This is a genomic window from Acinetobacter sp. ANC 4805, from assembly GCF_022549495.1.
Classification (GTDB): domain Bacteria; phylum Pseudomonadota; class Gammaproteobacteria; order Pseudomonadales; family Moraxellaceae; genus Acinetobacter.
This window is the reverse complement of record NZ_JAKZGD010000009.1, coordinates 57,672-115,342: the sequence shown is the minus strand read 5'-3', so window position 1 is coordinate 115,342 and position 57,671 is coordinate 57,672. Positions and strand designations below refer to the sequence as shown.

The window sequence follows — 57,671 nt, the reverse complement described above, 5'->3', positions numbered from 1 at the left end:
TAAGACAAGAGTGATGACCCCGAACCACGTTTGATATTTCATAGATATTCCAATTCATGGTGATGTGTTGTTTTTAAAATCGTGATGGATTGCCTATTTATGCCAACCTGCCAGATAGACCAGCAGCCATAAAAAACCCAGCAATAAAATAAAGCTTGGTCCAAGAGCCACCACGACGATGACAACCAAAATAAGCTGTGCAATGAATTCCATGATTTTTATCCAGCACAAAACACCACTGACCAAAATGGATGCAGCAGTTAATTGATGCCTTGAATCAGTCAGGACATAGCGAAAGCGTGTGATAAATGAATGGGAATAAAATGCTTGAGAGGCGGAGAAAGTGCAGGGGAATAAAGCACAGTAAATTGCGTCATGGTTGACTCCTTAGGTATTAAGAAGTTCTACCGAATCACTGTCAATTGATTATGGTGGCAGAACGAAAGAGGGTTGACAGACTGAACCTAAGAATCAGCACACCCGAAGGTGTCCCCCTCCCGTTCTACCGCAGAGGGAGCACGAGAACTCACACCAAAAGAAAAATATCTTTTAGTGCACTTAGGAAACGGTCTGTCAAAACCGACTGACAATGTAGGTCAGCCCTTGCATCATAATCGCTGCTAAAAAACAGGTCAATTGATCTGTTTAATCATCATTCAAAAATCGCCTAAAACTGATGATAAAAAACGCATTCTAAAAAAATACAAATACATAGCATCTAGATGAGAACGGTGTTTCTCCATTTGAGACCGCACCAATACATGCTTTAGCTACATCGCAATCACTTTGCCTGCTTCCTCAGCAGGCTTTTTTTATTCATTTACAGGAAATACCACAATGAGTTTGCCATGTCCTTACTGCCAGTCTAGAGAGACGGTACAAATGCAATCCCCCCAACATTTACCCACTATTTCAACCAATAACCCTATTTCCAATAGCGTGATGTCACCGATGGCACTTGCCACTTTAGGAGTCAGTGTTTCCAAAAGTCTGAATATTCCTCCGATTGCAGGCGCAATCGTTGGGGTACTGATTGGCGGTATCTGGATGTTGATCACTGAAGATGAACAGCAACAACCACTACACCCAACTTATCGCAGACAGTATTACTGCAACAACTGTGACCGCAGCTTTAGCCCGAATTTACGCAATTAAGTATTTAGCAAAATTTAAATCGAACCCTTTTACCCATTCAAAATCGATACAGGAATTATTCTTATGGCACATTTAGTTGAAACTATGGCATTCACTGGACAAACCCCTTGGCATGGCTTAGGCAATGAACTCACACCAAACCAACCTATCGAGGTCTGGGCACAACAGGCAGGCATGGATTGGCGGATTGAATCCTCCGATGTCAGTTACATGGCACAGAATGAAAAGGGGCAAAGCATTATTATGCCGTTTGAGGAACAACGAGTGCTTTTCCGATCAGATACTCATGCACCTTTATCCGTAGTCAGCCAACGTTTTCAGGAAGTGCAACCGATGGAAATCCTACACTTCTACAAAGACCTGACAGAGCAATCAGGCTTTGAATTGGAAACCGCAGGCGTACTCAAAGGTGGTAAGAAATTCTGGGCACTGGCTAAGACTGGACAGACTTCAGCACTCAAGGGTAAGGATGTGAGTAATGGCTATATTCTACTAGCGACGGCTTGTGATGGCACTCTAGCAACCACTGCACAGTTCACCAGTATCCGGGTGGTATGTAACAATACTTTGGCAATTGCTCTCAAAGGACAAAATACCAGTGCAGGTGTGGTTAAAGTCCCACACAGCACTCGTTTCGATGCTGAGAAAGTTAAACAACAGTTGGGTATTTCAGTCCGTGCATGGGATGAACACATGTATGAAATGAAACAACTGAGCCAGCGTAAGGTAACTCAGCAGGAAGCAGCAGCCTACTTTGATGCGGTGTTTAACAATACCAACCTAACTATGGCTGAACAAGATGAAAGCATCATTCAGTTCTATCGAAATGCTGCTATGCCAAACCAAGGCATCAACACCCCAACCAAAGCGGACAATAAAACCGAGCCAAATGGACGTGCCATGTCGAAAGTCATGACCATGTTTAACGGACATGGACGTGGTGCAGAACTGAGTTCAGCTAAAGACACGGCTTATGGTTTACTGTGCGCAATAACTGAATTTACTGACCATGAACGTCGGGCGATGAGTACCGATCACCGACTCGATTCAGCATGGTTTGGTGCAGGGGCTGCCATTAAACAGCGTGGTCTGGAACAGGCATTGAGAATGATTGCCTAAATTCAGTTTCAATTAAGCCAGCTCCATTAGCCTAAGCATACAGTAACACCGTACAAGCACAGCAACACCTTTAGCCGCACCCTCATGCGGCTTTTTTATGCCCAAAATTCAGCTTTTACGATTTTATCGATACAGGAATAATTGCAATGAATAGTCATACTCAAATTCAAAACACGCTAAATAACCCACCACTACAACCCTATTTACCGAATCTAAATCAATCCATTCAGCAGATTGAGGTGGGAACCCGAACCAAACGAGATCGACCGAATACGCAACCACGAAAGACCAAAGCCCTTACAGCAAAAAGACTTGCCAACACCAAACAGCTCAATTACCAACAATGGCTAGAGGTCAGAAAACAGGGTATTGGCAGCAGTGATGCAGCAACGGCCTGTGGACTGAATCCCTATATGTCGATGCTGGAACTGTGGATGATCAAGACAGGGCGGATGCAACAAAACATCGAGGATGAAAGTGCAGGTTACGCACCCTTGTACTGGGGAAAAAAGCTAGAACCTTTGGTGGCTGAATACTACAGCATGCACACCAATCATAAAGTCCGTCGAGTTAATGCAGTATTGCAACACCCTGATGAAGACAAACAGTTTATGTTGGCGAACTTGGATTATGCTGTAGTCGGTAATGAAGAAGTGCAAATTTTGGAATGTAAAACCGTGGGGGAATATGGCGCAAAACTATGGCGAGATGGCGTGCCTTTATATGTGCTGTGTCAGGTACAGCATCAATTGGCAGTGACAGGTAAACAGGCAGCGCATATTTGTGCCTTGATCTGTGGGCATGAAACCAAAATCTATAAAGTGACTCGTAATGAAACTGTGATTCAGCACATCATTAATGCGGAACGTCATTTCTGGCAATGTGTCGAAACAGGTATTCCACCCAGTGTAGATGCTTCGGATTCAGCAGCTAAAGCCTTGCAACAACTTTATCCTGAACAGATTCCATTAACAGTAGAAGACCTGACCCAAAATGAACAAGCTAATTATTTGTTTAATCAGTTACTAGAGGAGCGACATAAAGTTGAACAACACCAGCAGTATTTTGATGAACTGAAACATCAACTACAAATGATGATGAAAGAAGCAGAGCGAGCGGTATTTACAGGTGGTTCAGTCACATGGAAGAAATCACAAGACTCAATCAGCCTAGACAGTAAATCATTGCTTAAACAGCATCCTGAATACCTACAGCAATTTCCCCAAACCAAAGCAGGAACACGACGCTTTCAGATTTATCCGAATGGTGGATAGGGCTGATACCCAAGTAACCCATTTCAATTTAACTAACACCCCAACCAACTGATCCCATACCCCAAACAAGTATGGGATTTTTTATGCCCAAAATTTATTTATCCAAATTTAAACGCCATTTCAACATCTATATAGAGTACATCATCATGATTAAAGGTTTAGCTATTACCCCACCTGTGTTGGGGCGTATCAGTATCGGCAAAATTGTCGAAAAGAATGGAAAACGTCTGCCTGAAAAAGATGATCAATTTACCATTACCAGCCAAATCCAAAATAAAGATGGGTGGGTCAAACATCCACTGGATGAGCAACTACGTGCCAAAGCGCCCAATCAGAACCAAAAGCTGAGAAGCATTCCAGTCCGCATGATCTTCAATGATCCCGATCTCAACTTAAGAGCAGAGTACAGCCTATTTGACCGCCAAACTGGACGTTTAATCTGTTCAGGCAATGGCGAAAGCTGTCAGCGACTCGGTCAAAATGGCATTGAACAACATCCATGTCCATCACCTGATTTATGTCCATTGGCACAGGGTGGATTATGCAAGCCCTATGGCAGACTCTACGTCAACTTAGATGAATCAGATGAGTTTGGTACTTTCATCTTTAGAACCACAGGCTTTAACAGCATCCGCACTTTGGCAGCTCGACTTCGTTACTATCACGCAGCATCGGGTGACTTACTTGCTTGTTTGCCATTGCAATTGACCTTGCGAGGTAAAAGCACCACACAAAGTTACCGTACCCCGATCTACTACGTGGATCTGACTTTACGTGATGGCACAAACCTGAAAGATGCGATTAGTTCAGCCAAACAGATGGATGAACAAAGTAAGACAGCAGGGTTCTATCAGGAGGCTTTGGATCATGTGGCACGGCAGGGTTATGGTAATGCCTGCTTTGAGGTGGGAGGTGAAGAGGGTTTGGATATAGTGGAGGAGTTTTACAGCGTTGAATCTCAAACAGAGCATCAGCAAACGCATGATCTCACTCATGTTCAAGATATTCAGAAAGGCTTACAGCAGTCGGTTCAAGCTCTGAATTAAATACTGTTGGGGGCTAAGAAGCCCCCAACAGTAATATTGCTACTATTTTTTATTAAAAAATTTGAACTACTTATTGAATCAATAAACATTACTTAAGTATCGTTTATTTGGAGGGCGGTAGTACGTTAGGCTTTTGTAACATTAATCCATTTATAACTTTTTGTTGTCTACTATCCTCATTACGTAGTTGTTTATCTTTGGAATGATGGTCATCTTTATTCTCATCAACTTTGGTATCGCCATGGTTATGATCAGTAATATTACGTAATTCAGTATCATCTAAGGAGCGAATCGTTTTTGAAGTGCTAGGTTCAGCCCAAGATATTGTATTTAAAAATATGAGAAATAATAAATTGTACTTCATCCATGAAGTCATAGCGTGATCCTTTTTTACTCAATACCGACTACAGTGGTGATATAACCAGTGGCTAAAAGAATTGATAGACCTAATGACATCTCAAATAAAATGGCATAGCCCAATTGTTTCGCAAATTTCGGGTCTTGTAAGCGAGGTGTGAAATACCATTTGTTAAAGGCTGCTAACAATAAAATACTTAGGACAAATAATATTTTAATAATAAATCCATGCCCATAAGGTGTATTGATTAGAGTATTAAAATCTTTAAAGAGTAATAAAGCAATACTAAGACCACAAGCGATGAGTATTCCTACAATAAAGGCTGCTATTTGCCCAAATAGATGCATACGTTCTTTAAGTGGTAAGCCATTAATTTTTTTGCTTGTTTTCCATAATGGATAAAGCGACCCCATCCATAAGGACATTACAAGTACATGTATTGATAACAAAGCTTGAGCGAATAAGGGTAAATTCGTGACGTGTCCGAGTTGTGAAAAACTTAAAACGATTGGTGTGAGCAGTATGGTAAAGATTGCTCCTTCAGTTTTGGAAATATCAATCGTCCCTTTACTAAGTTTGACTATCATAAATATGAGTAAAAGTGCAAAACTGATTGATCGAATGATATAGACATGTCCAGTAGGAGTATTGACTAGTATATTTATATAGTTGCTATCCCACATACCTGAAAGGCCAGTGTTGGCAAAACTTCCTATAAGAATGAAGAAGCCGAGAACACTTGAAAAAAGACCTAATCCTGTACCAATAGTTATGTATTTGAGAATAGTTCCCTTTATTTCAACATAACGTCCAAGTAAGAAATAGCAGAAAGCACCACCTATAATAAATGCAATCCCTAAATATAGAATGACTTTAACCAACCATGTTGCGTATATCCAAGTCTCAGGAATCATATTTTTCTCCCACAGTTATAGCCAACGTGTCAGCAAGCTGCTTGCATGTTGGCTATTTGCATTTATTGTTATTTTACCGATTTAATAGTGAAATTATATTCACCATTCATGTTATGGCCATCGGTACCCATTGTGGTCCAAACCACCGTATATTTTCCTTTTTTTAGTTTTGGAACCGCTACGTCAAATGATTTTTTCATATCATGAGTTATTTGGTAGTTCAAAGGGATATCCTTACGTTGGGCATCAAGTAACTTAACGTTCATTAGCATGACTTCTTCACCAAAATTGAGTGTTATGTTTTTTGGTTGACTTGCTACAGAAGCATTGATCGCAGGAATTGCACTTTCAAGTTTCACGTGTGCAAATGCACTTGAAGCAGTAACAATCAGTGTTGCACCTACGAGAGTGTTACGTAGAGCTGACATTTTATTTTTGAAAATTTTCATTTCTTCATCCTCTTTAAACTAATCTTGGGCTCAGTAATGACCGAATGAAATGCATCAATTGGTTGCTTGGTCATCACCTTTCTCATGCTTATTATTAAAGGATGAGAGAAACATCCCGATGACTTCAAAATTACATTTTTGTCATTTTAAAAATTAAAAAACCACAAGTGGTACACTGGCTTTAAAGAAAACAATGATCACTAAATAAACTAATAAGAGGGAGTCTATTTCCATCTTAATGAAATTATTAATTTAAAAAATTAAATATGAAGGAGGCTTTTATGGACCATCATCATGAAAACAAAGTACTCAATAACAGACTTACTGACCCTGTCTGTGGTATGACAGTTACAGAAGCATCCAAGTTTTATGAAGAAGTTAAAACTAGAACTTTTTACTTTTGTAGTGAGAAATGCCACATAAAGTTTAAAAGTGATCCTCATTTTTATATTACTAAAGTTGAGAATGTAGTTACGTTAAAAGAACCACAAAAGAGGGATGGTGAGGATTCAAATGAAGTTAATCAGCCTGCTCATGTTAATACCTTCACGATATACACTTGTCCAATGCATCCTGAAATTAGACAGAACCATGCGGGAAATTGTCCGATCTGTGGTATGTCGTTAGAGCCTTTACTTCCTGACTTAGATGACGCTGATGAAAACCCAGAACTCAAGAATTTTAAGCATAGATTTTGGTGGACCTTACCGCTAACCATTATTGTAGTTTTCTTAGCAATGTTTGGTCATCAATTGAACTGGTTCGAAATGCAGGTGCAAAGCTGGATTGAACTGGTACTGACTTTACCAATTGTTTTGTGGGCAGGAATGCCATTTTTTGTGAGATGTTGGCAGTCAATCTGGAATCGGAGTCCAAATATGTGGACCTTGATTGGAATAGGTACAGGAGCTGCTTTTATATACAGCCTTGTTGGAACAATAGTACCTCAAGTATTTCCAGACTCATTTGTATCTATGGGGCGTGTTGCTGTGTATTTTGAGGCCACAGCAGCCATTATTTCGCTGACCTTATTAGGCCAAGTTCTTGAGTTGAAAGCTCGATCACAGACCTCGGCAGCAATTAAATCTTTACTTGGGCTAGCACCTAAGACTGCAAGAAAAATAAATGACGATGGTAAAGAAGAAGATATTCCTCTTTCCCATGTACATGTTGGAGATTTGCTCCGAGTACGACCAGGTGAAAAGGTCCCTGTTGATGGAGTTGTTACTGAAGGGTCAAGTTCTATTGATGAATCAATGTTAACAGGAGAACCTGTTCCCGTTACAAAACGTGAAGGCGATCAAGTAATAGGTGCAACAATAAATATGAATGGTTCATTAGTAATGCGTTCAGAAAAGGTTGGATCTTCAACGGTACTTTCTCAGATCGTACAAATGGTATCGCAAGCTCAACGTTCTAAAGCGCCGATGCAAAGAATGGCAGATCATGTTGCAGGTTGGTTTGTTATGGTAGTTATTGCTATTTCTGTGCTTACATTTTTTGGTTGGGGGGTATTTGGCCCAGAGCCTAGCTGGGTTTACGGGTTAATTAATGCTGTCGCAGTGTTAATTATTGCTTGCCCATGTGCTTTAGGCTTAGCGACACCTATGTCAATTATGGTGGCAACAGGTCGTGGTGCATCGAATGGTGTACTTTTTCGTGATGCAGCTGCAATAGAAAATTTACGTAAGATTGATACTTTAATTATTGATAAGACAGGTACTTTAACTGAAGGCCAACCCTCATTCGATAAGGTTATCGCTCTTTCGGGCTATGAAGAAAATGAGGTACTTCGGTTAGCAGCTAGTCTGGATCAGGGGAGTGAACACCCTTTAGCTGATGCAATCGTACGTGCTGCCCGTGAAAGAGATCTTGTACTGTCTAGACCAACATCTTTTGAATCTGGCTCTGGGATTGGTGTTAAAGGAGAGTTAAATGGACAACAATTATCTCTTGGTAATACAGCATTAATGGAACAGCTGGGAATATCAGTTAAAGCATTTGTTCCCGAAGCTGAAAAGTTAAGAGCCGAAGGTGCAAGTGTCATGCATTTAGCTGTGGATGGAAAACTGATAGGGTTAATAGCTGTTTCAGATCCAATCAAAGCAAGTACACCTGAGGCTGTTCTTTCATTAAAAGATTCCGGTCTAAGAATCGTAATGGCTACTGGTGATGGATTAACAACAGCTAAGTCTGTTGGCGCTAGATTAGGTATTGATGAGGTTTATGGTGAGGTTAAACCCGCAGATAAATTAGAATTGGTTAAGAAATTGCAAAAAGAAGGAAGAGTGGTTGCGATGGCTGGTGATGGGATCAATGATGCCCCAGCTTTAGCTCAGGCTGATATCGGAATTGCAATGGGTACAGGAACAGATGTAGCAATGAATAGTGCACAAGTTACTTTGGTAAAAGGTGATTTACGCGGTATAGAGATTGCTCGTTCATTATCAGAAGCAACCATTAAAAACATGAAGCAGAACCTTATGTTCGCATTTCTTTATAATGCTTTAGGTATTCCTTTAGCAGCGGGTATTTTATATCCATTTACTGGCTGGTTACTTTCTCCTATGATCGCAGCCTTAGCAATGAGTCTAAGTTCAGCATCAGTCATTGGTAATGCTTTACGACTACGTAGCCAAAACTAAGTTTTTCTGACTACTCATTATTTTTAACTATTAAAGATGAGTAGTCAGTAGTTGTTTATTTTTATATAAGCGATTAATTTTTAAAAATAATTTTAAAGGTTATGCGGCCATTATGATAGTCTGCTCTAATTGTTGCGCCATGTACATCAAGAATGGATTTGGTAATTGCTAAACCAAGGCCAGTACCTTCTTCAACTCTCTGTCTAGATACATCTGTTCGATAAAAACGATCGAATAACCGATTAAGTTGTTCTGATGATAGTGGGGAGCTTTCATTTTCAATGATGAATGTTGTTGTATCAAAGTTTTGTTGGCATGTGATTTTGATGACCGAATCTGATTTGCCATATTTAATTGCATTCGATAACAAATTACTTAAAGCGCGGCGTAGCATTAAAGGATCACCTTTTATACTACCTGAACCACTCTGTTCGAGTGACATTCCCTTTTCAGCAGCGATAGCATCATAAAAATCAAATAATGCTGAAACTTCTTTAACTAAATTAACCTGTTGTAGGTTAGGTAAATGTAGACCATGTTCTGCTTTTGCCAAAAATAGCATATCAGAGACCATGCGAGCTAAATGCTCAAACTCTTCTAAATTTGAAAATAGAACTTCCTGATAGGTATTAATATTTCGACTACGAGATAAACATACTTGAGTTTGAGTCATCAAATTGTTAATAGGTGTTCTTATTTCATGAGCAAGATCAGATGAAAAATCTGAAAGTTTTTCTACTGCGGCTTCTAGCCGATCTAACATATCATTAAAAGCGACAGCCAGTGATTTAAGTTCGGTTGGAGTATTTTCGACTTCTAAACGTTCAGAAAGATGTTGGGCTGAGATACCCTCTGCTACTTTTGCCATTTGTTGTACTGGACGTAGCCCTCGCCATGCTGCGAACCACCCTAAGAACATTAAACAAATTGTACCCACAAATCCAATGTATAAAAGTTGACGTCTAAAGTCATTTAAGAAATGTAGATGCTCAGAGGTATCGATTCCAACAATAATCTGAGCTGATATAAACGAGTCATTATGATCAAAAGTCTTTTTATAAATTAAGCCACGATAAGTCTTATTTTTAATTTTCCATTCAAGCCATGGATCTTGTTTTGATTTGTTGAGTGCTTGGGGATGAATTACTGATGGTGCTGAGCTAAAAATAACTTGACCTGTTGGACGTTCAATCTGAACAATCAGATCGTGATGTCCAATTAAGGCATCTTTTAAATATAAATTTAGTTCTTGAGAGTTAGATGGGTTCTGTTCAAGTAGATTCTCTATAAGTTGAATTTTGCCTTCTAATTGAGTTCGGTCTTGAGCTTCAAAATGATGCATTACGAGCTTGTGAATAACCAACCCCATAATCATTAAGATGATAACAGTAGAAAGAGAAAAGATGATTGCTATACGAAAGCTGATTGCATTAAACAATTTACGAGTCATCTTCTACCTCTAAAACATACCCCATTCCACGTATGTTCTGTATCAGCTTTGGGCTAAAATTACTGTCAATTTTACTGCGCAAACGTTTGATAGCGACTTCTACAACGTTGGTATCACTATCAAAATTCATGTCCCATATTTGAGAGGCAATGAGCGTACGAGGTAATATCTCACCACGTCTACGCATAAATAATTCCATCAGCGCGAATTCTTTAGCTGTTAAGTCAATACGTTGCCCAGCGCGAGTGACGCGGCGTTTACGAAGATCAAGTTCAAGATCAGCAATTGTAATAAGGTTACTATCTTCTTTTTGTTGTCCCCGTCGGAGTAAGCTTTTAATTCGTGCTAATAACTCAGCAAAAGCAAAAGGCTTGACTAGATAATCATCAGCACCTAAATCCAAGCCTTTCACACGATCTTCAATTTGATCACGTGCTGAAAGAAAAAGAATAGGCATAGTTTTGCCACTTTTTCGGATATCATAAATGATATCCCAACCATCTAGCTTTGGAAGCATCACATCTAAAATGATGAGGTCATATTCTTCGGAAAGCGCTTGATGTTTACCAGATAATCCATCCGTTACCCAATCCGTTATATACCCAGCTTCAGATAGACCTTGTTTAAGGTAGTCACCGGTTTTTTGTTCATCTTCAACTAGTAAGATTCTCATTGATAAAAATCCCATATCACTCATTAAGAACATAATAACGTTATAAATACGTGATTCGTTGTAGATTACAAAAATGTCATTTTCATGTCACATAGATGTTTAGTGAAGGCCTTTAAGGTATTTACATAAAGTTAATTTTTGGAGCAAAACATGAAAACTCTATTCCGTCGTAGCTTAACTACACTTATGTGTATTGGAACTTTAATTGCAGGAACTCAGTCTTGGGCAGCCGATGCTAAACAGGGAACCACTGTAGTCACTGAAACTAAAGCGGACTCAAAAATGTCAGAGAAATGCCAAAAACCTTGTAATATGAAGAATGATGAGAAAACCCAACAGGATCATAGTCAGCATGAGCATGGCAATATGGCTGATATGTCTCAGATGGATCACTCTAAGATGATGAATATGGATCAGTCTAAAATGGGTAATATGGATCATTCAAATATGATGAACATGGACCACTCAAAGATGAACATGTCAAATACATCAAATAAATAACAAATACGATAAATGAAAGATTGGGGAGATTAAAGCGAATAATTGGTTTGCTTGAGCTCCCCATCTTTATATTAGATAGGTGAAATAAATGTCTAAAAAATTAAGTCATGTCCTTTTAATAGGAGTAGGTTTATTTTCATCAACTTGGGTTGTGGCAGCGGTTAAAGAATATGATTTAACAATCGCTGAGCAAACGGTGAATATCACAGGTAAGCCTTTAAAACGAATTACGGTCAACGGGAAATTTGTTGCACCTCTTCTTGAATTTGAGGAAGGTGATGATGCTATTATTCGTGTCCATAACAAGCTAAAAAAACAAGATTCTTCTATTCATTGGCATGGTTTAATTTTACCGGGCATCATGGATGGCGTACCCGGATTTAATCAGTTTGATGGTATTGCCCCTAGTAAGACCTATGAATATAAGTTTAAGGTACGCCAAAATGGTACCTATTGGTATCATTCGCATAGTAAAGGTCAAGAGCAAGAGGGCTTGTATGGTCCGTTAGTCATTTACCCAAAAAATAGGACACCTTTAACTGTAGCTGAGAAAACAGATAAGGATTATGTTGTATTGCTCTCAGATTTTCATGATTCAACTAGTGATAAAATCATGAATAATCTAAAGAAAGAAGCTGACTATTATCAGAACCGTCGTGAAACTGTTTTTGATGTTTTTAAACAAATTAAAAAAGATGGTTTAAAAGCAACATGGCAAGACCGTTCGATGTGGAACCAGATGCGAATGCTCAAGACTGATATGTCTGATGTGACAAAATATACTTTTTTGATGAATGGTAAGACTCCAGAACAAAATTGGATTGGTAATTTTAAGACGGGTGAAAAAGTACGTCTTCGGTTCATTAATGCCTCAGCAATGTCATTCTTTGACGTCAGAATCCCTAACTTGAAAATGACGGTAGTCAGTGCAGATGGGCAGCCAGTGAAACCTGTTCCTGTTGATGAATTCAGAATAGGAACGGCTGAAACGTATGATGTTATTGTAGAACCCAAACAATCAAATTATCAAATTGAAGCAGAATCAATTGATAGGAGTGGCTTTTCAGTTGGTTCATTACATGATGAAAATACTCCTCCAATAAATCAAATCAAAATGCCGAAGTCACGTCCTCGTTCTTTATTAACTATGGAAGATATGGGGATGGGGCATGATATGTCGTCTATGGCGGGCATGGATCACGATATGTCTTCAATGAAGGGCATGAATCACGACATGTCTTCGATGAAAGGTATGGATCATGACATGTCTTCGATGAAAGGTATGGATCATGACATGTCTTCAATGAAAGGCATGGATCAAGATATGTCTTCAATGAAAGGCATGAATCACGATATGTCTTCTATGAAAGGTATGAATCATGATATGCCGATGAATAGCGCTACTGTTAAGTCGGCTTCAGACAAGAATGATAATACCGTATTTGGATGGGCAAATGCTTCAACACCCGTTGGTCAAAAAGCACTCCAGTATAGTGATTTACAATCTTTAAACCCTCAACCAGATACTCGTGCCCCTGAACGTGAAATGGAAATCCGTCTTGGTGGGAATATGGAGCGCTACATTTGGACAATTAATGGTAAGAAGTTTAATGAAACAGAACCATTCAAAGTGAAATATGGGGAACGTATACGCTTGAAATTTGTGAATGACAGTATGATGGCTCACCCAATGCACTTGCACGGTATGTTTATGCAGCTTGAAAATGGTCAAGATCCAAGTAATATGCCAAATAAACACACGATCATTGTGCCACCAGGGAAAACAGTTACAACTTTACTTACTGCTGATGAATTAGGTGAATGGGCTATCCACTGCCATTTGTTATATCACATGGCAGCTGGAATGATGAACAAACTCATTGTGGCAAATGTAGATAGCAATGATGTTGATTCAAAAAGTATCGTTGCCCAACCCCATGCAAATGATAAGGGAGTGAATCAACATGCAAACCACTAAAAAACTTTTTTCAAAAACACTTTTATCAGTTGCTTTAATTGGTTTAGCAGGTATGGCATTTGCTAATGATAATTCGACTGAAAATCTAAATAAGAGTACGTCAAGTATGAATGTGCTTTTAAAAGAAGCTGGAGGATTAGGCTATGTTGAACGTAATGCTGCTCAAAGTACTTCAAAAGGCAAATTAGCTCTTAGCCAAAATCATGATAAACATCTGAACGAGCATGGTGGACAGATTTACCAAACAACTAAATTTTCCAATGAGTGGGTAATTGATAACGATGGTAAGGGTAGTTTAGGTTCTAGTTTCGAAACATTGATTGGAACAGATGAGAATCGAGTATTTGTTGAAGCCAATCTGAATAAAGCAGAGAGTAATGATCCCAATTATGATGTGTCTGCACTTTATAGCCGTAATGTAGCACCATTTTGGGATGTACAAGCTGGTCTAAGATACAGCGAGGATAAAAATAACAAGAACAGCGATCGAGTCGATGGTGTCGTTGGTATATTAGGTCTTGCTCCTTATTTCTTTGAGACCAAAGCTTACCTTTATGGTGGAAAAGACAACTTCTGGGGAGCTAGTTTTGATTTCGACCGTGATTTATTACTCACTCAAAAGTTGATTACTCAGCCATATATTGAAGCAGATGTTGTGTTTAATGATAATTCCGACTTTGCATCAAGGACGGGATTGTCAGAATTGAAGACAGGTATTAAAACTCGTTATGAGATTAGCAAACGTATCAAACCATTTGTTGATATAGCTTATCAATATGAGAAAGGACAAAAATCAACTCCTTTTCAAGAAGCAACAGATTCTGAAAAGGGATGGCTATATGGTGCAGGTATTGAATTAGTTTTTTAATTTGTCTCGATATTAAAATAGCAGCCTTAAGGCTGCTATTTTAATGAATAAAATTGCTAATTTTTTCTAAATATGTAAAACTAAAAAAGCTTAAATTTTGGTCATGACATTATGCAGTGGTTAAAAACATGCCTATCGCTGTTTTTATCGTTTGCTATCCTTTTAGTAGGATCGGCTGCTGCTGCTTCGTCTGTACATAAGCGGTGTTTAATGCCATCTGAACAGATGAAATCCATGCAAATGGAAGCATCTCAAAACCAGGATATGATGCATACCGACTGTATGAAAGTTGAAGCAAAGGTCAAAAAAACGCTACATGATCCTTCCTGTATGTCTGAGCAAGATTGCATTATGTCTTTTGCCAAAATTGCGTACGCCAGTGATCCTCAAAGCATTTTGCACTCAACGGTATTCTCACCCGTAGAGCGATCAGTCTTTTATTTTCCAGATCAAAATCTTCCTGCTCCATACCCTTCAGGTTTATGGAAGCCCCCACGCTCTAACTAATTTGATAATTCTTCGTCATTCATAGCATTTTTTATGGATGTTCTGCGCGTGCGCGTGTATATCATTTTAGAGCTAAAAATATGAAATTTTATAAAGAAAAGCTATCTCGCAGGGTGAGATGGCCGATAGGTGTGATCTGTTTTTCTCTAGTCTATGGTCAAGTCTATGCCCAGCCACTGACTTTGGATACAGCTTTGAAGCTTGCCGAGCAATATGCTCCAACTTTAAGAGTAAATAGTGCCCAAATTGAAGGGGCTGAGAATATGGTTTCAGCTTCCGGTATCTTACCCAATCCTAAACTGTTTGTTGGCTTAGATAATTACCCCGTGTCTGGCGATGCCGCATGGTCAGTCACACAAGAAGGCATGACGATGCAAAAGATTGGCATCATGCAAGATTTTCCAAATCGTGCCAAAAGATTGGCCGAAATAGAATTAGCAAAAGCTGAATTGGGTTCAGCTAATGCTCAGACAGAAATTCTTCGTATTGAGTTACGTCAAAAAGTAGCATCGGTATGGCTTAAGCGTTTTTATCTTGAGCGTAAACTGGCCTTATATGATGACCTTCTTTCAGAAAATGGATTGTTATCCCAGATTACGCAGACACAGGTTACATCTGGTCGGACTATGGTTACTAATGCGATTTCCCCTAAGCTGGACAAAACGGTTTTACTTGATCAAAAAGATGATTTACTTCGAGATTTAAATAAAGCAAAGCTAGAATTACACCGATTAATCAGTGCGGATTCTAGTCGTACAACTGAAATAGAAAGTTTGCCTAGCCAAGAACCTGTAATTAATTTTGATACATCACGTTTATATAATCATCTGCATCAACATCCTGAATTGAAAGCATTTCAAGCAGAAAGGCAAACTGCTGAAGCCAAACTTAAGCAAGCTCAAGCCCTACAAAAATCAGATTGGAGTATCGAGTTTGCCTATCAGCACCGTGCTCCTGAATTTGGAGATATGATTGGTGTGCAACTGACAACGGAACTACCAGTATTTTCAAAAAAACGAAGTAGTTCATTGGTTCAAGCCATTTTAGCGGAACAAAACAGGATTACAGCAGATCAGGAGATAAAATACCGCGAGCATCGCACCATGTTAGATGAGGGGCTATCGGACTTAAAAGCCCTTGATCAACAAATCCAACGTACAGTTCAAAGTACACTTCCTTTGACTAAACAAAAAGTAAATTTACAGCTAGCAAGTTATCAGGCTGGTAAAGCCAATTTGTCAGATGTCATTGAGACACGACAAGCATTACTAAATCAGCGATTACGCCTCATCGATTTACAACAACAGCAAGCAATGATCAAAGCCCAGCTCTATTTTTCTTTTGTAGAACCGACCTTAAACCATGCTGAGGAGCAGCCATAATGTTAAGAAATAAATTGGCAATGACTGTCATGGGAGTTGCCACAATTAGTCTTGTCGTAGGTGGCGGTGCCGGATATTGGTTTGCTCATCAGGAAGAGGGTTCTCAATCGGCATCGGTAAGCCAGAAGCAGGATGCTAAAGTGCTTTATTGGTACGATCCAATGAAACCAGAACAGCATTTTGATAAGCCAGGCAAGTCTCCATTTATGGACATGCAACTGGTACCTAAATATGCAGACGAAAATACTGCGATGACGGATGAAAGTCGTCCTACAGTCAAAATAGATCCATCTCTTCAACAAAATTTAGCCATCCGTTACGGCACTGTTGAACAGGCTGTAATTGGAAATGCCATGTTTACTAATGGCATATTACAAGCAAATGAACGGCAAACAGCTATTTTACAAACTAGAGCAAGTGGCTTTGTTCAGCGAGTGTATGGGCATGCTGTTGGAGATATGGTGACCGAAGGGAGCCCGATTGCTGATATTTCAATACCAGAATGGACTGGGGAGCAGACCGAGTTTTTGGCAGTACTTAAAATAGGAGACCGTTCTCTTATTCAAGCAAGTCGACAACGCCTACGGCTTCTGGGAATCCCACCAAATGTGATCCATCAAGTCGAACAAACACATCAAGTACAATCTAATATGACTTTGAGTGCTCCTATAAGTGGATTCATTGACTCATTAGAAGTTCATAGTGGAATGACTTTAACTATGGGGCAAACACTTGCTTCAATTAAAGGAATTAATCCAATTTGGTTAGAAGCAGCAGTGCCTGAAACGCAAATTGCTGGAATAAAACGAGGTGCTAAAGTCGAAGCAACTTTTGCTGCATATCCTCAAAAAGTGTCTGGTAAAGTCATTGATATTTTACCAACACTAGATACCACAAGCAGAACCATAAAAGTTCGTATTGAGTTACCCAATAGAGAGGGACAACTCAAGCCAGGAATGTTTGCTTCTGTCAAATTCTCCAACAATCCTCAAAGCAGTTTAGTTGTGCCAGAGCAAGCTGTTATACGTACCGGTACTCGTAATATCGTCATTGTGGCACATGAACAAGGGCGTTTTGAACCTGTTGTTGTACAGTTAGGGCAGAGTGATGGAAATAAAATAGCAATTCTACAGGGTTTGAACGCTGGTCAGAAAGTAGTGGTTTCGGGACAATTCATAATTGATTCTGAGGCCAATTTACAGGGTGTACTGGATAAGTTAAACACTGGACAATCGATTACTTCATCTCAAGTAACTAAGGCATCAATATACCAAGGCATTGGTAAAGTGGAAAAAGTTACAGCTCAAGACATTACCATTTCACATCAGGCAATTGCTGAGTTGGGTTGGGGGGCTATGACCATGGGCTTTAAACAACCAGTACAACCATTTACCCAAATTCAGCAAGGAGATCAGGTCAGTTTCCGCTTTACACATGTTGGGGATGCTTATGTGATTTCTGACATTTCCAAGATGTCTATGACATCTATGAAGAACTAAACGGGAGAACCATCATGATCACCCGTATTATTCGTTTTTCAATTGCAAATCGAGTATTTGTCTTATTAGCTGCTGTAGTTCTTGCCGTTTGGGGAACTTGGGCTGTCAAAAATACTCCGGTTGATGCTTTGCCAGATCTGTCTGATGTACAAGTTATTGTGCGAACTAATTTTCCCGGTCAAGCACCACAAATTGTTGAAAATCAGGTGACGTATCCTTTAACAACGACCATGTTATCAGTGCCCGGTGTTAAAGCTGTTCGGGGCTATTCTTTTTTTGGTGATTCGTTTGTTTATATCATTTTTGATGAACATACTGATCTTTACTGGGCACGTTCTCGCGTGTTGGAATATCTGAATCAAATACAAGGGCGAATGCCTACAAATGCAAAATCTTCATTAGGACCAGATGCTACAGGTGTTGGTTGGATTTACGAATATGCTTTGGTTGATCCAACAGGGCAACATGATCTCTCACAACTGCGAAGCATACAAGACTGGTTTTTGAAGTATGAACTAAAGACAGTACCGAATGTGGCTGAGGTTGCCACAATTGGGGGAATGGTTAAGCAGTATCAAATTGTTTTAGACCCTACCAAGATGGCAGCATTCGGTATAACTCAACGAAGTATCATTGAGGCAATTCAAAAGGCAAATCAGGAAACTGGCGGTTCAGTCCTAGAAATGGCTGAAACTGAATATATGGTAAGAGCTTCTGGTTATTTAAAAACATTAGAAGATTTTCGGCAGATCCCATTACGTACGAACGGTTTAGGCATCCCAATCACTCTTGGAGAGGTTGCAACGATTCAACTCGGACCTGAAATGCGTCGTGGAATTACTGAACTTAATGGACAAGGAGAAACCGTTGGAGGTGTTGTGATTTTACGTGCTGGTAAAAATGCACGTGAAACCATTACTGCTGTAAAAGAAAAACTTGCCGAATTACAACAGAGTCTACCGAAAGGCGTGCAAGTTGTTCCAGTATATGATCGCAGTCAATTGATTGATCGGGCTGTAGAAAATTTAAGCCATAAATTGATTGAAGAATTTATTGTGGTGGCTTTGGTTTGTGGATTATTCCTCTGGCATTTACGTTCAGCAATGGTTGCGATTGTTTCTTTGCCCTTGGGAATCTTGTCAGCTTTTTTATTGATGTATTATCAGGGACTAAATGCCAATATCATGTCATTGGGTGGTATTGCCATTGCAATTGGCGCTATGGTCGATGCCGCTGTGGTTATGGTCGAAAACGCACATAAGCATATCGAAGCTTGGCAACATGAACATCCTGATCAAGTTTTAAAAACACAAGAGCGTTGGGACATCATTACGCATTCTGCTAGTGAGGTTGGACCTGCTTTATTTTTCTGTTTACTCATCATTACTTTATCCTTTATTCCTATTTTTACTTTACAAGCACAAGAAGGACGACTGTTTTCTCCATTGGCATTTACTAAAACTTATGCCATGGCCGCTGCCGCAGGGTTATCAATTACACTGATTCCAATTTTGATGGGGTACTGGATTCGAGGGAAGTTACCCTCTGAACAATGCAATCCATTAAACCGTTTTCTAATCAAAATATACCGTCCGATGTTGGATAAGGTCTTAGCTTATCCAAAGACAACTTTATTTGGTGCATCATTCATTTTTCTTCTCAGTCTTTTCCCTTTAACTCGCTTAGGTGGAGAGTTCCTGCCCAATATGGATGAAGGTGATTTACTGTATATGCCTTCGGCTTTACCGGGATTGTCCGCAGCAAAAGCTTCTGAGTTACTTCAACAGACTGATCGAATGATTAAAACTGTTCCAGAGGTTGCCACGGCATTTGGTAAAGCTGGGCGAGCAGAGTCAGCTACAGATCCAGCACCTTTAGAAATGTTTGAAACCACGATTCAGTTTAAACCGCGATCTGAATGGCGTTCAGGTATGACACCCGACAAGTTAGTAAAAGAACTGGATAAAGCGGTTCAAGTACCGGGTTTAACAAATATCTGGGTGCCACCTATTCGTAACCGAATTGATATGTTGGCAACTGGGGTTAAAAGCCCAATCGGGATTAAGATTTCAGCAAATGATTTGCAAGATATTGATCGGGTCGCACAACAAATTGAACAGGTTGCCAAAAAGATACCCGGTGTTAGCTCAGCTTTAGCTGAACGACTCACAGGTGGGCGATATGTTGATATCGATATTAATCGAAAGCAAGCTGCACGTTATGGTCTTAATATCAATGATGTACAGCAAATTGTGTCATCAGCAATTGGTGGGGAGAATATTGGGGAAACTGTTGAGGGATTAGCTAGGTATCCTATTAATGTACGTTATCCACGAGAAATCCGAGATTCACTTGAAGCCTTAAGGAATCTACCAATTCTGACTGAATCAGGTCAGCAAATTGTTTTGAGTAGCATTGCCAATATTCAAATCACTGATGGCCCCCCAATGCTAAAAAGTGAGAATGCTCGCCCAAGTGGTTGGGTCTATGTTGATGTACAAGAGCGTGATTTAGCTTCTGTAGTTCAGGATTTGAAACGATCTATTGATGAACAAGTGAAACGCTCTGCGGGTATGAGTATTAGTTATTCAGGTCAATTTGAGTTTATGGAAAGAGCAAATGCTCGTCTAAAGGTGGTGATACCAATCACTTTGATGATCATTTTTCTATTGCTCTATTTGATTTTTAGACAAGTACAAGATGCCGCTCTGATTATGCTGACTCTACCATTCGCTTTAATCGGTGGTATTTGGGCAATGTATTTCAGTGGCTATAACTTTTCAATTGCCATAGCAGTAGGCTTTATTGCACTTGCGGGTGTTGCCGCAGAGTTTGGTGTGGTCATGTTGTTTTATTTAAAGCAAGCCATACAACAAACGCAGTCTTCTGAAAAATCCTTAACTGAACAACAGCTCAATGACGCACTTCGTACAGGGGCTGTTCTACGTGTTCGCCCAAAAGCGATGACTGTAGCTGTAATTTTAGTCGGGCTACTTCCTATTCTTTTGGGGACTGGAACAGGTTCTGAATTGATGAGCCGTATTGCTTTACCGATGGTTGGAGGCATGATTTCAGCTCCGCTTTTATCAATGTTTGTTATCCCCGCTGCCTACCAACTTCTAATCAAAAGGAAACTATCAAAATCTTGATAGTTTTATTATTTCGTTCAAAGAGGTTTTATTATGTTTAAATTTATGAAAATTGTAGCTCTTGTTGCAACTATTGCTACGTTAAGCGCTTGTAGTAAAAATGAGGCATCAGAGCAAAAGAAAGCGGAAGCACCTATGGAGCAGATGAGTAAAGAATCATCTACAGCAATGACAGCTCAAGCTGTTGGCGTTATTACGGCTATTAATACGAAAGAAAATATTTTGACACTCAATCATGAGGCAATTGCAGCGATTAAATGGCCAGCAATGACAATGGGTTTTAAGGTTGCAGATCCTAAGTTGTTAAATGGGCTTGCAGTAGGGCAAAAAGTTGATTTTGAATTAAAAGCAGATGGTGAAATTTACACAATCGTAAGTGTTAAACCAGAAAACAAGTAATGTCAAAAGTATAACTAATATCAAGAGTACAGAGCCTGTAAAAAAATCTGTTTAATTCCCTTTAAAACGAATGCTTCAGCCATCTAAGGCTGAAGCATTCGTTTTATGATGTCTAGTTAAAGTGTGTACAACAGAATTCAGTCCAATCAGCCATTAAACCTTTACGTTTTTCAAGGTACCCTCCACGTAAGTAAGAAGCTTCAACTTCATCGGGTAGTTTATGGGCAAGTACATGCTCACAAACTTCCCGTGAATAATCCGTTTTATCGGCTGACCAATCACGGAATGTAGAACGGAAACCGTGTGTTGTAACCACACGATTTTGTTTTGGATCAATATAGCCTAAGCCATCTTCTTTAAGCTTCTGCTCATGCATCCGTTTGATCAATGTGGTTAATGACATATCAGAAAGCATTTCTCCAGAACGTGGGGCAGGGAAAATGAAATCTTGTGCTTGAGTATGATTTTTGATTGATTCAAGCAACGTGATGGCTTCTTCAGACAAAGGTACGCGATGTTCCTTTTCTGCTTTCATCCGTTCTTTAGGAATAATCCAAACCTTATTCTTAAAATCAATTTCCTGCCATTTAGCCCCAAAAATCTCACCAGATCGACATGCAGTTAAAATCGCAAATTCCAGAGCTTTAGGGGAAATCCCTTTTTTCTGTCTTAAATGCTGGATAAACTCAGCAACCTGTTCATAAGGCAGGGATGGATGTGGGCGTGATTCCTGCTTTAAGTTACCTAATATAGGTTCAAGATTGCCTTTCCATTCAGCAGGGTTGTCACCCTCAAAATATCCCATAGCCTTGGCATAATCAAAAATGGTTTCTATACGACCACGAATACGTCTGGCTGTTTCATTTTTTTCAATCCAGATTGGTTTGAGAGCTTCAGCAATATCTACTTTGGTAATGGTGCCAATGGTGAGATCACCCAGCGTTGGATAGATATAGGTTTCCAGTGTTGTTGACCATTGTCCGATATGCTTTTGATTTTTGAGTTCACGGGTTTTATTGGCAATAACAACTTTTGCACATTCCATGAATGTTTTATTCCGTAGTTGCTGGACATGCAGCTTTTCAAGCTGTTCCTGTTTATGCACAATAGGATCAATCCCATTTCGTATTTGTAATTTTAATTCAGCGGCTTTGGCACGGGCTTCTGCCAAGGAAACTTCAGGGTAGGGGCCAATACCAATATCACGGCGATGAGGTTTTAATTTTCCATCTTTATCCAGACGTTTTCCCACAACGGCACGTAAAATCCAGACACGGGAATCTCTTTCAACATTTAAACAAAGACCATCAACGCCGCCTACGTGGTATCGACCAGTCTCTTTAATTCTTGCTACACTGAGTGCAGAAAGCTCTTTGGATTTCTTTGGCATTCTTTTATTTACCCCTCAACCTACCCCTCATAAAATACTGGAAATGGTCGGATTAGACAAGACTAGGTTGGATGGGTATAATTGTAATTAATTGAAAAATATTAATTTATAATATTGTTTTGGACTTCTTGGGATTAGTGTTAGACGGACACCGCTTCCGCCAAATATCTAAATAAGCTCTTGTTTTTACAAGAGCTTATTTTTTTGTCTATATATTCACTCCCTCATCAAACTTTGGATTAAATTTAACTAGTTTGGATTGATAAGGTTAGAATAGGAAAAGCAAATTAGGCAGTTGGGAATTCCATAAACAAATAACAGAAGAAAAATGAAGATCAAAGTTCCTGGAAATTTATTTTGCGCTTTTATGAAAAGCGTATGGTATTTATTGCTGATTTACATAAAAAGATCCTCAGCATTAATAGATTGCACATCAGAGAGGGTGTTGAGTTTTAGTATAGATTTCGTTCGATGGAGATAGTTGGATTATGATCGTTAACGCGAAGCTAGAAATCAGAATCAACGAGCTGGGCTTTTATACTTTTAACCGTTCTCCAACATAGGGCTGATTGAGATCGTAATAGTTATGTTCTTGGGACTAGTACAAGGGCAGTCTACACACGTCAATTGGTGCAGGCTCTGAATTGGTAATGAATGGGGCATTAAAAACAATCCCATTATTTTCTAATTCAGAATAGTTGATCTAAAATTAGATTTTAAACATACCGTTCTGTATTTTATTTGTTTTCTTGTGTTAAAGTGAAAATAAACAAAAGAACAGTTAAATATGCATATTTATTTCGCAATCGAAGATGATTAAAAAAATATAGGGGAAGGGCCAATCCAAGTGGGTTGGTTTTTAACAGAGGATAAAGCATCTCTTCTGTATGAACCACCTTATCGGATGCGTTCACAATCCCAAACGAAACATGCAAAATCAGCAAGTCGCTGTCCTGCTGTGTTACAACTTGAGAGTCGCTATTTTGTGATTAATTGTCCTTTTGACTTTCACCTACGCTTTAACAGAGATACGCAAGGTAAGCCAACTTTAGTCAATGTATTGGGCGATCAGTCCCCTGTACGTGCCAATAAATTGAGAGAGCTGCTCACACTCGTTAATGAAAATGAATGGCGTACCCCACAAGTTCCAATTTTACAACTTAAACTTCCTTATTGTTTTATTGCAGATGAAGTTGTGTATCTCACTCAACTCGATGCTTTTGGGCATTATCGTAAGAATCCACTGCCGGGCACCATCTTTGGTGGACGTTTTCCGATTCATATTTGGCCTCGTCCACTGATGTGGGCATTTGAATGGCATGACACTTCAAAAGATTTAATTCTAAAGCGGGGTGAGCCTTTATTTTACTGCCAGTTTGATGGTTATGATCCCTCACGAACGATAAAACTTATTCAAGCTGAGAAGACACCAGAGCTGATGTGCTATATGGATCAAATTTCAGGTGTAGTTAATTATGTTAATTAGACTTTTAGCTTGTTTAATGAGGTTGAGAAAATGAGACCTAATAATCTACTCAGTAATAAAAAGGATAAAAATTATTAATGTATGGAAATGGTTGCTGATTATATTATTTATCATTGTTTCAATTATATATTTTGGACTGTACCCATGGGTAAAATCAAAATTTACTGCAGGTGATGTAGATGTTACAAGAAAGGATAAATTTATCCAATTATTTTCTGGTGCAGAACTAGAGTTTATGGCTGAATATTATGAGTTTTCTTATGATGCTGGAGGGGAATCTGGTAATAATGTGATTAAATATGTAGAGTGTGGTTTTTTTGTATATAAATTAAATAAACAAGTATCCGAATATTTGATTAAAACAAAAGGTGTGAAAGAAATTAATCAATACTTTGATGATAAAATAAAGTATCAGGAAGATGAGAAGTTAAATGCGAAAAAAATATATATAAATATTAAAAATTTAGATTTGAGAAATTATGATGCAATAATTTCATTTTATGAAAAAACAGAATTCAGTTTGTGGGTGATAGTGGTGGTTTTGAGAATTTAAATTATGATTTAGTTTTTTATAATATTTCTCCAATATCATTAATAAATAAAAAACTGAATTGTATTTACGATAATAGTGACTATTATAGAGGTTCTGAATATAAAAAATATGGCATATATGATTATTTTGAGACGCAATTAACTAACATATACCCCTATTATTTTAATTTTAAATCTGTGGAGTGGTATAAGAAGCAGGTTGAGGATGGAAGTGGTTTTTATATTGTAGATCCATATTCAGACATAGTTTATGTGCTACAACCAAAACATAATCGAATTTTTAAGTTGTATTAATTATTTTTAATTGTGGTTGGCTTTGTTGCACAAAGCTGTTCTTAAAGGCTTCTTCAGCAATATAATTTCCAAATGAAGAAACTTGCACCCAAAATTTATCGCACAACCAATTGGTCCTCTTATAACAGAGCATTAATAAACAGAGGAAACATCTCCATTTGGTTTGACACTCAGACTCAATTGTATGCTCAGCCACAAGCTAAGCATGGTAGAAATCAAACCTATTCTGATACCGTAATTCAGTGCTGTTTAATGATCAAAGCTCTGTTTCCTCTTTCTTTATGTATGGTCACAGGCTTTGTTCAGAGTCTAGTTAAACTCTGTGGATTAGATTGGACAGCACCAGATTATTCCACGCTGTGCAGAAGACAGAAGTATATTGATATTGCAATTCGCTATCAAAAAAGTAGTGATGGCTTCACTTGTTCGTGGACTCTACAGGTTTAAAGTTTTTAGGTGAAGGTGAATGGAAAAGGAAGAAACATCAGCCTGAATATCGTCGCCAATGGCGTAAACTCCACATTGATATAGATGCTGAAACATTGCAAATACGGGTCGTTCAGCTCATAACGAACAATATCGGTGATTCACAGGTAATCGATGATTTACTTGGTCAGATTCCACTTGATGAGTGAATAGACTCTGTCTATACCGATGGTGCTTATGACACAAAAAGATGTCGTCAAGTCATTGCGGATCGACAAGCGTATGCGGTGATTCCACTCAGAAAAAATGCAAGACCATGGAAAGATACAAAAGCACATTCTCAGGAGCGAAATGAATTACTTCGAACAGTTAAACGTTTAGGCAGGACACTATGGAAAAAATGGTCAGGCTATCATCGGAGAAGTTTGGTTGAAACTAAGATGCATTGCATCAAGTTATTAGGTGATAAACTCAGTGCTAGGAATTTTGACAGTTAATTCGAAAAAATTCTGAAAAACTCATCCAGAGTTTTGCAGTAGATCCAAAAACATTGAAAAGATTAATGGATAATTGAATGAAAAAAATAATATTAATTTTTTGTTTTAGTTCACTGTTTTTAACAGCCTGTGAGCAGAAACAGAATAAAGAACCTAAATTTAAAGCACCTATGGGACCTCATGGATTACCTTATCGAGTAGGGAATTTGGGGGGTAAGTCTGTCCTTCTAGGAGAGGAGGTGGAGTGGTTGGAGTATGAGGATTCCCCTGTATTAGTTCGTGAGCATCGTTATAAGGGATATAAAGCACCTCCTCGTGATTTTAATTCGGTTATTACCTCATTCGGTGTGCAAATGAAATATACCACAGGTATTGCATTGAATACCTATCAAGGAGCACCACAAGAATCTTATCGGCAATATAAAGCAGAAATAGACTCGCCTTATAATCAATGGGTCAGTATAGGTTTAGATGCTGGAATTCGTTATCATCCAGACCTAACAGCCGCATTTATAAACTCGACAGTTGATTCAAAAATAATATCTAAGAGTAACATGGTGGAGACTCATTATATATATATATCCCCACAAATAAACAAGAATTTGACTTAGATAAATATAGTCCTCATTCTGAATGGGTAAGTTTTTCAGGATATACAGAAACGAAAGATCAGTATTTACAAAAGGATAATGCAGGGACAGTGATTACTTTAATTCGTTGTACCAATTCTGTAGTTACGGGGCGGTCTGCTCCAAGATGTAATATGCGTTGGAATCTAGAGCCTTTTATGAAAGTTCAATTAGAGGCACGTTTTGCAAGAGTCCATTTAAAAGACTGGAAATTGATTAGAAATAATTCTGAAAAACTTATCAAAAGTTTTGCAGTAGATCCAAAAACGTTACAACGAATCAATGATTAAACATTTGCGCAATTTGATATAGATTGTATTGATGGAGAGAACAGAAATATTGGTAAGTTTAGCAGTATCAGATGCAGTAAAATCCATGGCAAAAAGCGAATGATTTGCCTGAGTTTTGCTTCTGCGATTCTTCAACGAGAATAATATCTATTTTTTGCTTTCATATAAGGCAGTTACTATATTTTTTAATATGCTTAACTTTCTAAGCTCCTAAATAAATAGTAAATAATTGACTCATCTTAACTATTAAAATTGGCTTTTAAGAGCCATATACAGGCATCTATCGTTCACCTATTTATGAAATGATGGATGAAGATGCCCTTATTTTTTGACAAAAATAGTAAAATTAGTTTTAGATACATTTGTTTATCAATGTCTGAGTAAATAGATTTACTTTAATAACACTTTTTAGTATTTTGTTAGCGAATCAGAAGTATGTCCATCGTCATGCGTTCAAGTAGGTTGTCTAAGCTTATACTCGCATTTATCCTGTTTTTGTTTACGATAACAATTACGGGAGTTCATGCATGGGTGCCTGTTTTACTTGAAAATATTGAACACCAACATGAACTGAGTATCGTTGTGGAAGATGATGCATCTAGTCATTGGTCTTTGCAGCACTCAGATGATTCTTTTACAAGTACGACTGATCATGATGTAGAAACACATACTTGGAAGAATTTTGATGAGCCAATTTATCATCATTCGGTGAAGCCTATTTCTTCTGATGGTGATCTAAGCATAGATCCTGTCTTTATTCTTAGTTTCGCACTTCCACTTGTTTTATTCTTTTTTCAGTTTTTTGAAAAGCCCGTTTATCGAGCCTTTGTAAAGCGGCGTCCCCCTCTCGTATTTAGTAATTCTTATACTTACTCTAAAGACCTAATCGTCCTACGTAATTGATCTTTCTATACAAAAATAATTTTAATTTTTTTGTATAGGTAGAGTCATGTCTAAAAAATATCAGATATTTCTGACCTGTGGTTTTGTAGTAACAGCAGTAAATGTATTCGCAGAAACGAATTATGCTGAACTACAAAAGCAGGTAATCGCAAGTGATGCTGTACTCAATAGCTTACAGCAGTCCGAGCAAGCTTATGAAATCAACCAAAAGTTTGCTGGCAGATTAAATAATCCGACTTTCAATGTGGAGTTGGATAATCTCGGTAATTCTAAGCTGAAGGATTTGGATGGCCCAACAACCTTGTTGGGACTGTCGCAAGAGATTCCTCTCAGTAATAAACTTTCCTTGAGAAAACAGATTGCGAGTTTTCAAGGTGATCGTAATCAGTTTGAAATAGCAAAGCGTCAGGCTGAACTCAAAGCAGATTTAAGAATCTGTATGGCGAACTGGTATGTGGCAACTCAACGTGCTGAAATTTACTCATCAGAAAGTAAATTGAATGCAAGACAAGCCAATGTTCTTTCGGAAAGGTTCAAGTTTGGGCGAGTCATTCCTTCGGATGCTCAGCTCAGTGCAGCACTTTCATCTGAATCAAAACTGCGTTATCAAAATGAAGTGAAAAAGGGGCAGTTTCAGAAGAATCTGTGCTCTAAGTTCACATCAAATCTACCAATTAACGCTTTAGAAGTTCCTCTAAGTTTTAATTTCACAGACAAAATTAGTTTGGCTGAGCAAGAAGCGATTCTGAGTTCAAAATTGAAAAAGACACAATTTGAACTCGCCCGTAAAGAAGCAATACCTGATATCACTTTGGGTGTTGGGGTCAAAAACTATCAAGAAACCAATGACAAGGTCTTCCAAGTTTCAACCTCAATACCACTCAATATCTTCAACCGAAATAAAGGCAATATTGCGATTGCCCAAGCGGAACAGATGAAAGCTGAAACGCAGTCTGTATGGGTTAGCCGTAATTCTAAAATTGAACTGGAAAACAAGTCTATTGAGGTTTCTAACTTAATCGATGTGATCCATCAATATGATCAAACCGTTTTGCCCGCAACCAATGAAAGTCTTCGCATTGCAGAGATGGGATACCAAGCAGGGAAAAACTCGTTACTTGAGTTCAATAGCATTAAGCAAATTTGGTTAGACAAACATCTTGCTCGATTCGATTTGTGGTTGGCTTTGCAGACAGAAATTGCAGAAGTCGAGCGCAATTACATTACTCATTTAGATCAAGAATAAGGGCAAGAATATGAATAAACCAACCAATACTTTAATTGCTACGGGCATTATTGCCTTGCTTGTCGTGTTATGCGCTGTGGCATGGTACAAGACAGGTCAAAAAACTCAGTCTTCTTCAGCACATGGGGAAGCAACAGCAGAAAAAGTTGCAGTAGCGGGTGACGAGAAAGGACCTCATGGTGGACGTTTATATCGTGATGGGGATTTCTCAGCGGAAGTGAAAATCTTTGAGCAGGGCGTAGAACCACATCTCCGTGTTTATGGGTATTTCAAAGATAAACCGCTTAAACCTGAAGCGTTAACGGCAAATGTCTATATCAAACGTTTGGATGCGGAGCAAAATATTCAATTTAAACCAGAGAGTGATTACTTGATCGGTAATGAAATTGTCTATGAACCACATTCATTTTTGATGATTGTCAATGTTGATTATCAAGGTAAAAAACATACATGGAAATGGGACACAAAAGAAGGTCGTGTCACCATGTTAGACAGTAGTATCAAGAGCAGCGGCTTAGAGCTTTTAAAAGTTGAATTCATGATGTTTGAAAATGCTTTAGAGTTAAAAGGAGAATTGAAGTTCCCTGATAATTTTGAAAGTTTTATCACACCGAAAGCAAGTGGAACACTCATCAAAACATATCGCACGATTGGCGATAAAGTAAGTCAAGGTGATTTATTAGCTACAGTACAAAGCCAAGACTTGATCCGCTTAAATGCTGAGCGTTCTATTGCAGTGGATAATTTGCAATTTGCACGTAAAAAAATGGAGCAAGAGCGAACGCTATTTCAAAAACGAGTATCACCTGAAATTGACTACATTAATGCAAAGCGTGAATTTGATGATGCTCAGATTCGTGCCAATGAATTGAACAATTTAATCAGCTCTTATGGTGGTTCAGGCAACGGTACAATTGAAGTTCGGGCTGCGATGTCTGGTACTGTTTTACAAGTGCTAGGGGCAATTGGATCAAATGTCACACCAGCTTCGCCATTATTTAAAATTGCCAATACATCTCAGTTACTTGCAGTGGTCAATGTTCCTGCGGATAAGCTGAATACAATTAACCCGAATGCTAAGGTGACTGTAAAACCCCAAATTCAATCGGGCACAGAAGAAGCACTGGGTACGATCAAATACATCAGTGATGTCATTGATCCCAAAACACGTACTGCCCAAGTCTTTGTTGAAATTGCCAACCAATTTAAATGGCGTTCAGGTCAATTGATCACCGCACATATTTTTGAAAATCAAAGCTTGAAGCCGATGGTGGTTCGTGAAGATGCTTTACAAAACTTCCGTGATTGGGATGTGGTGTTCATTCGTGTAGGCAATGATTTTGAAGCACGTCCATTAGAGTTGGGTGAAAAATATAACGGGTTTGTTGAAGTTAAGTCAGGCTTAAAAGCAGGTCAGGTTTATGCGGCAGGCAATTCTTATTTATTAAAAGCAGAGCTAGGTAAATCTGGCGCTACTCATGATCATTAAGGGGTAGCACCATGTTTGACCAAATTGTTAAGCTTTCGATTAAGAATCGTTGGCTTGTACTGATCGTCTTCCTATTCGTAGGTGCATTGGGTGTTTATAACTATTTTAAACTACCTATTGATGCTGTTCCTGATATCACAAATGTACAAGTCCAAATCAACAGTGAAGCACAAGGCTTGTCTCCAATGGAGATGGAGTCACAAGTCACTTACCCAATTGAAACAGCTTTGGCAGGTATCCCTAATCTTGAATATACACGTTCTGTGTCGAGATATGGTTTATCTCAGGTCACGGCGATATTCAAGGAGGGGACGGACATTTATTTTGCCCGCCAAATTGTCAATGAAAAATTGCAAGGCGTGACACCAACACTGCCAAGTGGTATATCGACTTCAATGGGTCCTGTTTCCACAGGACTTGGCGAAATCTTCATGTATACCGTTGAAAATGCCAAGAATAGTCTAAACCCACTTTCACCCACTGAATTAAGAACTTTACAGGATTGGGTCATTAAACCTCAGCTTCGAAATGTAGAGGGTGTGAATGAAATCAATACCATTGGTGGTTATCTCAAACAATTTGTTGTTCAACCTGATTATGCTTATTTGCGTAGCATAGGGCTGGATCAGAAGGCGATTTTAGAGGCGATCTCTAAGAACAGCATGAACAAAAGCTCAGGGTACATTGAGAAAAATGGTGAGCAGTATTTAATCCGTTCTGATTCTCAAATTAACTCGATTGAACAAATCCAAAATATTCCGATTACGACGAGCAATGGTTATATCCTCAGATTGAAAGATGTTGCCAAAATATCGATTGGTCACGAATTACGGACAGGTGCTGCGACCAAAGATGGGCAAGAAATTGTACTGGGTACAGCGTTCATGCTTATTGGAGAAAACTCTCGAAATGTTGCTCATGCTGTAGATCAAAAGCTACAACAGGTTCAAAAGTCGCTACCTGAAGGTGTTGAAGCTAAAGCGGTCTACAACCGAACAACTTTAGTTGATGCAACGATTCAAACAGTGAAGAAGAATTTATTTGAAGGTGCAATTCTAGTCATTGTTGTACTTTTTCTTTTTCTTGGACATTTCCGTGCAGCTCTGATTACTGCGATGGTGATTCCATTATCCATGTTGATGACAATCACTGGCATGGTCAACCAAAAGATCAGTGCCAATTTAATGAGTTTAGGTGCACTTGATTTCGGAATTATTGTTGATGGTGCTGTGGTTATTGTCGAGGCATCTCTCGCTAAATTAGCCATGAAGCAAAAAGAGTTAGGACGTATTCTGACTCAAAAAGAACGCTTTACGACTGTGTTTGAAGCAACAAAGGAATCTCGAAAAGCGATTCTTTATGGTCAATTGATTATTATTTTGGTTTATCTACCTGTGATGACCCTTACTGGTGTTGAAGGCAAGATGTTTACACCGATGGCTGCAACAGTGGTTATGGCTTTAATGGCAGCAATGATTCTTTCAATTACCTTTGTCCCTGCAATGGTGGCATTAGTTACGACTGGTGAAATTAAAGAAGAAGAGTCAAAAATCGTCCACGGCATCAAAAGGTTTTATAACCCAATTTTAGATTGGTCTTTAAATCATAGATATCTACTGATTGCCTTTGTTTCAGTATTTTTTATATTCAGTGCAAGTCTTTCAACTCGTTTAGGTTCAGAGTTTATACCTTCTTTAGATGAGGGAGATGTGGCATTGCATGCCTTACGTATCCCTGGTACTTCATTAACTCAAGCTGTTGAAATGCAATACACGCTTGAAAAAGAAATTGTGAAAATTCCTGAAGTTCAGACCATGTTTGCCAAAGTTGGAACAGCAGAAATCGCCACTGACCCAGTTCCACCCAATGTAGCTGATAACTTTGTCATGTTGAAGCCACGTAGTGAATGGCCAAATCCAAAGAAACCAAAAGCTGAAGTCGTTGCCGATATTGAACGAGTAGCTAAAGGTGTTTATGGAAATAATTACGAGTTCACTCAGCCGATCCAAATGCGCTTTAACGAACTTATTTCAGGTGTCCGTACCGATGTCGCTGTGAAAATATATGGTGATGATCTCGATCAGCTACTCGAATCAGCAAATGCTGCCGCTAAAATTTTAGAGGGAGTGAATGGTGCTGCTGACTTGAAAGTTGAACAGATGACGGGTTTACCCATGGTATCTGTCGAGCTGAAAAAAGACATGATTGCCAATTATGGACTTGATGCTGAGGATGTACAGCAACAGGTTTCTAGCCTCATCACTGGTGAGACAGCAGGTAAGGTATTTGAAAGTGATCGAAAGTTCGATATTGTTGTTCGAATGGATCAAAACTCTGTCACAGACCTAGAAAAACTCTATCAAGTTCCTGTGAATCTGCCTGATGGTTCAAGTGTACTTTTATCAGAATTGATCGAGTTAAAAAATGTTCAAGGACCAAACCAAATTTCTCGTGAGAATGGTAAGCGTCGTATCGTCATCACAGCAAATGTCCGTGGTACAGATATTGGTAGTTACATTGCAGAAGCACAATCTAAGCTGAATGCAGATTTTAAATTACCAGAGGGTTACTGGCTGACCTGGGGTGGTACGTTTGAACAAATGGAGTCTGCATCGAGTCGACTCATGGTTGTTGTTCCAATCGCTTTAATTCTGATCTTTGCCATGATCTACATGGCTTTAGGTAATGTTAGAAATAGTGTCTTGGTATTCACAGGCGTACCATTTGCATTAACAGGTGGTGTGATCGCTTTAGCTTTACGGGATATTCCATTCTCAATTTCTGCTGCCGTCGGCTTTATCGCATTGTCAGGTGTGGCTGTGCTGAATGGCTTAGTTCTTGTTTCTGCCATTCAAAGGCTTCTAGTGCAAGGGGAAAGTGTCATTGATGCGGTGAGACATGGTGCAATGGAACGACTACGCCCTGTGTTGATTACAGCTTTAGTGGCTTCTTTAGGCTTTATTCCAATGGCTTTAAATGTAGGTATTGGTTCTGAAGTCCAACGTCCAATTGCAACAGTCGTGATTGGTGGGATCATTTCATCAACCTTACTGACTTTGATTATTTTGCCGACCTTATATGTGTGGTTTAACCAAGGTAGGTCAAGAATATCAAGCGATGCCACTGAACAGGTTGTTTAGGGGCATCTTTAATGACAAATATATTGCGAGATAAACAAAGCAAATTTGTGATGATGTGGCTAGTCTGCATGATCAGTCTCGCTTTATGTTTGCACTTTAATAAGCATGTAACAACTTATTGGCGCTCCATGACTGGTGCATGACCTTTGCTCTATTATTAGTGGTAAATAAAAAGCTGGTCTTGCTTAGTAACGTTGCATTTAAATAAAATATATTATGGATTCAAACTACTTTTAGTTAGTAGTGCCTAATCTCATAGATGGGCAGCATACTAAGTTATCTGTTTTTCTAAAAAAGTGAGTGGGTGTGTTTTTAGTCTGTTATATGGTTTGTTTAATGTCCAACATCTGTTTTAAATTTTGTTGGAATAGAGTATAGTAGCGCCACTTGTTGGCTTTGCTCTGACCTTATAGAGTCTCGGTGAGTCAAAAGAAATGGTCTGTTGTGGTATTGATCTGCAAGTATGCAAATACTTTGCTTTCCTCATTTTGAGAGTGATCAATTGCGATAACAGCTTAAGCCTTTCTTACTAATTTAGGAGCATCGACCATGCGCGCCGATATTCATCCAAAATACCAAACTTTAGTTGCTACTTGTTCATGCGGTAACGTAATCGAAACTCGTTCAGCTTTAGGTAAAGATACACTTTATCTTGACGTATGTTCAGCTTGTCACCCATTCTATACTGGTAAGCAAAAGAACGTAGATACTGGTGGTCGTATCGACAAATTCAAACAACGTTTCTCTGGTATGTCACGTTCTATCAAACGTTAATATCAAGAAATATAAAAACGGGCAATATGCCCGTTTTTTTTTGTACCCGTTAATTCAACCCTCCTTTTAAAAAGGAAGGTTGAGGAAATTTTTTATTGGTCTTGTACGTCAGTTAAGCGGTCAAGTTTCTTTTGGAAATAATTACCTTGTAAGAAACGAGCTTCTACATTCCATGCATTCGCAAATAGACTCATATCGTTTAGTTCAGTCAGTAATATTTCTACAGGTTTTTCGGCAATAAAATGAAGAATTTTTTCTTGTAACACAGCCATTTCTTTATCTGAACCTAACATTTTAGCTAACCTATTATGGAGGCTTAAATATTGGGTATCAATTTGATCTAAGATTGAATCACTATAGAGCGAATCACCAAAGTTACGAATAGAAATTTCGGCGCCATGTTGACGGAGTGAAGCAATCAGACCTTGAGCCTGTGATAGATTTTGTTGCAGTGCCTGTTCAGAGAATTGAAGAATTAAAGGGTGAGCTTGTTTGCTTCCGATAATGGTTAGTAGCTTAGCCACTAATTCTGATAACTTTCTATCATTCAATAGAATGTGAGGATTCAGGTTAATAATTAATTTTGCTTTTGGGTATTGGGTAATGAAATTATGCAATTGTTTGCAGGCTTCGACGAGTACCCAACGGTCTAATTGAGCTGATAATTCATGGTCTTCTTTTAGATCATTTAGATCCATTAAATCTATCCATTGATTATTATGGATAAAACCACCAACGACTTCATAAGTATGTGTAAATTGATCTTGTTTATCATAGAGTTGTTGATATTTCAGATGAATATCACCCGCATCCAACTTCTGTCTTAGCTCTTGCAAAAGATCTAATTCGATAGACATTGTAATTTTATCGGTAGCTAAACCAATATCGCTATCAATAGATGGATTATTGAGAACAGGCAAGGCGAGTGAGAATGCCTTGCTTAAAATTTGTTCGAAACTTGCTTCATCGGCAATCTGTTGATTCAGTTCGTGATACCCTAACTTTAGGTGTAGAGGGAACGTATAGTTCTCGGTCACTAGTAGTTGAGGTTTTTGTAGACCATTTAATCCAATCAATAATGAATTTAGAACAGCTTGTGATTCCGCTTGGATTAAGCAGACATAAAGTGCAGTTTCTATTTGGTAAATGGGAACATTTACTTGTTCTTTGATGAAACTAGCAATATTTGAGAAATAGGCTTTAGTGCCACGCCAGTCCGTTTGAAATACTTCATTTGGACAATTATTTAAACTAAATAAAATCAGAGCATTTGAATTTGCTGGGTGATTGGTTAAATGGCGATTAATGTGCTGTAGAGCAGTATTTATACTCGGTGCTTTTTCAGATGGTGTTGTCGTTGAAGCAGCATTTGGTGTTGCAATCGCATTTAATGATTCACATTCTATATTTAGTTGTATTTCATCATCATTGCCTGAAGGTAAGAACTCTACATGTAGAGGATTATTCTTCACCATTGGATTTTGTGTTCGAATTTCAAAGCGTGCTTGTTCAAACTGTCCTTGAGAAATTCGTTTAAACCGTAATTTAAATTGACCTAGATCTTCAGGTTGTAAAATATCAAGAATAGGTACACCAATTAGATCATCTTCACTATTAAAACCAAATAGGTGAGCATATTCATTATTTGCCTTGAGATGTATGCCTTCTTGTAAAATTGCAACGGCTTTATGACTTTCAGCAACTAAAGACTGAGCTTGAGTTTGAGCTGCTTCTAATTCGGTGAGTAAGCGATGTTCAGCTTGGACTAGACGACTATAAGATAACGATCTGATGATACTAATGTAGAAATTTTCAGGAACTTTGAGGCTGACTACATCATAAAGACCTTTAAGAATGTAGGTCTGATACTGTTCTGGATTGTAGTCATCAGGTTCTAGTAATAGAATTGGCAAACTAGGTTGGGCAGAAGCATGGATTAGAGATAAAGTTTGTTCAATTTTTAGATCATATGCACGCCCAAAAATCACAATATCCCAAGGCAAATTGAGTTGTTTTTCAAATGCCTTTAGGTCATCAAGTAAAATGGCTTGTACTTGATGTTCTTGTTGCGCAAATATTTCTAAAATTTGATTATAACGCAGTTGGTTATCATCAATAATCAGTAGGCGCGTTTCTGTGCGTTTTAATTTTTTAGAGAGTAATGAATTTCTCACTTCAATGCTTCCCATAAATCTTGATCATTTGTATCCATATTTTTTTGCGCAATAAATTTATGAAGAACAGGCTGCTCTTCTTCATTTAGCAGTTCAAAGTCAAATTGCACAAAGCTTTGAGTAATTAGTTGTGCAGTGAGTAGATACACTTTTACTTCCTCTTTCCCTAATCGTAAATGAACAGCTTGCTGTTCGCGAAAAATTTGTGATCCTGGTAAAATTATCGTTGTCTTAGTTTCATCTAAATTTTGATTTTTTAAAATAAGTGCAGGATGATAATTACTAATATGTCGATCTGCTTGTACACGAACTGCACAAGGGAAAATTTCTTGTGCTAAAACTTCTAAGCCAAGTTCTAGACTTTTTTCACTTGATTGCTTCAACCAACGAATCACACCTCCGCGCCAATGCCCATGAGAGGTCTCTTTGACTAGAATGTATTCACCTGTTCTGAGGTTTTTTGGCGCTTCGGCAGCCCATTTAATTCGATAACCGTTGACACTAATATCGAGAATATCAGCTTGATAAATTGCTTTGTTTTCACGACTTAAGCGTTGAATTGACGATTCTTGGTTACCTGTAGAGTCTTTTTTATCCCAAGTTGATAAAAATTTTGATTCACTTTGTAAACCATAACCATGTTCTAACAATAACGTTTCAGAAAAGTTTTTAGCTTTAGATAAGTAGAAGTGAGCCGTCAATAATCCAAAACAGATATGCAATTGTGCTGAGTATTCATAGCGTTCGTGGCGACGTTCCGCCGTAGATCCTAAAATCGTCTGAACGTGGAATTTTAGAGCAGGTGTGAGGTAAATCTTTTCATTCTTAGAAATATATTCAGCATTTTTATGTAATGTTGCTGTCACATGGTCAAGTAAACCATTTGTACTAATAAAGATATTAGGATTAAAGCCTGAACTTTGTTTTTTGTTATATATTGGCGGATGATCTTTAGTTGTATCAACGACGTATTTGGTTAAATCAGTTTCTTTTGATAAGAGTTGTAGCATTTTAGCCCAATCAAAACTGCATTGAAACAAGGCTTGAATTTCGGTTTGACGAATTTGATTGGTATTGAAAATATCCATCAAAATCAATTGAGCATAGGCATGTGTAATATTGTTAAGGCTATTTGGCTTACCTTGAGCTTGTTCTATATTCACATGATGATATTTATGCGTAACGGCTGCATCATAAAGTTGATGAGCAATCAGCCATTGTCCTGCTACAGGTTCGCTATATAACATATGTTGTTGATAAAGCAGCTGTGTGAGTTGTTGCAGTGCTTGGAAAGTCGCAAGTGTTCTAGCGGTATGTAAATTTTTCTTTTGATTGAGCGCAAAAATTGAAAATTTTTGGTGCTCTAATTGATCACTACTACGACGTACAATATTGACGTAAATTGCTGCAAAATAGCAGCGTAATAGCATCGCAAGTTCAATAATATGCTCGTTACGATCTGAACTAATCACACCCTGATTAAAGAAGTTTTTTTCTAAGCTACCTAAAATATTTTCAATGGTTGGGTGTAAGGTTTGAATCAGGTCAAACCGTAGTGTTTCAGAACACTCCAATTCACAAAGTTCTAGTAGTGCTGCAAACAATGCTTTTGATGTATCACCCAACTGCATAATCGAGAGGGTTGAAATCCATTCATTTAAACTTTTTGTGTTTGCATCACAAAAACTGAGTTTATCCCGTCTTAAAACAGTAGGAATTTGAAAAATATCCGAAAATGCATTATTCATCATTGTAATCAGTCTCAGAATGTTTGAACCCCAAAAAGCGGTGTTTTATTTTTTTCGCCCGCAATTTCCCTGACGAGTTTTGGAACTAAGTATCCAGCTAAACTCGCTAATACATCACTGTATATATGATCTATCTCTGAAGATCTTAAGTCAAAATGTTGAGCACCTTTTACTTTATCCAATACATGTAAGTAATAGGGCATAACCCGAGCTTCAAACAAGCGATAACTTAATTCCGTTAAAGTTGTTGCGGAATCATTCACACCTTTAAGTAAAACTGTCTGATTTAACACGGTTATATGGTGCAATGATAACTGTAATAACTTTGAACAAGTAAAATCATCAAGTTCTGAAGCATGATTTGAGTGTATCACTACTATAATGCGTAGCCTACTGTTTTTTAAAATAGAAATAAACTCATCATCGATGCGATTTGGAATAACAACGGGAACACGTGAATGAATTCTCAATATTTTGAGTTGTGGTAATGACTCTAATCGCTCTAACCAAAGTGCTATTTTTCGATTAGATAAAGTTAAAGGATCGCCGCCACTAAGAATAATTTCATTAATGGCAGGGTTATCCTCAATATATTGTTTTATATTTAGCCAATCATCATTTTTAGGTAAATTTTCTTGATAAGGGAAATGACGACGGAAACAATAACGGCAATGAATTGCACATGCGCCTGTTAACGTGAGTAAAAACCGTGATTGGTATTTATGTAAAACCCCAGCCATCTGATTGGCTGCTTCTTCACCTAATGGGTCTGTGACGAATTCTGGGTGTTCTTCAAGTTCAAGATGATGCGGTAGTACTTGTAAAAGAAGGGGATCAAAGGGATCACCAATGCGCATTTTTCCGACGAATGCACGCGGCACACGTAATTTAAACTGTTCAGATGCAAGGATTGCCCCTGATAATAATTGCTCAGTCGATAATTCCAGCAGATTTAACAACTCTAAAGGATCAGTAATTAGATCACTGAGTTGTGATTGCCAGTTTTGCTCTTGATGTAAATAGTTTATCATGCAATACGTTAAAATAGTGTTAGCCTTAGCTGTGCGTGTAGTCTAGCACTAATAGATTTGAGTTTTAAGTTTGGAGTGAGCCTTTCATGGCCTATTATTCTACAAATGATTTTAAAGCAGGCCTTAAGGTTATGCTTGATGGCAACCCATGTTCAATCATGGAAAATGAATATGTAAAACCAGGTAAAGGTCAAGCATTTAACCGTGTGAAGTTACGTAACCTTCGCTCAGGTAAAGTATTAGAAAAAACTTTCAAATCAGGTGACTCTTTAGAAGCGGCTGATATTGTTGAAGTTGAAATGGATTACCTTTACAACGATGGTGAAATGTGGAATTTCATGGATCCTGTATCTTTCGAGCAAATCGCCGCAGACAAAACTGCAATGGGCGATGCTGCGAAATGGTTAAAAGATGATTCTAATGAAAAATGTACGATCATGTTGTTTAATGGCGTACCTTTAAACGTGAATCCACCAAACTTTGTGGTGTTGAAAATCGTTGAAACTGATCCAGGTGTACGTGGTGATACATCTGGCGGTGGCGGTAAGCCAGCGAAGCTTGAAACAGGTGCGGTCGTACGTGTTCCATTATTCGTACAGCAAGAAGAAAGCGTTCGTGTTGATACGCGTACAGGTGATTACCTAGAGCGTGCATAATCGTAAATGAGTAGCACTGCTACGTAAGTGATACGATTATCGAAGGGATGATTAAACAATCATCCCTTTTTTTATGCCAAAGTATTAGATAAAACAATTTCAACAACAGATAAACTGACAAAGATATTTTTTATAAAGAAAGTATAAAAAGGGAAATCCAAAACTACAGCTTATGTATTTGAGAGGTTCTGAATGGAAAAAATACAAGCAAAGACCACACTATCCTCAAAAATTCTATGGAGTTTAGTCGCCATTATTGGTGCAATTTCATTTGGAATTTTGGCAGTAAGTCGTGGTGAGCATGTTAATGCAGTTTGGCTCGTTCTGGCTGCGGTTTGTGTATATAGCATTGCATATCGGTTCTACAGTTTATTTATTGCAACAAAAGTCTTTGAATTAAATCCTAAACGCTTAACACCAGCACATCGTTTGAATGACGGTCTAGATTATGTGCCAACCAATAAATATGTCCTATTTGGGCATCATTTTGCTGCAATTGCAGGTGCAGGACCTTTGGTCGGGCCAATTCTCGCAGCGCAAATGGGTTACTTGCCAGGAACCATTTGGCTTTTAGTTGGTGTTGTGATTGCAGGTGCGGTACAAGATTTTCTGGTGCTATTTATCTCAACTCGGCGAGATGGTCGTTCTTTAGGTGAAATGGCAAAGCAGGAGCTAGGTACTTTCGCAGGTGTCATTGTGATGTTGGGTACGCTCGGGGTCATGATTATTATCCTTGCGGTACTTGCATTGGTTGTCGTAAAAGCTTTGGCGCATAGTCCGTGGGGGGTATTTAGTATTGCAGCAACCATCCCAATTGCATTATTCATGGGCATATACATGCGTTATCTACGCCCAGGGAAAATTGCTGAGGTTTCGATCATTGGTTTTGTGCTAATGATGGCGGCGATTGTCTTTGGCGGTGATGTGGCAAAAGACCCTTACTGGGGGCAATTGTTCACCTTAACTGGAACTCAATTGACTTGGGCATTAATCATTTATGGTTTTATTGCGTCAGTATTGCCTGTGTGGTTATTGTTAGCACCTCGTGATTACTTATCAACGTTCCTTAAAATTGGTGTGATAGCAGGTCTAGCGATTGGAATTATCTTTGCGATGCCTGAACTCAAAATGCCCGCAGTGACGCATTTTGTCGATGGTACGGGGCCTGTATTTGCAGGTAGCTTATTTCCATTTCTATTTATTACCATTGCTTGTGGGGCAATTTCTGGTTTCCATGCCTTGGTATCCTCAGGGACAACACCAAAGTTGGTTGATAATGAAGTCAACATTCGTATGATCGGTTATGGTGGCATGTTGATGGAATCATTTGTCGGTATCATGGCAATGATCTGTGCAACCGTACTTGATCCAGGGATTTATTTTGCAATTAATGCGCCTGCTGCCGTCTTAGGTACAAATGTTGATACTGCGGCGGAAGCGGTAAGAAATCTTGGTTTTGTAGTCAGTCCTGAAATGCTTACCGTACTAGCACAAGAAGTAGGTGAAAGTTCAATCCTTTCTCGTACTGGTGGAGCGCCAACTTTTGCGATTGGTATGGCTCATATCATTTCAGAGATTTTCAATAGCCGTGCAATGATGGCATTTTGGTATCACTTTGCCATTCTATTTGAAGCACTATTCATTTTGACCGCAGTCGATGCAGGTACTCGTGCTTGTCGCTTTATGGTACAGGATACCGTCGGGATTGTTGTACCTGCAGTAAAACAATCAGGTTCATTCTTTGGAAATTTGGTTGGGACGTCTGTGGCAGTTGCAGGTTGGGGCTTCTTTGTCTATCAAGGCGTGGTTGATCCTCTCGGTGGTATTAACTCCTTGTGGCCATTATTCGGAATTGGTAATCAAATCCTTGCCTCAATGGCATTGATCTTGGGTACGGTTATTTTATTCAAGATGAAGAAAGAAAAGTATGTTTGGGTGACGATTATTCCAACGATTTTCTTATTTATTACCTCCATGACAGCAGGATGGCAAAAGATTTTCCATGAAAATCCGAGGATTGGTTTTCTTGCTCAAGCGAATCGTTTCTCTGATGCAATTGCCCGTGGTGATGTTCTTGCACCTGCGAAGTCAGTTGCTGAAATGCAGACCATTGTGATGTCGAATCAGATCAATGCTGTGTTATGCGGATTTTTCATGACTGTTGCAATTGTTATGATTATTGCATCGATTGGAATTATTCGCCGTGCTTTAAAAAGTCCTGTGCCAACTGTAAATGAAGCGCCTGCGGTATTCACTGAAACTGCAATGACAGCAGAAACAGCGAGGGGAGAATCATGATGGATTTTAAAATTGCTCGGCAAGGAAGTGCTGTGATTGTGAAGATTATTAAATTCACCGTCATGTCACAAAAGCATTTGATCTTTTCACCTAAAAATTGGTCTCGTATTGCAGTGTTATGGCAAAACTTGCAAAAAAGTTTTCGTTTGATGGTGGGTGTGCCTGATTATGAAAACTATGTAAAGCATATGCAAGCGCATCATCCAGATTTAACCCCAATGGATGCCAAGACTTTTTATCGTTATTGTGTTGATGCTCGTTACCCATCGTCAGGTGGTAATATGAAGAAATGTCCTTGCTAGAAATTATTTGATTTCTTTGAAAAAAAACTAAAACAGTGTATGTTGAATCATGCACTGTTTTAGTTTGGGGATAGAGTTATGTGGGGCATGGAAAACGCTTCTGTTCAAGATAAAAAACAACAAAATCAAGAAGTAGAACAACACATTAAGCATTTTAGTCAGAAAGTTGAACGTTTTTTAGTTGAAGTGAATCAGCTTATTTTAGATAAACCTCAGCAAACTAAATTGGCGCTGACTTGTTTATTGGCAGGTGGGCATGTGTTGTTTGAAGATTTACCAGGATTAGGTAAAACGACTCTAGCCAGTGCCTTGGCTCGTCTGGCAGGGTTGCATTTTCAGCGGATTCAATTTACCAATGACATGTTGGCGAGTGATGTGATTGGCATTAATATTTTTAATCAAAAAGAGCATCTGTTTGAGTTTAAAAAAGGTCCAATTTTTACTCAGATATTGTTGGCAGATGAGATTAATCGTTGTAGCCCAAAAACACAGAGCGCATTACTCGAAGCCATGGAAGAAGGTGCAGTCACTGTTGATGGAACTCATTATGAATTACCACAACCATTTTGGGTGTTGGCAACGCAAAATCCACTATTTCAAAGTGGAACTTATGCTTTGCCTGAGTCTCAACTTGACCGTTTTTTGATGCGTTTATCGCTTGGTTATCCATCTCGCCAAGCAGAAAAACTACTGTTACAGCAAAGCTCACGTCAGGTTTTAATTCATCAATTAGAAGCAGTATTTACGCAAGTTGATATTTTGCAATTACGTGAATTGGTAAAACAGGTTTTTTTAAGCGATGCTGTACTCAATTATATTTTAGATTTGGCTGCTGAAACACGTAAACAACGTCATGGCTTATCAACACGTGGTGTATTGGCATTAAAAGCTGCTGCACAAGCTTATGCATTGGTTGAAGGTCGTAGCTTTGTAACCACTGATGATGTGCAAACCGTTTTTGTTGCCGTGGTTGCTCATCGTTTAAGTTTAGGTGAAATAGAGGTAAAACAAATTTTGCAATCAGTTGATGTCTTATAGTTGAGATTGGCTTATGCAAAGGATTCAGCTGTGGATTGCGAAACGCTTTCAAGTTGATGGGACTAAAACCCTGTTACAGAAAGATGTTTTGGTTTTTATTTATAAACAAGGTTTTCTATATCTCGTTCTGATTCTGATTACCTTTATTGCAGGTATTAACTACGCAAATAACTTGATTTTAGGTTTCTGCTTTTTAATTAGCGCCATTTTATGTATTAGTTTTTATCTCACCTTCAAGCAATTGCATGTTTTAAAAATTGATCTGATTGCAGCTGAGGTTGGGCAAGTCGATCAGCCTTTAATTTTAAAACTTCGGTTGAATCAGCCATCGGTAATGACCCGATATTTACGTATTCAATGGCTGCAACAAGAACAATTAATTTATTTAGATCAGCAACAACAGACCTTCGAACTGGCTTTTTTTCCGAAGCAGCGTGGTTTATTTGAATTTGGTGCAATGAAAATTTATTCGACCTATCCTTTAGGTTTGGTGCGAGCGTGGACTTATTTATATCCAAAACAAAAAGTGTGGATTGCACCTAAAGCGCATGATTGGCAAAAAGAACATAAAAATCAGCCAACCAACGCCAATGATAGCCTAGATGAATTTAAGGAACTTAGAGCCTTTCAACAAGGTGATTCTTATCAAAATGTGGCATGGAAGCAAGTTGCTCGAGGACAGGGATTTTTTATCAAAATGTTTGAGGCTCAAGCCAATCATCAACATTTAGAAATTGATTATCAAAAAATCCCTGCGCAAAGCCATGAGGAAAAATTAAGCTTTATGATGGGCTTAATTGAGCAATGTGAACAACTTGGTGATGATTATGCATTGATACTGCCACATGCAAGGTTAGAAAGTGGTCAGGGGCAGATACAGCTTCTTCAAGCAAAACTTCTACTAGCACAGGCCTAAGATCATGACCAAACAAATCTATTTTTGCATTTTGGCTGCATTGGCATTTGTATTAATTGGGCAAGTGGCTTTTATTCCTGTGACACTGAGTGGGTTGTGGGGTGTTATTTGGCTCATATTGGTCTGGAGATATAGCAAACAAAAACTTACACCATTTCCACGCTTATTTTTAGTTTTTTTCTCTTTATTATCTTTAGGTCTGATTTATTTAAATTATCAAACTTTACTGGGGGTAGAAGCTGGAGTCGCCTTTTTAAGTACGTGTTTATTTGCGAAAAGTTTGGAAGCCAAGAATACCCGTGATTTACTGATAGTATTTAACTTTGCCTTATTCGTCAGTGCCAGTCTATTGTTACATAGTCAGGCATTTTGGATGGCTGTTATTGTTTTTTCGGCATTTGTGATGTGTTTAATGGGGCTATATCGGATTCAAACCGGTCTATTTAACCAGCATCAATTATCATCAAATCAGTTAAAAAATGATGTTCAACAAATTTTAAAGCTTGTCGGGATTGCGACACCATTTTTCATCATATTATTTATTTTCTTTCCTCGGTTGCCACCCCTTTGGGCAATTCCAATTCATAAGAATCAAGCCACTACTGGGATCAGCGATCGTATGTCTCCAGGAGATATTGCACAATTATCACAATCGTCGGCTTTGGCTTTTCGTGTTGTTGCGGATATGAGGCAACTGCCAAATAGACAAGAGCTGTATTGGCGTGCTTTGGTTTTGGATGAATATGATGGCACAACATGGACCAGTAGTTTTTATAATCAGCAAATTAAAAATGTGGACTCAACTTCATATCGTGTTGCTTATCAATATTTAGCTGCTGATGAGCAGGCGAATTGGATCATGGGCTTGGAATATTCGATTCCACAAGAGCGTTATTTACAATTATATCAAGATGATAGTATACGCCCATCAAAGCTGATTAAACGTAATCAACCCATACAAATGTTTTGGTTGGGGCGAACATCAACACCATCTATTTTACTATCACCACGTCAAATTGAATTCAGTACTCGATTTGATGAGGATCGTGATCAGAAAGCACAACAATTAGCCTATCAACTGTTTGAACAAAGTCAGAAACAGCCTGAAAAATATATTCAAACGGTGCTGAATTGGTATAGAAAGAATAACTTCGTTTATACGCTGACTCCTGGGACATTAAGTGGGGATCGCATAGATCAATTTTTGTTTTCTAGCCGAAAAGGTTTTTGTGAGCATTATGCATCTAGTTTTGTGATGTTGATGCGCTATGCAGGGATTCCTGCCAGAGTCGTGACAGGTTATCAAGGTGGACAGTTTGCATTAGACGGAGAAAGCTGGGAGGTTCGCCAACTTGATGCACATGCATGGAGTGAGGTTTATCTACATGGTCAATGGAAAAGGATTGATCCTACCGCAATGATTGCACCACAACGTATCGATGGTGGAATGCAGAATTATTTGGCTGAAGATCAACAAGTTTGGGGAGATACACAGGCACAAACATGGCGTTTACAGCAATTTAAATTTTTGAAAAATATGCGTGTTTGGAGCGACTATTTAAGTTATCAATGGCAGTCCAAAGTTGTGGGTTACGATGCTGAAAAACAAAAAAATTGGTTATCTAAATTAGGCTTTAATTCAAGTTATAGTTATGTGTTGATCTTAATTATTGGCATTGCAGGAATTTTAGCTGTGTATGTTGGCTTCTATTGGTGGAGACAAACACGGCAGCAAACGTTATATCAACGCATTGTTATGCAATTTCAAAAGCAGTTGCCTAAGCATTTGCATAAAAAACCAGCAGAAACATTTCAAGTTTGGATGCTGCGTTTATCGAGTGTCAGTGGTGATCAGAAAGCATTTCAGCAAGTGATTGTGTTATATCAAAAAATTGTTTTTTTAGAGCAGGATAGCCAGCAAAATATTCAAGAATTTAAAAAATTGCTTAAAGTCTGTGCGATTGAAATTAAACAATCTCAAAATAACTTGTGATAATTTTTAAAAATGAATATGATGCTTTCATCCTAGGTGTATAGCTCAGTTGGTTAGAGCGCTACGTTGACATCGTAGAGGTCAGCAGTTCGAGTCTGCTTATACCTACCAAAATTTTATACTTAATTATCAAATAGTTAAGTGGCTAAAGTTAAGGTAATTTAAGAGTTTTTAATGCTAAATTGGTCAGCTTGATGGTTTAAAATCGTCAAAATCTGCGTCAAAAACACCTTATTATTTCCGTTTTAGCACCAAAACGCCCCCAAGTTTACACTTGGGTTTTGTGTTTGGTGCTGCTACGACACCAAGGTGGATTTATGCAAAAACCAGTGAAGCGCGGCAATGCTTGGCGTATTCAAGTACGCTATAAAAATCTTAGAGACAGTGTCACACGTGATACTGCACGAGAGTGTGAACAATGGGCTGCTATTCGTTTACTTGAAATGAAAGCTGAGTATGATCCTAAAAAAACTCAGATGCAAAAACCATATTTTTCATTCTTTGTTCTTTGTCAAAAATATTATGATGAAGTTGGATATAAGAAAAGAGGTAAATCCTTCATAAAACAACAAATTAAAAGAGAAACATTTAAAAATTATTTTGGTGACCTTGCTGAAAAGTCAATTTATGAAATTAAACCTATTGACGTAAAAAATTGGCGAGATAAACGTTTAGAGAAAGTCGCACCTGGGACAGTACATCGACAAATGTGTTTATACACATCAGTTTTTAATTACGCCAAAAATGAACTTTTCTTGATTGAAGACAATCCATTCGCACAGGTCACTAAGCCAACTAAGCCTCCCGCACGCAATCGACTAATAAGTCATAGTGAAATTGAAATCATACTTAAGGCGCTTAATTATAAAATTGGAACAAGGCCACAAACACCAAGACAGTATGTTGCATGGACTTTTCTTTTTGCGATTGAAACTGCTATGAGAAAAGGAGAGATTCTAGGGATTACGTGTAACAATATCTATCCTGACTACATACATTTGCCAATCACAAAAAATGGTGATGCTCGTGATGTTCCCTTATCTAAAGAAGCATGTGATCTTCTAAACCTCATCCCTTACATGGATAGACTAAAATTAATTCCCCATAATTCCAATTCATTTAGATTAATTTGGCAAAGGGCAATTGGGAAAACAGAATTGCATAATGTAGTTCACTTTCATGATACACGGCATGAAGCTATCACTCGATTTGTAAATAAACGCAATTTACCTGTGGAAATCTTGGCTAAAGTTACAGGGCATCGAGATATTAAAACTTTGATTAATACTTATTATAATCCTACTGCTTCAGACATTGCTAAAATGATGAACGCATCTTAAAAAATAAGGGAGCAATTGCTCCCTTATTTCTTTCGATGTGCACCACGTCTACTGGTGACATTAAAATTCTCTAAAATTGGTATGACTTCTTTCGGATCGTAAAGATGTTTGGTATCAGTACCCTTATTAAAGATTCGTAATTTTTCAATAAGTGCTTTGCGCGAGATACTGAATCGCTCTTGTAACCACGCCGCATCTACACGGGTAGGCAGTTGCTCTATTTTAAGTTCAATGACTTTCCCAACTTTGGGAATAGTATCATTTAGAAAAACTTGAGGAGGTTCATCAGATTCAATCACTATGAAATATTTATTTATAATACCCATATTATCCACCATTTAAAAATCATTGAAATTAGTTGCAGAGGGTCAGCAATACAACTAATCTGAAATTAACTTTATCAAATTAATTAAAAAAAAGATGAGATATGTTTAAAAAAACAAAAAAAATACTTATTTTTTTATTATATCAGTAAATAATCTTTTGTTCGTTGTTGGTAATAACAACGTCGACTGCTTAGCTCATTTAAAATAAATGAGCTAACGTATACTACTTTTTCTTTTAATCTATGGATTTGTTATAAAAAGGATTTTTGGGGTCAGACAAAATAATATTTTTCTTATTATTAAAATCTATTCCTTCTTTTGAGAATTTAAATTCCTTAACTTCTGATTCTAAAAATAGCTCTTTTCTAAAATAATCTTTAGTTTGATAAAGCTCTATCATTTTAAGTGTATTCTCAAGATAATTCATTTCATTATTTTGTGATTTAAAAAATGATATAAGCACACTTCCAAGAAAAAATTTCTCATGATTCTCTTTCTTCCTATCATTTATCTTCTGATCTCTTTGCTTATACGAATTATTCAAAGTTTTTTTAATTTCATTGTGTGCTTTTTGCTTAATTTCAGCTGGAATTTTTCTATTGTAATTTTTTAGCATCCTTAAGGCTATTTTTAATCTTTCATCAGTCTGAGAGAAAGGGTCTTCATATCCACTAAAATCAACAATGTCCTTTTCAATATCAGAGCGATCACTCTTTTTTATTGAGCAGATAGCGTCCATTACTTCTTCTAATCTGTTTAATTCTAAAACTTTATGATATTTATTTCTCAAATTTTTAATGTCTTCTTCTGTAAATTGATTTGCAGTTTTTGAACGAATCAATTGTAGTATTAACTCATCTGAATGAGTACGTTTTGCTATTTGCCTTAAGTATGTTTCAATACTTAAAATAATTTCATCTACTGTTAATCTAGCTCTAACCATTTTTTAGACCATCTGTATTTAAGAAAATGTTGGTATATCACAGAGTCTTAAAAAAAATCGTCATATGTTGTGTTTTTCAAAAAAAACTACTCTTCTGTTAGTTTTAACTGTTAATTTATGGCTGTTAATGGTGGGGCAGATAAAAAATCTTTTTTGCGAATGCAAAAAATATTTTTTATATCTCGTTTCCGTGTCTTTTAAATTTCGCTTCGCTCGCTTTAAAAGACACTTCTCCTCGTGCTGCGCAGCACTTTTAGTTTTAAGCAATTGATTATTATATAATTTATGCGTTACTCATGTTTTAGATTTACTGTTTCTACATATAAAAAACACACAACTAAATTATTGTTTTTATTATATAAATTGAAACTATGGGAGTGGTATTGCTCATGCGTTTTAATTGAAAAATATTTTTTTTCATTTTTCTTCACGAAACGAATCATGAATTTTTAAAATTTTGTAGGATCCGATATTCCAATTAAATTAATATCGGAAGTAAAAATGTATTATTTTCATTTAAGTCATAACGTTAAAGGTGATAGTCAAATAAAATTGAGTGATGGTGATTCAAAGTATCGACTCTCAAAAAGTGCATATCACTATATTACGCGTACTTTATATTTTTCAAAGCATAAAAGTGACATTGAAGAGCTTGAATATTGTGCGTCTTATAATATGCCGATTTGGTCTGAAAATAATCCTGAAAAGTTTTGGTATGCAGCAGATCAATATACAAGTGAGACTAGACGAACCTCTTCACATATTACAATCGCTTTGCCAAAAGAACTGGATAAAAATTGCCGTATAGAGTTGTCTGAAAGATTAATGTATGAATTTTGTGGTCAATATAAAATGCCATCAACAATCGCAATTCATAATCATGTGGCTGCGCTCGATGGGCAGTCAGAACAGCCACATTTACATTTATTATTTTCAGAAAAAAGTATGTTGGATAATATTGAACGTTCCCCAGAGCAGTTCTTTAAGCAATATCGTCAAAAAAATCCTGAAAAAGGGGGTGCATTAAAAATCACGGCTGATGTGCTTGGATTTGGTCGTAATATATTATTTCACTACCGAACACAAACTGAAAAAATAATAAATGAATTTTTAGAAAAATATTCACCCACAAAAATTATAGAAATTCATGGTATGGAAATCGAAGTGAGCAGTGCAGTATCGTGCTTATCTAATGAAGATTATAATAAAAAACATGGAACCAATTTAAAGAAAGTCCCACAAATTCCGAGGTCATTACTCTATAGCACTGATCCTGAAGATCAAGACAAGGTAGGAGAATATAGAAAGAACATTCGGGAAATTCGTCAAAATAATCTGTATGAACTTTATAAAAAAGAGTATGAGCTAGCGTTGGCTAAAAAACGTGAACAGCAAAATCAGAATAGGCCACAACTTGATCAATCTAAAAACTTTGATTTTGATTTCTAATATATCCTCATCAATAAACCAAAGATGATGACTGCTCACAAACAAGCTCAATGGAATGTATTATTCCTCCTTCAGCCTTTAATTAAATCAGTTGATCTGTCTATATATGTTCTATGGACGGATCAACTGAATTGGTCTTAGTGCAATTTGACCTATTTCTTAAAATAGTTTTCCATCTGCAATTGTTCAAGCGTGTGCCATTGATAACGCTCATGTCCTGCAAAATTTTGTTTGATATATACAATGTGTTGAAGAATTCGCTTCTGATACTTTAACAGTTGTTGAATACGGTGATCATCATAAGCAATATCTACTCGTTGTTGCCTCAGTGCTTGATAAAAGTAGCGGTAGTCCATATCCATATTTTTTAATATTTCCTTGGATGCCGCAGGGTGGAGTGGTTGGCTTAATCCTTTTACTGAATAAGATTTACGCATGACAAAGTCGGGGCGTATACGGGATTCTTTTGCCACTTTTAATGTTGGTTCAAATCTATTTGATTTAACCTTGATATTTTGAAACGCCTGTTGAATCGAATTAATTAGTGCACTCGGTTGAATAGTATGTGCTGGTGCTGGCTTCTGCAAGCTGGGTGCAGCGACTGGAGCAGAAATGGGTGATTTCACTTTAGCCTGATGATCTTGTTGACTGTCGACTTTGATGAATTGTTTGAGTTTCTTATAGTTAATCGTATAGAAATTGGTTTGTAGCCATTTATTCTGTGCTAACTTTTCAATCACTAAAATTCCAGCTCGCTTTAACTTTGCTACGATTCTTTTAATCGTTGAGATGCTATACACGCCAAGCGTGGTTTGCCACTGTTCATAACTATGGAACCAATATTTTTTTCCATTAAAGGTTTTTCCTTCGTTATTTTCTAAAAAGTAATGCAGCTTCTGTAAAAAATTGGCGGCAGCCACGCCAAACGCTTTTGCAAGCGTTGGCGAGGCAATAAGTGGATAGTCTCCAGAAATCAGGAGGTTATTATTCTTATTGGTCTTGGACATGATTCGCCCCGCGTAGAACACGTTGTGCACGTTCAATCAACTTGTGACGTTGATGCGTGCGGAATGCCCATAAAGAGGAGAAGTTATTATTTTGATTAAGCTTTCCGACTTTGAGAATTTGTTCATCATTCATTTCATGCATACATTCACGAATGATTTGATGTGCTTGTTCAAGCTCTTTGAGCAAGGAATTTGCAGTATCAACAGCAATATAAAGATTGGCGAGTGTTTGACGCTGAGGATTTGAAATTGATTTGCCAAGTTCAACAATCAGTTGCGAGGCTTGTTTTTTAGGTGTGCAAGTGTTTGCACCATGAAGAATTGCGTTCATAGCAGTAGTCCTAGATAAGTTGAATTACTTACCGCCATCATTTTCCTACGATGATGGTGGCAGCTTAACAGGAGTAGGAAATACTGAATCTAGGCTCAGCCAACCTTACGGTTGTCCTGTCAAACTGCCATAACGACTGCTAAACAGTAGACAAAAAAATAGCCGCAAGTGCGACATTTATTTGCACCTAGATAATATCAGGTTTCCTACGCCTGAACACAGATTTTGCTGTGTACAATTAGCTTAACTGGGTATCACTTGAGCTGTCAACGCTGTGGTTGAATCTTTTTACATATCTTAACATTAAATAATTGATTGATTCTTCTGAAGATATTTTGAATTTCTGACGGCTAGAAAATTGGGTGTGAACCATGTTTATAGTGGCGCATTGAGCACAAACTTTAATGTTTGATGGGTTTTTAACGGAAGTGATGCTAATGATTGATGATCAGGATTTCTAATCCATCAAATCGAGGCTGATTCGCTAAAAGAATGAGTTAAATAAATCATCGATTGTTCAGGGCTTCAACTACCGTTAAGACTTTCTCTAAGCCTTTTCTGTTCTGAATTTGCTGAATCGGGATACCATCGGTTGCGGTATTGAATGTATTCATAAAATAATCAATCCATTCAGAATCACCGCCAGTGAGTGCTGATAAGCTTTGATAAAGTCGTATTAGCAATAATCCAGCTTCACCATATGCAGATGTGGGTTCTAATACAGCTGAGAGTTCGATTTGGTTCATCGAAGCGAGATCGAGACCTACCACAGCAGTCAGTTGAGTATTGCTAAGACCAAATAAATTCGCGGTTTTCAAGACGGCTTCTGCTAAAACCGTTGCTGTACTGGCTGAGTTCATTTAATCGACCCGCTGAGCTTTGCTAATTATTTATTCTATCGCATTTAATAGGATATTACTGAAGAAGAGGGAACTTCAGTTTGCTCTCTTTAAATCAGCCTTTGTAAATTTCATTCTTCTCATTAACAGCTCATTACGCATTCATTCAACTCAATGCTGCGAATGAAAAAGCTGAGCCGCGCCTGATTTAATTCTTTATTTTATTGTTTTATTTTAATAGAGAACAACAGTCCATTTTAGCCTCATCCATCAAAGCAAAATGAGCCTATCGATCGGATGAATTTGACCTTATGGGAAAAATCAAAGACTTAATGTGATTACATTTGGCGAATCTAATTGTATAGATTTTAGTACTTTGTAAAATTGACTAAAGCGCTGGATAAAATTAATATGGGCTCGCTGGCCTACATTGCCAGTCGGTTTTGACAGACCGTCCAACACAAGAGCATTAAAGGACTTGTCTTTTAGTGTTTATCCCCTCGTGCCCCTCTGCGGTGGAACGGGAGGGGGACGTCTTCGGACGTGCTGGATTCTTGTGTTCCAGTCTGTCAACCCGCTCTCGTTCTGCCACCATTATTTGACAGTAATTGGTAGAACTTCTTAACACAAGGAGCTTCTCATGCTGTACCAATTTTTTCTAATTTGTGCCTCACCCCATGTTCAACCTTGTTGTGCTTTGCAACGAGGGCGATACGGCTAATTTTTTATTATTCGTCTGTATTCAAACAATATTTTTACAAAAACAATCCAACGGTGGATGGCTAAGTCACGCCTATAAAAAATAAACCTTTTTATATCCGCTGGTGATTGTGCATTGCATTGAACATGCGGGAAACAAACATGACTGAATTAAGCAAACCCAAAATCATACCTATTGAACACCGTCCACAAAAATCTAAGCTCTTTATAAAATGTGTGGTCTTACCCATCGTGATCTTTCTCATCGTTGCCAAAATCTTCTCTTTTGGTGCTTTTGGTTACATCTTCTTTGGCTTTGACCTGTTCTGGTTTGTGATTCTTTACTACCTTTACGAATATGGAAATACCTATTTTGACGGGATGACTGAACAACTCAAGCGACAAGGAGAAAGCTTTAACTATCAAAACCGTGGTGTTTGGATTAATAGCCAAGATAAAACCATTATTCTGTTTGATCAGCCAGATCAACGCCTCGTGAAATATCCCTTTGATTACATCACCTCCGTTGGACACTACAACTTAGTCGAAGATAATTTTAGAACCACGACCACTGTGATCAGCAATCCAATGATGGGAACGCATGTCAATCAACAGGTCCATCGCACACCGATGAAACGAGAGTTTCAAGTCAATATCGGTACACGAGATCCATTCAAACCGAATTACAGCCTAAAAGTCCTATTTCCTTGGCGTAGTCCACAAATGGCCAGTGAAATCCGTCAGTTACTATCAGCAGATCATTATCAATAACTGATGTTAAACGATTAAAAATAAATAAGTATTTTACACGAGCACTTCTTGCGGGCAGCCAAAGCCCGTAGGAGATGCGAGGATCATTAAAATGAAATTTAGATTTAAACCACTACTGATCAGCAGTATGACCTTGTTGATCATGCAGACTGTGACGGCTCAACCCCTGTCTACATCTAATCCATTCACCTTAGAGCAGGGCTTAACTTGTCTGGATTGGGCTAAGAACGAACAATCTATAAGTAACAGTTTGGCTTTGATGGGCACCGAAATGAAATGGCCATCTGGAATCACCTCATTACAGCAACAATTTCAACAGCAGTACCGCAAACAAAAGAGCAGCGTCATCAATGATCCTGATGATGAAAATTTCTGTGAAGATTGTCCTGAAACCGAAGTTTATTTGCCCAATAGCAAAAGCAATCCCATCAAAAGAATTGAAACCTTAGTACACGTCAGTGTTGCAGGGGCAAGAACTGCGATCTTTCGTGCTGATGATATTAATAACACCAAACAAAAGATCGAGGATGGATTAAAGATTCAATTTAGTCACTATAGCGGACAACAATTGAAAAGCTTTAAACAGCAATGGGATAAAGCTTCAATGCATGATGATCAAAACAGAAGCAAAACCCACAAAGTTTTCCAACAATATCCACATTTAAAGGTCTTTGATGGAGAGGTTTTCCACAATCAAAAGGTCTATATCCCTAAACAAATTTATATCTATAGCCAGCCCTATAAACGAGATGTATCTGATCCGAATGACATGATTGCTTTTATTAGCCTTTATGACAATCCCGTAAATCCATCACAACACATCTTACAGTGTGGCTTTATTGACAATGTGTTTTAACAACTAAATTAAGAGTCTATTCAAATGAAAAAATTAATATTTGCAGGATTATGTTTAAGTCTTTCAACCTTGGCTAGTGCAGGTGTAAAAGAAAGCTTAGTTGGTAAACGACTAGTCTTAGATTTACCCGATGTAGAATGTGCAGGTTTGTCCTTTTCCAAGAATGGAAAAGATGCTGCAATGTATGCAGAAATAGGGCAATGCCAAGATCCATTACCATTAAGAGTAAGATGGTTAGATGACAAGACTTTCATTCTGATTGAGAAAGTACGAACCAATGATATCTCTCCGCCACGGACTTATTTATACCGAGTAAAAAGTTACCAGAAAAATGGTGTTGAATTGACGGATATCTCGACAGGCTGGGGAGATCATAAAGATACGACCATCAGTTATTATTTTGAATAAAGATAAGCATTGGCAGCTTAGAGAATTCGTTAAAAACAATGGATCAACGATAAATTAAAGGTTTAAAACAATGAACTACTACGCAGAGGACCCCTTCTAGGTAATGTGACCTAGGAGGCAATATGAAAAAGCTGAAATTTCAGTACCTACAACCTGAAAATACTCACCCTAATGACGGCATACGAGAACGATACCCTCATCTGAGAAATGTGTATCATAAAAAGTTCAGCACACGTCAAGAACGTAGTTTTTATTTTCTTCATTTGATTGAATATAAGAACTATCCTTTAAAACTTCGTGTTGCACGAGGTGCGGGTTTGCCTGATGAAAGGGATGATCTACCAGCTTATGTCTGTGATGGGGCTAAAAGCTGGAAGCATAATTCTAGAAGAAGGCATCAGTACTATAAAAAGGATGTTGTCTAAACTTTATTTTATCTAAAAATAAGGGAATAGTTTTTCCCTTATTTTTTTATATGTGCTCAAGTATATGGAAAAATATATGTTACTTTTACAGTAATGTTGCAATTTTGTTAAATTAAAGGATAATTATTCTCATTAGTGTTTATCTTCTGAATGCCATGAATCGTAATACTCTTTTTCTTAGTTTGTGTTCCCTTGGGTTATCTTGTTTTGCTTATGCAGAATCCTCTCCAATCACCATGGAAACGATACATATTATTGCACAGCAAGATGGTGCGGAGGTGAGACAGGAAACTACGGTTCCTAAAGTGATCATTTCTGAGCAAGAGGTTGAACATTATGGAGATGCAACAGTAGGAGATGTCTTACGACGCACTGTTGGTATGAGTTTCACTGGTCCAGCAGGTGTAACTAAAGATGTAAGAATGCGTGGGTTGGATAGCCTATCATTTTATTTTGAATAGAAAATATCAATCACCAAGATAACTCTCATTTAGGGTGATTGAACTGATAATTGTTTTTATTTGTATTATAATTGCGCAGTTTTTTAAGGTTGTTTTAAGTTTAATCTGATGATTAATTATAGGGGTCACATGGAAAAGTATTTATTTGTTAAAAATCAAATTGTTATGAGTGGTCTGCTGTTCTGTGGTTTTGCACCAATGCTTTATGCTGCTACTGAACAAACTCAACAAATTGTTGTATTACCTACGATTCAAGTGATTGGCTCACAAGAAGATTCAATTTCAAAAATTCCAGGTGCAGCGGTAATTGTAACCCAAGAGCAAATTCAACAATTCACTCCAAGCTCTACTGAAGAAATTTTAAAACGCGTATCAGGTGTGTATGTTAAACCTGAAGAGGAGTCTGCAATTGTTGCCAATATTGGTATGCGAGGAATTAGTTCGGCTGATTACAAAACACTTATTTTAGAAGATGGTGTACCTGTAGCGGCTGGCTTATTTGTTGGAAATGGTCGTTATTATAATCCTCGTATTCAACGTATGGATAGCATTGAAGTTCTTAAGGGATCTTCTGCGTTGCGTTATGGACCTATGAATATTGGTGGTGTAGTAAATTATCGTACTAAACAACCTAAAGATGGTGCTCTTGTTGATCTATCAATTGGATCTTGGGATACCTATAAGACAACTGTTGAATTGGGTGGCAGTTCTCCAACGAAAGATAGCAATGTTGGAGCGATTTTAAGTTGGGCGAAAAGTGACGGTTTCATGGATAAAGGCTATGAAATGAAAGATGCCGTTATCAAAGCAGGTACAGCCATCGGTGATAATCAATGGGTTGGTGTTAAATTTACTCATTATGAAAATGATGCCAATATTTCATATCGTGGTCAGTTCTTGGGTGAGTATCATGCCAAGAAACAGAATAATCCTGCTCCTGATGATTGGTTCTTAACAGAGCGAAATTCTTTTGATATCAATCATCGTTGGGATATTAATCCAGATACTGAACTTCAAACATTGCTGTATTGGAGTGAAATGAATCGTGATTACTGGCGCTATGGCGTGAATGCTACAGCTTCACAAGCTGCAGGTCGTTGGATTTATACTGATAATGTAAGTGGCAATAATCGTGCTTTTGAACGTATTGGAGCGGAAACTCGTCTGATCGCCAAAAA

Annotated in this window: 50 protein-coding genes, 1 tRNA gene and 3 pseudogenes (2 of these 54 cut by a window edge); 38 read left to right on the top strand and 16 right to left on the bottom strand. The window is 37.9% G+C overall.

What is annotated here, in order from left to right; all coding sequences use genetic code 11:
• Positions 1-42, bottom strand: partial view of a hypothetical protein gene (locus MMP60_RS12940; protein WP_018679563.1) — the start only. Its footprint begins 234 nt before the window's first position; only the first 42 of its 276 coding nucleotides appear in the window; it begins with the start codon at positions 40-42; its stop codon lies beyond the left edge, outside the window.
• Between the two features lie 795 nt (positions 43-837).
• Between MMP60_RS12940 and MMP60_RS12935 the strand changes: the two genes are divergently transcribed.
• From MMP60_RS12935 to MMP60_RS12920, 4 genes are all read left to right on the top strand, one after another.
• The gene (locus MMP60_RS12935; protein ID WP_023274813.1) at positions 838-1,155 is read left to right on the top strand and encodes a hypothetical protein; all 318 of its coding nucleotides are present in this window, start codon (positions 838-840) and stop codon (positions 1,153-1,155) included.
• A gap of 63 nt (positions 1,156-1,218) precedes the next feature.
• The gene (locus tag MMP60_RS12930) at positions 1,219-2,274 is read left to right on the top strand and encodes a DUF932 domain-containing protein (protein ID WP_241336733.1); all 1,056 of its coding nucleotides are present in this window, start codon (positions 1,219-1,221) and stop codon (positions 2,272-2,274) included.
• Positions 2,275-2,420: 146 nt separating this feature from the next.
• On the top strand, positions 2,421-3,548 hold the full coding sequence (locus MMP60_RS12925) for a lambda-exonuclease family protein (RefSeq protein ID WP_018679567.1): 1,128 nt from the start codon (positions 2,421-2,423) through the stop codon (positions 3,546-3,548).
• 146 nt (positions 3,549-3,694) lie between these two features.
• The gene (locus tag MMP60_RS12920) at positions 3,695-4,594 is read left to right on the top strand and encodes a hydrolase or metal-binding protein (RefSeq protein WP_241336788.1); all 900 of its coding nucleotides are present in this window, start codon (positions 3,695-3,697) and stop codon (positions 4,592-4,594) included.
• Positions 4,595-4,697: 103 nt separating this feature from the next.
• Here the strand turns inward: MMP60_RS12920 and MMP60_RS12915 are convergent, their stop codons facing one another.
• The 3 genes from MMP60_RS12915 to MMP60_RS12905 all read right to left on the bottom strand — a co-directional run bounded on the left by MMP60_RS12915 (position 4,698) and on the right by MMP60_RS12905 (position 6,315).
• Positions 4,698-4,970 carry a hypothetical protein gene (locus tag MMP60_RS12915; RefSeq protein WP_005159403.1) on the bottom strand — a complete coding sequence of 91 codons (273 nt, stop codon included), beginning with the start codon at positions 4,968-4,970 and terminating at the stop codon, positions 4,698-4,700.
• 14 nt (positions 4,971-4,984) lie between these two features.
• On the bottom strand, positions 4,985-5,866 hold the full coding sequence (locus MMP60_RS12910) for a CopD family protein (RefSeq protein ID WP_004722341.1): 882 nt from the start codon (positions 5,864-5,866) through the stop codon (positions 4,985-4,987).
• 68 nt (positions 5,867-5,934) lie between these two features.
• Positions 5,935-6,315 (bottom strand): copper resistance protein CopC, encoded by a 381-nt coding sequence (locus tag MMP60_RS12905; protein ID WP_005198558.1) that lies wholly within the window; start codon positions 6,313-6,315, stop codon positions 5,935-5,937.
• 281 nt (positions 6,316-6,596) lie between these two features.
• On the opposite strand from MMP60_RS12905, the gene MMP60_RS12900 reads away from it, so the two are divergent.
• On the top strand, positions 6,597-8,960 hold the full coding sequence (locus MMP60_RS12900; RefSeq protein ID WP_241336731.1) for a heavy metal translocating P-type ATPase: 2,364 nt from the start codon (positions 6,597-6,599) through the stop codon (positions 8,958-8,960).
• 73 nt (positions 8,961-9,033) lie between these two features.
• Here the strand turns inward: MMP60_RS12900 and MMP60_RS12895 are convergent, their stop codons facing one another.
• Both MMP60_RS12895 and MMP60_RS12890 read right to left on the bottom strand, forming a co-directional pair.
• On the bottom strand, positions 9,034-10,410 hold the full coding sequence (locus MMP60_RS12895) for a heavy metal sensor histidine kinase (protein WP_241336729.1): 1,377 nt from the start codon (positions 10,408-10,410) through the stop codon (positions 9,034-9,036).
• Positions 10,400-11,083 (bottom strand): heavy metal response regulator transcription factor, encoded by a 684-nt coding sequence (locus MMP60_RS12890; RefSeq protein WP_004722337.1) that lies wholly within the window; start codon positions 11,081-11,083, stop codon positions 10,400-10,402. The genes MMP60_RS12895 and MMP60_RS12890 overlap by 11 nt, the downstream gene beginning before the upstream one ends.
• Positions 11,084-11,233: 150 nt before the next feature.
• Between MMP60_RS12890 and MMP60_RS12885 the strand changes: the two genes are divergently transcribed.
• The 8 genes from MMP60_RS12885 (at position 11,234) to MMP60_RS12850 (ending at position 21,366) form a co-directional block, all read left to right on the top strand.
• Entirely contained in the window at positions 11,234-11,584 is a 351-nt protein-coding gene (locus MMP60_RS12885; RefSeq protein WP_002058521.1) for a hypothetical protein, read from the top strand.
• An 88-nt stretch (positions 11,585-11,672) separates the two neighbouring features.
• Positions 11,673-13,562 carry a copper resistance system multicopper oxidase gene (locus MMP60_RS12880; RefSeq protein WP_241336727.1) on the top strand — a complete coding sequence of 630 codons (1,890 nt, stop codon included), beginning with the start codon at positions 11,673-11,675 and terminating at the stop codon, positions 13,560-13,562.
• Positions 13,549-14,430 carry a copper resistance protein B gene (locus tag MMP60_RS12875; RefSeq protein WP_241336726.1) on the top strand — a complete coding sequence of 294 codons (882 nt, stop codon included), beginning with the start codon at positions 13,549-13,551 and terminating at the stop codon, positions 14,428-14,430. Before MMP60_RS12880 ends, MMP60_RS12875 begins: the two co-directional genes overlap by 14 nt.
• A 111-nt stretch (positions 14,431-14,541) precedes the next feature.
• On the top strand, positions 14,542-14,937 hold the full coding sequence (locus MMP60_RS12870; protein WP_002071399.1) for a hypothetical protein: 396 nt from the start codon (positions 14,542-14,544) through the stop codon (positions 14,935-14,937).
• 80 nt (positions 14,938-15,017) lie between these two features.
• On the top strand, positions 15,018-16,319 hold the full coding sequence (locus MMP60_RS12865) for a TolC family protein (RefSeq protein ID WP_241336724.1): 1,302 nt from the start codon (positions 15,018-15,020) through the stop codon (positions 16,317-16,319).
• Entirely contained in the window at positions 16,319-17,818 is a 1,500-nt protein-coding gene (locus MMP60_RS12860) for an efflux RND transporter periplasmic adaptor subunit (RefSeq protein ID WP_241336723.1), read from the top strand. Before MMP60_RS12865 ends, MMP60_RS12860 begins: the two co-directional genes overlap by 1 nt.
• Positions 17,819-17,832: 14 nt before the next feature.
• A complete protein-coding gene (locus MMP60_RS12855) occupies positions 17,833-20,967 on the top strand; it encodes an efflux RND transporter permease subunit (protein ID WP_004912815.1) in 3,135 nt (1,044 codons plus the stop codon).
• 33 nt (positions 20,968-21,000) lie between these two features.
• Positions 21,001-21,366, top strand: a complete 366-nt coding sequence (locus tag MMP60_RS12850; protein WP_004912811.1) for a copper-binding protein — start codon at positions 21,001-21,003, stop codon at positions 21,364-21,366.
• Between the two features lie 112 nt (positions 21,367-21,478).
• Here MMP60_RS12850 and MMP60_RS12845 read toward each other — a convergent pair whose 3' ends face one another.
• Positions 21,479-22,756 carry a tyrosine-type recombinase/integrase gene (locus MMP60_RS12845; protein WP_004912809.1) on the bottom strand — a complete coding sequence of 426 codons (1,278 nt, stop codon included), beginning with the start codon at positions 22,754-22,756 and terminating at the stop codon, positions 21,479-21,481.
• 826 nt (positions 22,757-23,582) lie between these two features.
• On the opposite strand from MMP60_RS12845, the pseudogene MMP60_RS12840 reads away from it, so the two are divergent.
• From MMP60_RS12840 to MMP60_RS15930, 5 genes and pseudogenes are all read left to right on the top strand, one after another.
• Positions 23,583-24,320, top strand: a pseudogene (locus tag MMP60_RS12840) (hypothetical protein).
• Positions 24,321-24,333: 13 nt separating this feature from the next.
• Positions 24,334-24,795 (top strand): hypothetical protein, encoded by a 462-nt coding sequence (locus MMP60_RS12835; protein WP_241336722.1) that lies wholly within the window; start codon positions 24,334-24,336, stop codon positions 24,793-24,795.
• 365 nt (positions 24,796-25,160) lie between these two features.
• Positions 25,161-26,002 (top strand): annotated as a pseudogene (locus tag MMP60_RS12830) (IS5 family transposase); the annotation flags it as partial.
• 86 nt (positions 26,003-26,088) lie between these two features.
• Positions 26,089-26,622 (top strand): hypothetical protein, encoded by a 534-nt coding sequence (locus MMP60_RS12825; protein WP_241336720.1) that lies wholly within the window; start codon positions 26,089-26,091, stop codon positions 26,620-26,622.
• Between the two features lie 176 nt (positions 26,623-26,798).
• Complete coding sequence (locus tag MMP60_RS15930) at positions 26,799-26,930, top strand: hypothetical protein (protein WP_277603747.1); 132 nt, start codon at positions 26,799-26,801, stop codon at positions 26,928-26,930.
• 3 nt (positions 26,931-26,933) lie between these two features.
• Here the strand turns inward: MMP60_RS15930 and MMP60_RS12820 are convergent.
• Positions 26,934-27,058: pseudogene (locus MMP60_RS12820) on the bottom strand (IS1595 family transposase); the annotation flags it as partial.
• A gap of 319 nt (positions 27,059-27,377) precedes the next feature.
• Between MMP60_RS12820 and MMP60_RS12815 the strand changes: the two are divergent.
• The 5 genes from MMP60_RS12815 (at position 27,378) to rpmE (ending at position 34,482) form a co-directional block, all read left to right on the top strand.
• Positions 27,378-27,833, top strand: coding sequence for a hypothetical protein (locus tag MMP60_RS12815; protein ID WP_241336719.1), 456 nt, complete (start codon positions 27,378-27,380; stop codon positions 27,831-27,833).
• A 46-nt stretch (positions 27,834-27,879) separates the two neighbouring features.
• On the top strand, positions 27,880-29,079 hold the full coding sequence (locus MMP60_RS12810) for a TolC family protein (protein ID WP_241336717.1): 1,200 nt from the start codon (positions 27,880-27,882) through the stop codon (positions 29,077-29,079).
• Positions 29,080-29,089: 10 nt separating this feature from the next.
• On the top strand, positions 29,090-30,568 hold the full coding sequence (locus MMP60_RS12805) for an efflux RND transporter periplasmic adaptor subunit (protein WP_241336715.1): 1,479 nt from the start codon (positions 29,090-29,092) through the stop codon (positions 30,566-30,568).
• Positions 30,569-30,579: 11 nt separating this feature from the next.
• Positions 30,580-33,708 (top strand): CusA/CzcA family heavy metal efflux RND transporter, encoded by a 3,129-nt coding sequence (locus tag MMP60_RS12800; RefSeq protein WP_241336710.1) that lies wholly within the window; start codon positions 30,580-30,582, stop codon positions 33,706-33,708.
• 549 nt (positions 33,709-34,257) lie between these two features.
• A complete protein-coding gene (rpmE, locus tag MMP60_RS12795; protein ID WP_241336707.1) occupies positions 34,258-34,482 on the top strand; it encodes a 50S ribosomal protein L31 in 225 nt (74 codons plus the stop codon).
• Positions 34,483-34,574: 92 nt separating this feature from the next.
• On the opposite strand, the gene MMP60_RS12790 is transcribed toward rpmE, so the two are convergent.
• The 3 genes from MMP60_RS12790 to epmB are packed head-to-tail and all read right to left on the bottom strand — an operon-like array spanning position 34,575 to position 39,435.
• Positions 34,575-36,671, bottom strand: a complete 2,097-nt coding sequence (locus tag MMP60_RS12790; RefSeq protein ID WP_241336706.1) for an EAL domain-containing protein — start codon at positions 36,669-36,671, stop codon at positions 34,575-34,577.
• The gene (locus MMP60_RS12785) at positions 36,653-38,407 is read right to left on the bottom strand and encodes a GTPase (RefSeq protein WP_241336705.1); all 1,755 of its coding nucleotides are present in this window, start codon (positions 38,405-38,407) and stop codon (positions 36,653-36,655) included. The genes MMP60_RS12790 and MMP60_RS12785 overlap by 19 nt, the downstream gene beginning before the upstream one ends.
• Positions 38,408-38,418: 11 nt before the next feature.
• Entirely contained in the window at positions 38,419-39,435 is a 1,017-nt protein-coding gene (epmB, locus tag MMP60_RS12780; protein ID WP_241336704.1) for an EF-P beta-lysylation protein EpmB, read from the bottom strand.
• Between the two features lie 86 nt (positions 39,436-39,521).
• Here epmB and efp point away from each other — a divergent pair, with 86 nt between their 5' ends.
• The 8 genes from efp to MMP60_RS12740 all read left to right on the top strand — a co-directional run bounded on the left by efp (position 39,522) and on the right by MMP60_RS12740 (position 47,978).
• Positions 39,522-40,091: an elongation factor P gene (gene efp / locus MMP60_RS12775; protein ID WP_004662912.1), complete on the top strand. Its 570-nt coding sequence runs from the start codon at positions 39,522-39,524 to the stop codon at positions 40,089-40,091.
• 192 nt (positions 40,092-40,283) lie between these two features.
• Entirely contained in the window at positions 40,284-42,389 is a 2,106-nt protein-coding gene (locus MMP60_RS12770; protein ID WP_241336701.1) for a carbon starvation CstA family protein, read from the top strand.
• Positions 42,389-42,691, top strand: a complete 303-nt coding sequence (locus MMP60_RS12765; protein WP_241336786.1) for a CstA-like transporter-associated (seleno)protein — start codon at positions 42,389-42,391, stop codon at positions 42,689-42,691. Before MMP60_RS12770 ends, MMP60_RS12765 begins: the two co-directional genes overlap by 1 nt.
• Before the next feature lie 78 nt (positions 42,692-42,769).
• On the top strand, positions 42,770-43,729 hold the full coding sequence (locus tag MMP60_RS12760) for an AAA family ATPase (RefSeq protein WP_241336700.1): 960 nt from the start codon (positions 42,770-42,772) through the stop codon (positions 43,727-43,729).
• 13 nt (positions 43,730-43,742) lie between these two features.
• Positions 43,743-44,645 (top strand): DUF58 domain-containing protein, encoded by a 903-nt coding sequence (locus tag MMP60_RS12755; RefSeq protein ID WP_241336698.1) that lies wholly within the window; start codon positions 43,743-43,745, stop codon positions 44,643-44,645.
• A 4-nt stretch (positions 44,646-44,649) separates the two neighbouring features.
• Positions 44,650-46,638, top strand: a complete 1,989-nt coding sequence (locus tag MMP60_RS12750) for a DUF3488 and transglutaminase-like domain-containing protein (RefSeq protein ID WP_241336696.1) — start codon at positions 44,650-44,652, stop codon at positions 46,636-46,638.
• A gap of 34 nt (positions 46,639-46,672) precedes the next feature.
• Positions 46,673-46,749, top strand: a tRNA-Val gene (locus tag MMP60_RS12745).
• Positions 46,750-46,955: 206 nt separating this feature from the next.
• Entirely contained in the window at positions 46,956-47,978 is a 1,023-nt protein-coding gene (locus tag MMP60_RS12740) for a site-specific integrase (RefSeq protein WP_241336694.1), read from the top strand.
• 23 nt (positions 47,979-48,001) lie between these two features.
• On the opposite strand, the gene MMP60_RS12735 is transcribed toward MMP60_RS12740, so the two are convergent.
• Positions 48,002-48,304 (bottom strand): hypothetical protein, encoded by a 303-nt coding sequence (locus tag MMP60_RS12735; RefSeq protein WP_241336693.1) that lies wholly within the window; start codon positions 48,302-48,304, stop codon positions 48,002-48,004.
• A 235-nt stretch (positions 48,305-48,539) separates the two neighbouring features.
• On the bottom strand, positions 48,540-49,247 hold the full coding sequence (locus MMP60_RS12730; protein WP_241336692.1) for a hypothetical protein: 708 nt from the start codon (positions 49,245-49,247) through the stop codon (positions 48,540-48,542).
• A gap of 501 nt (positions 49,248-49,748) precedes the next feature.
• On the opposite strand from MMP60_RS12730, the gene MMP60_RS12725 reads away from it, so the two are divergent.
• Positions 49,749-50,696, top strand: a complete 948-nt coding sequence (locus MMP60_RS12725; RefSeq protein ID WP_241336691.1) for a MobA/MobL family protein — start codon at positions 49,749-49,751, stop codon at positions 50,694-50,696.
• 152 nt (positions 50,697-50,848) lie between these two features.
• On the opposite strand, the gene MMP60_RS12720 is transcribed toward MMP60_RS12725, so the two are convergent.
• The 3 genes from MMP60_RS12720 to MMP60_RS12710 all read right to left on the bottom strand — a co-directional run bounded on the left by MMP60_RS12720 (position 50,849) and on the right by MMP60_RS12710 (position 52,894).
• The gene (locus MMP60_RS12720) at positions 50,849-51,703 is read right to left on the bottom strand and encodes a hypothetical protein (RefSeq protein WP_241336689.1); all 855 of its coding nucleotides are present in this window, start codon (positions 51,701-51,703) and stop codon (positions 50,849-50,851) included.
• The gene (locus tag MMP60_RS12715; protein WP_241336688.1) at positions 51,687-52,034 is read right to left on the bottom strand and encodes a hypothetical protein; all 348 of its coding nucleotides are present in this window, start codon (positions 52,032-52,034) and stop codon (positions 51,687-51,689) included. The genes MMP60_RS12720 and MMP60_RS12715 overlap by 17 nt, the downstream gene beginning before the upstream one ends.
• A gap of 506 nt (positions 52,035-52,540) precedes the next feature.
• Positions 52,541-52,894, bottom strand: coding sequence for a DUF2384 domain-containing protein (locus MMP60_RS12710; RefSeq protein WP_241336686.1), 354 nt, complete (start codon positions 52,892-52,894; stop codon positions 52,541-52,543).
• An 840-nt stretch (positions 52,895-53,734) separates the two neighbouring features.
• Here MMP60_RS12710 and MMP60_RS12705 point away from each other — a divergent pair.
• From MMP60_RS12705 to MMP60_RS12680, 6 genes are all read left to right on the top strand, one after another.
• Positions 53,735-54,343: a hypothetical protein gene (locus MMP60_RS12705; protein WP_017395552.1), complete on the top strand. Its 609-nt coding sequence runs from the start codon at positions 53,735-53,737 to the stop codon at positions 54,341-54,343.
• 91 nt (positions 54,344-54,434) lie between these two features.
• Entirely contained in the window at positions 54,435-55,199 is a 765-nt protein-coding gene (locus MMP60_RS12700) for a hypothetical protein (RefSeq protein ID WP_241336684.1), read from the top strand.
• A 24-nt stretch (positions 55,200-55,223) separates the two neighbouring features.
• The gene (locus MMP60_RS12695) at positions 55,224-55,607 is read left to right on the top strand and encodes a hypothetical protein (protein ID WP_241336683.1); all 384 of its coding nucleotides are present in this window, start codon (positions 55,224-55,226) and stop codon (positions 55,605-55,607) included.
• A 122-nt stretch (positions 55,608-55,729) separates the two neighbouring features.
• Positions 55,730-56,032, top strand: a complete 303-nt coding sequence (locus tag MMP60_RS12690; protein WP_241336681.1) for a hypothetical protein — start codon at positions 55,730-55,732, stop codon at positions 56,030-56,032.
• Between the two features lie 236 nt (positions 56,033-56,268).
• Positions 56,269-56,493, top strand: a complete 225-nt coding sequence (locus MMP60_RS12685; protein WP_171062099.1) for a Plug domain-containing protein — start codon at positions 56,269-56,271, stop codon at positions 56,491-56,493.
• A 129-nt stretch (positions 56,494-56,622) separates the two neighbouring features.
• Positions 56,623-57,671, top strand: the 5' portion of a protein-coding gene (locus MMP60_RS12680) for a TonB-dependent siderophore receptor (RefSeq protein ID WP_241336679.1). The gene runs 1,036 nt beyond the window's last position; the window shows 1,049 of its 2,085 coding nt (coding positions 1-1,049); it begins with the start codon at positions 56,623-56,625; its stop codon lies beyond the right edge, outside the window.

What these genes read in the sequence shown, in the direction of transcription:
- MMP60_RS12935 (WP_023274813.1), top strand. Translation starts at nt 838, where the DNA reads ATGAGTTTGCCATGTCCTTACTGCCAGTCTAGAGAGACGGTACAAATG.
- MMP60_RS12930 (WP_241336733.1), top strand. Translation starts at nt 1,219, where the DNA reads ATGGCACATTTAGTTGAAACTATGGCATTCACTGGACAAACCCCTTGG.
- MMP60_RS12925 (WP_018679567.1), top strand. Translation starts at nt 2,421, where the DNA reads ATGAATAGTCATACTCAAATTCAAAACACGCTAAATAACCCACCACTA.
- MMP60_RS12920 (WP_241336788.1), top strand. Translation starts at nt 3,695, where the DNA reads ATGATTAAAGGTTTAGCTATTACCCCACCTGTGTTGGGGCGTATCAGT.
- MMP60_RS12915 (WP_005159403.1), bottom strand. Translation starts at nt 4,970, where the DNA reads ATGACTTCATGGATGAAGTACAATTTATTATTTCTCATATTTTTAAAT.
- MMP60_RS12910 (WP_004722341.1), bottom strand. Translation starts at nt 5,866, where the DNA reads ATGATTCCTGAGACTTGGATATACGCAACATGGTTGGTTAAAGTCATT.
- MMP60_RS12905 (WP_005198558.1), bottom strand. Translation starts at nt 6,315, where the DNA reads ATGAAAATTTTCAAAAATAAAATGTCAGCTCTACGTAACACTCTCGTA.
- MMP60_RS12900 (WP_241336731.1), top strand. Translation starts at nt 6,597, where the DNA reads ATGGACCATCATCATGAAAACAAAGTACTCAATAACAGACTTACTGAC.
- MMP60_RS12895 (WP_241336729.1), bottom strand. Translation starts at nt 10,410, where the DNA reads ATGACTCGTAAATTGTTTAATGCAATCAGCTTTCGTATAGCAATCATC.
- MMP60_RS12890 (WP_004722337.1), bottom strand. Translation starts at nt 11,083, where the DNA reads ATGAGAATCTTACTAGTTGAAGATGAACAAAAAACCGGTGACTACCTT.
- MMP60_RS12885 (WP_002058521.1), top strand. Translation starts at nt 11,234, where the DNA reads ATGAAAACTCTATTCCGTCGTAGCTTAACTACACTTATGTGTATTGGA.
- MMP60_RS12880 (WP_241336727.1), top strand. Translation starts at nt 11,673, where the DNA reads ATGTCTAAAAAATTAAGTCATGTCCTTTTAATAGGAGTAGGTTTATTT.
- MMP60_RS12875 (WP_241336726.1), top strand. Translation starts at nt 13,549, where the DNA reads ATGCAAACCACTAAAAAACTTTTTTCAAAAACACTTTTATCAGTTGCT.
- MMP60_RS12870 (WP_002071399.1), top strand. Translation starts at nt 14,542, where the DNA reads ATGCAGTGGTTAAAAACATGCCTATCGCTGTTTTTATCGTTTGCTATC.
- MMP60_RS12865 (WP_241336724.1), top strand. Translation starts at nt 15,018, where the DNA reads ATGAAATTTTATAAAGAAAAGCTATCTCGCAGGGTGAGATGGCCGATA.
- MMP60_RS12860 (WP_241336723.1), top strand. Translation starts at nt 16,319, where the DNA reads ATGTTAAGAAATAAATTGGCAATGACTGTCATGGGAGTTGCCACAATT.
- MMP60_RS12855 (WP_004912815.1), top strand. Translation starts at nt 17,833, where the DNA reads ATGATCACCCGTATTATTCGTTTTTCAATTGCAAATCGAGTATTTGTC.
- MMP60_RS12850 (WP_004912811.1), top strand. Translation starts at nt 21,001, where the DNA reads ATGTTTAAATTTATGAAAATTGTAGCTCTTGTTGCAACTATTGCTACG.
- MMP60_RS12845 (WP_004912809.1), bottom strand. Translation starts at nt 22,756, where the DNA reads ATGCCAAAGAAATCCAAAGAGCTTTCTGCACTCAGTGTAGCAAGAATT.
- MMP60_RS12825 (WP_241336720.1), top strand. Translation starts at nt 26,089, where the DNA reads ATGAAAAAAATAATATTAATTTTTTGTTTTAGTTCACTGTTTTTAACA.
- MMP60_RS15930 (WP_277603747.1), top strand. Translation starts at nt 26,799, where the DNA reads ATGAAAGTTCAATTAGAGGCACGTTTTGCAAGAGTCCATTTAAAAGAC.
- MMP60_RS12815 (WP_241336719.1), top strand. Translation starts at nt 27,378, where the DNA reads ATGCGTTCAAGTAGGTTGTCTAAGCTTATACTCGCATTTATCCTGTTT.
- MMP60_RS12810 (WP_241336717.1), top strand. Translation starts at nt 27,880, where the DNA reads ATGTCTAAAAAATATCAGATATTTCTGACCTGTGGTTTTGTAGTAACA.
- MMP60_RS12805 (WP_241336715.1), top strand. Translation starts at nt 29,090, where the DNA reads ATGAATAAACCAACCAATACTTTAATTGCTACGGGCATTATTGCCTTG.
- MMP60_RS12800 (WP_241336710.1), top strand. Translation starts at nt 30,580, where the DNA reads ATGTTTGACCAAATTGTTAAGCTTTCGATTAAGAATCGTTGGCTTGTA.
- rpmE (WP_241336707.1), top strand. Translation starts at nt 34,258, where the DNA reads ATGCGCGCCGATATTCATCCAAAATACCAAACTTTAGTTGCTACTTGT.
- MMP60_RS12790 (WP_241336706.1), bottom strand. Translation starts at nt 36,671, where the DNA reads ATGGGAAGCATTGAAGTGAGAAATTCATTACTCTCTAAAAAATTAAAA.
- MMP60_RS12785 (WP_241336705.1), bottom strand. Translation starts at nt 38,407, where the DNA reads ATGATGAATAATGCATTTTCGGATATTTTTCAAATTCCTACTGTTTTA.
- epmB (WP_241336704.1), bottom strand. Translation starts at nt 39,435, where the DNA reads ATGATAAACTATTTACATCAAGAGCAAAACTGGCAATCACAACTCAGT.
- efp (WP_004662912.1), top strand. Translation starts at nt 39,522, where the DNA reads ATGGCCTATTATTCTACAAATGATTTTAAAGCAGGCCTTAAGGTTATG.
- MMP60_RS12770 (WP_241336701.1), top strand. Translation starts at nt 40,284, where the DNA reads ATGGAAAAAATACAAGCAAAGACCACACTATCCTCAAAAATTCTATGG.
- MMP60_RS12765 (WP_241336786.1), top strand. Translation starts at nt 42,389, where the DNA reads ATGGATTTTAAAATTGCTCGGCAAGGAAGTGCTGTGATTGTGAAGATT.
- MMP60_RS12760 (WP_241336700.1), top strand. Translation starts at nt 42,770, where the DNA reads ATGTGGGGCATGGAAAACGCTTCTGTTCAAGATAAAAAACAACAAAAT.
- MMP60_RS12755 (WP_241336698.1), top strand. Translation starts at nt 43,743, where the DNA reads ATGCAAAGGATTCAGCTGTGGATTGCGAAACGCTTTCAAGTTGATGGG.
- MMP60_RS12750 (WP_241336696.1), top strand. Translation starts at nt 44,650, where the DNA reads ATGACCAAACAAATCTATTTTTGCATTTTGGCTGCATTGGCATTTGTA.
- MMP60_RS12740 (WP_241336694.1), top strand. Translation starts at nt 46,956, where the DNA reads ATGCAAAAACCAGTGAAGCGCGGCAATGCTTGGCGTATTCAAGTACGC.
- MMP60_RS12735 (WP_241336693.1), bottom strand. Translation starts at nt 48,304, where the DNA reads ATGGGTATTATAAATAAATATTTCATAGTGATTGAATCTGATGAACCT.
- MMP60_RS12730 (WP_241336692.1), bottom strand. Translation starts at nt 49,247, where the DNA reads ATGGTTAGAGCTAGATTAACAGTAGATGAAATTATTTTAAGTATTGAA.
- MMP60_RS12725 (WP_241336691.1), top strand. Translation starts at nt 49,749, where the DNA reads ATGTATTATTTTCATTTAAGTCATAACGTTAAAGGTGATAGTCAAATA.
- MMP60_RS12720 (WP_241336689.1), bottom strand. Translation starts at nt 51,703, where the DNA reads ATGTCCAAGACCAATAAGAATAATAACCTCCTGATTTCTGGAGACTAT.
- MMP60_RS12715 (WP_241336688.1), bottom strand. Translation starts at nt 52,034, where the DNA reads ATGAACGCAATTCTTCATGGTGCAAACACTTGCACACCTAAAAAACAA.
- MMP60_RS12710 (WP_241336686.1), bottom strand. Translation starts at nt 52,894, where the DNA reads ATGAACTCAGCCAGTACAGCAACGGTTTTAGCAGAAGCCGTCTTGAAA.
- MMP60_RS12705 (WP_017395552.1), top strand. Translation starts at nt 53,735, where the DNA reads ATGACTGAATTAAGCAAACCCAAAATCATACCTATTGAACACCGTCCA.
- MMP60_RS12700 (WP_241336684.1), top strand. Translation starts at nt 54,435, where the DNA reads ATGAAATTTAGATTTAAACCACTACTGATCAGCAGTATGACCTTGTTG.
- MMP60_RS12695 (WP_241336683.1), top strand. Translation starts at nt 55,224, where the DNA reads ATGAAAAAATTAATATTTGCAGGATTATGTTTAAGTCTTTCAACCTTG.
- MMP60_RS12690 (WP_241336681.1), top strand. Translation starts at nt 55,730, where the DNA reads ATGAAAAAGCTGAAATTTCAGTACCTACAACCTGAAAATACTCACCCT.
- MMP60_RS12685 (WP_171062099.1), top strand. Translation starts at nt 56,269, where the DNA reads ATGGAAACGATACATATTATTGCACAGCAAGATGGTGCGGAGGTGAGA.